We start from the raw sequence: 40490 nt of genomic DNA, 5'->3' as shown, positions 1-40490 counted from the left end.
ACCAAGATACAAGCTGAAGCAAATCCATTTGATGAAAATTGGCAAATATACTTTGAAGAAAGAGAAGAGTTAAAAATACGAAACGAACTTAAAGGGCGTACAGTTATAAATAGACTGTATAAAACTCAAAACGGAATATGCCCTGTTTGTGGAGAGAAAATAACTCTGGATACAGACTTTAGAGTACATCAAACAACTCAAAACAATATTACCCTTAAAACATTAGTACATCCTTGGTGTCATAGAAAATTGCATATAAATGATAATGAAAATACGTTGGCTCTTTAATTAGGGCTTACAAAAACTTGAGCCGTGTGAGGGGAAACTCTCATGCACGGTTCTTAGAGGGGAAAGGGATAGTAATATCCCCGACCTACTCGACCAGACGATAGAAAATAAGCAGAAGTTCATTTCTCAGATTATGACAAGTAAAACACCTGTCAGAGTTGCGGAAGATGTGGACGAAAGCTCTCTTAACTATGCAGAGATTAAAGCCCTTGCCACTGGCGATCCTAAGATTAAAGAAAAGATGGATTTGGACAACGAAGTTACAAAACTAAAAATGCTTGAAGCAAACTATAAGTCTAATCGTTACAGATTAGAGGATAAAGTGGCGAAAAACTATCCTGAAGAAATCACAAGAACGGAAAAGCTCATTGAAGCTGTCAAAAAAGATATATCTGATGTAGAACCTAAAGCGGAAGGCGAGGAAAAGTTTACTTCCATTACCATTGCAGGAGAAAAAATTACCGATAAGAAATTAGCCGGAGAAAGACTTCTTGAAGCTATTTCTAAAGTGAAAATCAATGAAAGCAAGGTTATAGGAAAGTATAGGAATATGGATTTAGAGGTAAGTTATAACTTCTTTACCAATGAACATAACTTTAGCCTAAATGGTGCTGCAAAGCATTCAGGAGAGCTTGGAACAAGTGCGGACGGGAATATTACAAGACTGGATAACGCTCTTGAGAAAATGCCCGAGAAATTAAATAGGCTTGAAGAAAAACTTATCAGTACAAAGGAACAGCTTGAAAATGCCAAAGAGGAGCTAAAAAAGCCTTTTGAAAAGGCAGATGAGTTAAAATCAAAAGTGCTTCGCTTGGCAGAGTTAAATAAGCTCCTTGATATGGGAGAAGTGGAAGAAAAGAGAAATGACAATCCTCTTGTGGAAGATGTAAAAAGAGCTATCATAAACTTTTGCAACAGAGAATATGAAGAAAACCATAGTTATGATGAATTTAATACTCTATATCCTGACTTAAAGCACATCGGCATCGCCTATACCAATACACCTGACGAAAGACACGGTATTCAGTATGAGCTTAATTTAGAAGCTAAAACATGGACACAGTATATTGATGATATGCCTATCAAAACAGAGAGCTTCGACTATGAAAACAAGGGAGAAAATGAAGCTCTAAGGAATATGAAAAATGAAATAGAAATGTCCTCTTTTAACGATTTGGTTTATGTTGATTCAGAAGATTTAAGAGCAGCAACGGGTCTTGATATTGACGATGAAGGCAACTTCTATGATCCACTTTCTAAAGACCTCGATAATGACGGTATTCCTGATAGATATGACAATGACTTTAAGGACAGTGATTATTTTGAGTCAACTTATGATGTGGAGGACAATCTTCATAGTAAAGAAGAAACCACACAAAAATCAGGTGATAAGCCATCTATTTTAGGACAGATAAGAGCCTATCAAAATGAAAGTAAAACAGAAGAAAAGCAAAAAACAAAAGAACAGGAATTTTTAAGATAAGGGGAGGGAAACCTCCCTTTTGCCATGAAAGGAGATAAAAACATGGATTACAAAACAATGAGAAATCAAATAGAAGATATGGTAAATGATAATCATAAGGACTTTGTAAAGGCGATTATAAGCATGGAAAAAGGTATCAATGATGAAAGTGCTTTAGATAAGCTCTATGACGCTTATATGGACAATGACAGCCTTAATTTGCTACATGAAGAATTTGACTATATGATTGAGGATTTAAGAGAACAGGGACAGATAAAAGACCTGCCTTATGATCAGGAAGAAAAGGATAATCTTATCAATATTGTTGGAAATATCGTTGGAGAGGTTGATGTATTAGAAAGGGAAAATAAGAACGGAGAAGCTTTTAAGGTAGCGAACTTTTCCGTTGTATCCAAAGACGATGAGGGTAACAAAGTATATCATAATTGCTCCGCTTATGGAGAAAAGAGTGATATTCCAAAGGACTTTAAGCAGGGAGATTTTGTTAAGCTCTTTGGACAAATCAGAACCTCCATTGATGATAACGGTAAAGAGCATAGCAATATCAGGATACTTTCTTCAAAGCTGTTAAAGGCAAAGGAACAAATGAAAGGACAAGAAGAAAAGAAAGAATCTGTACTTGGGGCTATCAAAAAATATCAGGCTGAAGATAAGGAAAAGCCGAAAGAAAAGAAAGAAGTAAGCAAAGAAGCTGAGAGATAAATTTATGGTCGGTGTGGTCTTAGGGCTGCACCGACTCTTTTTTATTTGGTGAAATTATGATATAATTAAAGAAATAAAAGTTCAACTATATGAATATTAAGGATGGTAATATGAAAATAAACTATAATGGGCTGTGGAAACTTTTAATAGATAAAAATATGAAAAAAAGAGACCTACAGGAAAAAGTTGGTATAGCTCCTGCAACGATAGCTAAAATGGGAAAAGGTGAATTTGTCAGCATGGAAATTCTCTATAGAATTTGTATTGAACTGGATACAGATTTTGGTGAACTAATTTCATTGAATAGGACGAATAATATAAATAAGTTTTAATTTTTATAAAGAACCTTTAGACTTTAGATTGTATATCAAATGATGTATTTTCCTTTGATGATGACTATGTTGAATAGGTATTATGGAGGTATGAGATATGAGAGAGATAATAATTATAGATGATGATATTGCATTATGTAATTTAATTAAAAAATGTTTAAGCACAGATGGATATTCTGTATATATTTGACAGAATGTATCAGGCAGATAGTTCAAGATTAACAAAAGGTTCAGGACTTGGATTATCAATCTCCAAAGAATTACTGCGAGTAAATAATGCTAAAATAAGCGTAAGTAGTGTGCCAAATATAAAAACTGTTTTTACTGTAGAGTTTGCAATGTAAATAGCTGATTTAGAAAGTCTCTTTGGCAGAATTTGTAGTTATTTTAAATGTGATATCTCAGAAAGGAGTATAGAATTGAAAATACTAATGATTGAAGACGACAGCACAATTTCTTTTGCTGTTAAAACTTACTTAAACAAGCATAATATTGAAACTATTATTTATAACAATCTTTCTCAGACAGAGAAGCTTAATTTTAATGATTTTAACTTAGTTCTACTTGATGCTAATCTTCCTGATGGTTCAGGTTTTAATTTTTTGAAGTGGCTGAGAGAATTTTCTGACCTTCCTGTAATAATGCTTACTGTAAAAGATGAAGACGAGTATGTTATCAAAGGTCTTTCTCAAGGAGCAGATGACTATATTACAAAACCTTTTTCTCTTCCTGTCCTGAAGGCGAGAATAGACAATGTGTTTAGTAGAAAAATAAAAAAGGTTGACGAGCTAACTTTTGAAAATTTATCTTTAGATCTCATTTCAAAACAAGCTTCGATAGATGGAAAAGATTTAGACCTTAACTTAAAAGAGTTTGCTATATTGGAAATGCTTTTAGAAAACCAAAATATAAATCTACTAAGAGAGCGAATTTTAGATTATGTTTGGGGTTATGATTTTTATGAAGTAAATGACAATACCCTAACTGTCACCATAAAAAGACTCAGATCTAAACTTGGAGATTATGGCAGTCATATAAAAACTCTTAGAGGGATAGGATATAGGTGGGACAATGAATAAAAACAAAAATATTTTACTTGTCTTAATTTTAAATTTGATAATGTCTTTGTTTGTAGTTTATCTCAATCCAAGATTTGATATTCTAACACTTATTGGCTTTCTAGCTATAAATATAATTCTGTTTATAGTTATTTCAAAAATTGAAAAGAAAAAAGAAAAAGCTCTTGAGTATAAGATCAACAATATATTCAGCCTCCTACATTCACTTGATATAAACTCTGATAATTATGAAATTATTGACGATGAATTTGGCAAACTCAGAGATGAGATTATTAAAACTATTATAGAAAACAAGAGGATTGCTGAGAATGCTGAGAAAAATAAGGAAACTTTAAGGGAATATACGGAAGATATTGCCCATCAGATAAAAACTCCGTTGACTGGATTACTATTATTGTTAGACTTATTAGAAGACGAAAATGACAACTTTTCCGAAGAATATATAGAAAGACTCAGAGATAATTTACTTAGACTCCACAACTTATCTGACATTTTATTAAAACTTGCAGCCCTTGATTCTGGGACAATAGAAATGGCAAAAGATAGTATATCAGCTAGAGAGTTAATTGAAGATATCATACGAAACCTAAAAGATTATTTTTTAAAAGATAATGTTGAAATTCCACTTTATGGAGATGACTTTTATCTTATATGCGATAAGAAATGGACCTATGAAGCAGCATTTAATGTGATGAAAAATGGTCTAGAAGCAACAGAAGGTAGACATATAGAAATTCATCTAAAAGAAACGAATTTATATAAAAGTATATTTGTGGAAGATTTTTCTAAAGGTTTAGATAGAGAAATGTTAGAAAAAGTTTTTAAACGTTTTTATAAGCTGGATCCAAATTCAAAAGGTTATGGGATTGGGCTTCCTATGGCAAAATCTGTTATGGAAAGACAAAATGGAGAGCTTTTATATCATAAGGGGAAGAAATCAAATTCCTTTGAACTGAGATTTTATAACTGATTTAATTATGGCTGTGTAAATAAAGCACAGTCATTTTTTCTAGTCACTTTCCAGTCACTTAAGCCTAGTATTATATAGACAAGTTAAGGAGGACTAAATATGAATATTGTAAAAACAGTAGATTTAACAAAAACTTACAATAGTGGAGTAGAAGTACACGCTCTATCAAATGTGAATTTTGAACTAGAAAAAGGAGATCTTGTCGCCATTATTGGAGATAGCGGGTCAGGAAAGTCTACTTTGCTTCATCTATTAGCAGGAGTTGATAAACCAACAAGTGGTGATATATTTATTCAAGATAAAAATATTACCAAGTTTAACAAAGATGAAATGACAGTATTCCGCAGAAGGAATATAGGCGTAGTATATCAATTTTTTAATTTGATTCCAAACATCAACGTTCGAAAAAATATTTTACTTCCTCTTTTGTTAGACAATAAAAAGGCAGATGACGAATATTTAAAGGAAATTTTATCGATACTAGGAATAGAAGGAAAGCTTGATAGGTATCCAAAACAATTATCCGGTGGAGAGCAACAAAGAGTCGCTATTGCTAGAAGTCTTATTACAAGACCTGCCATAATTCTAGCAGATGAGCCTACAGGAAATCTCGACAGAAAAAATTCTGAAGAAATCACAGGACTTTTCAGACTTGTAAATAAAAGATTAAATTCTACAATTATGATAATAACTCATGATGAAAAAGTAGCAAATTCTTGTGATAAGGTCTATAGAATGGTAGATGGTAGGTTAAATTTCTTAGGAGATGAATCTTATGAAAATTATTAATGACCTAGCTGATGGAGCTGTAAAAAATAATAAGAAAGACAGTTTTGCTATTAAAATTTCCATACTTTTAGCAGTTATATTGCTAGGTACAGTTGTATTTATTGTAGGATCCTTAAAATATGACAAGTATAACTACGTAAGAAAAACTATTGGAGACTACCATGTAGCAATTACTGAAGTTGATGAAAAACTATATGATAAATTAATAAATGATACGGATATAGAAAAAATTTCTTTTAATAAAATCATAGAGACAGATTTAAATGCAAATATTTATGAAAATGGAAAATATAGCAACCTATTAACTGGCTACGAAATAAAAAAAGGAAGAGAACCTAATAATTCAAATGAACTATTAGTGCCAGAAAGATTTTTAACAAAGAATAAAAATTATGATATAGGCTCTAAAATTACTGCAAGTGATAAAACTTATACCATAGTTGGAGTCTATGATGATTATGGATATTCTTTTGAAAAGTCTATGTTTCTTACTATGGCTGATAGTGATAAAAAGATAGACTTATTAAAAAACAATAGAGGTTTAGAAGCCTTAATATGGTATAAGCATCCAAGAGATACTTATACAAAGACTAGAGAAATTTTATCTACTATGAATATAGACGAGAGGTCTTCAATAGACATAGGAAGACTATCTTATAACACAGATATTTTAGAGTATAAGATGATTTATCCTCAAGGAATATTTCCACCTAAGTCAGTGATAAAATCTGCTGTAGAAGAGTATAGTGCGTATTTCTTTCTAGTTCTTCTATTTGCTTTTATTATCTATGGTGCTTTTAACGTATGGAATAATAGAGATTTAAAAGAAATTGCCCTATTAAAAAGCACAGGTATGACTGCAAAACAAGTTAAAAAAATGATAAAAAAGAAAGCCTTTAAACTATCTGCATTGCCAGTAGCCTTAGGTACACTTCTATCCTGGGTTTTCGCAAACTTATTAATGTATTTAATGTGGCTTAATAACTCAGTATCCTATAAGAATATGTCTGAGATAATTGGAGAAAGTTTTAAGGCACCAGATTTTCACCTAGTTTATTTAGATCTTACTTCTATTTTAATAATTATTTTATTATCGCTTTTGACAGTATATTTATCTGCGACAATCCCTGCTAGGAAAAGTGCAAAATTAAAGATAATAGAAGGTTTAAATGGGATTACAGAAAAAAATATAAAATTAGGAAAATCAAAAATAAATGGACCTATAGAAAAGACTTTAGCAAAAGATTATTATAGGTCATATCGATCAACCTATCGAATTATTGTAATCTCAATGGCTCTTTCTGCCTTTGTACTGACTACAGTTTTAGTTAGCCAATCATATAGAACTTTGAACGAAAAATATAATTCATATAAAAGTCCGTACAATTTTAACTCTAGTATTTATACAGATGACTTTTTGAATAAAAATTTTGTGAATGATATGGAAAAAGTTAAAGGTATAGAACAATTACACATCTATCAAAGAGTAGATACAAAGTTTTATGCTGGTGAAAATGAGGACTTTATTTCTAAAGATTTAAAAAATTCTCTAGATAGTGGTAAAAAATCCAGTGATAAACTTTATGCTAGTATCTATGCACTAACAGAAAAAGATTTTAAAAACCTTTTAGAAGTAAATAATATTACAAATGCGACTTATGTTTTAGTGAACAAAGTATCTAAAGATAATAGTACGCCTTACACCTTTAGAGATTATATAAAAATTTCTGATAAGGAATCTGGAGATATTACTTTAAAATATAATGCAAATGGTAAGTCCATGCCTATAAAAATAGATTCAAGTATCGATGAAATGCCTTATGGATTAGAGGCATATAAGTCAAATGAAATAGCTATTTACACAAGTGAAAGTAGTCTAAGAAATTTTATAGATGAGTACGGAATAGATGAAGCTAATCCTGTATATTATTATTTTGTAAAAATCAAAGCCGATAAAAATAAAGAAAAAGTATTTGAAGATGCCGAAAAAGTGATTTTGACCTATGTTCCAAAATCAGATCATGGCACTTCTACAGAAATTATAAAAGCTGCTATGAATAAAGAACAAATGAGAAATGAAAAACTATTAAATCTTGGCATCCAAATTATTCTTATAACCATTGCTCTTTCCAATGCCTATAATAGTTTTAAAGGCAACCTTAGAGCGAGAGCCAATGATTTTAAACTCCTATCCACTACAGGTATGACAGAAAAACAAATGGAAAAGATGGTCTTTGGAGAGGGGAAAATATTGTTTAAAAATATTTTCTTAGCCTATATCTTTATGTTCATTATGGGAATTGCACTGAGAGCCTATAGAAGCAACTATGAATTAGTATTTGCGATAAAAGGTCTGATAACAAATATGAATTATATCCCTCTAATAGTAGTATTTGTATTTATGATTGCAGGAGTTTTATTTGCAATAAAAAGTGGTTTTAAAACAATAAATGAAAACTCAGATAATACTTTCAAGAGTATATAAGAAAAAGGCTGTGAGCATTTGATATGTACCCTCCTTACTGGTTTGTCCAGTAAAGAGGGTACTATCATAATGAAGACGCTTGTATTATATAAAAAACTTCACAGATCAAAATTGATTTTTTTGCTTGTATTCGCACTCATAATGACGTTAGGGGTTGTGTTTCTTCAAGGACAATTTTCATTTGGTGACAAAAAGTATATAGATACATTTGTGGTATATTTTACAGGTGCAGTCTTTAACAACATATTATGTATTGCCAAGTTTGATAGCGTTGTTTGGAGGATATATTATTTGCCGTGAAGAACAAGAAGATGTACTCAAATCATTGAAGCTAATACCGATAGATGAGAGGAATATGATTACTGCAAAAATGATAATTACTCTGTTGGGTAGCATTTTTGTTTATCTAATATTGTTTATGGTATCTTTAATTGTAGAAGCGGTATTGCATTTAAATGCGGTAAACATGAGTGAAGTAGTTCATTATTTTGCTGTATATGTATTAACTGGAATAGGTGTTTTTATGGCAATATCTCCAATTATTGCATTTATTGGACTTGTAAAAAGAAGCTACTGGATAGCTCTGATTATCGCTGAAATATACTCCTTTATAGGAATTTTCTTTGCCTCAAAGGAAGTTGTAAGGGCCATATATCCAATATCATCTGTATTCGTTTTATCGGGACTATATAAAACACCGGTTATGGAATTGCTGATTAGCATAATCGTAAATATTGGTTGCTGTTTTATTTCATATAGAATACTAAAGAAAATGAGAGTTCGTAAAAAATAGTTATGAAAATAAATTTAGGAATTTAAAAAGAGGAGAGAACACTATCTCTCCATCTCCTTGCCCATGTAAATTCCATAGTTCTTTCGTATTTGATAAAGCTCGTCCATAGTAGATTTTGAGGAAGAATACTCTTTCATGAGGATATTCTTTTTTTCTTGCAGTTTATCAAGTCTATCTAAAATATTCTTTGAATTTGGAAGTTTAGAATAGGAGCTTTTCAGCTTGGAAAGAGCAGTTTCATAGAGCGTGATTTGCGATTTGTATTCTTCATAAAATGCCTTGTCCGATGGATTTGCCTTATATTCCTTGTAATAGGCTCGATACTTTTTAACGGTATGAACTTGTTCCATCGTATCAGAAAGTAGCTGCATTTCCTTATCAATTTCTTTGATTTTATCTTGTAAACCTTGTCTTTCTTCAGCACTTTTCCTAATGTATTCATCAAGCTGCTTAACGGATTTAATGCCATGTTCCCTGATGAAAACAACTGACTCAGCCATTGTATTTAAGTTATGTTTTGTTGCCCAATATTCATAGCCTTTGCTCTCTTTCACTTTGGCATTGGTACTCATATTGATGATATTTCCGATTCGTTTTTTGACAGGTGGGGCTTTAATAGATTGATTTTCTGTAATACGCTCTTTTAATCTTTCTTCGGTATAATCTTCACCAATCGTCTTAGCCCTTGTAAATCTCTGCTTATCTTTTGGCTTAAAGGCAATGTGTTTGCCATGTTTTATTTCATAACCAAGTTCAGCCATCTTCTTTAGGAATTCTTCCCAATCCTTAGACTGTTTTATCAGACGATCAATATCAAATTGAAGCCTGCTTTTCCAAGAAGTACCTTTCTTAGATTGCTCATTTTCATACCATGACTTTCCATTTGTTTTGTACTTTCTCTTATAGCTCTCGTAGAACTCATCAATCACAGATAGGTTATTTTCTTTACATAACTTATCGCTCTGATACCTGATTTGGTGGTAACTTCTTTTGTTGGATTGATAGCACTTACCAGTAACCATATTGACATTATTGAATATGATGTGATTGTGGATATGCCCTTTATCTATATGGGTAGATAAGACAAATTCGTACTCATCCTTTAATATCTTTTTACATAGTTCAAGACCGATCTGATGTGCCATTTCAGGACTTGCTTCTCCGGGTAAAAAGGATTGAATGAGGTGTCTTGCAAGAACAGTTCCGTTTGTTCCCGCATCATTTCGTGTTCTTAAAAATTGAGTATGAGCAGTTTCCTGATGGCATTTATGAGTGCTTACTAAGATTTGCTCGTCCGTTTTTTCTCCATTAACAATATATGAAATGGCGAGATTAAGTGTTGATTTTATAGGATGTATTTTTGTAATAGCCATAAAATTTAATCACCTCCGGAAGTTCTGTTAAGAAGCAGAGAATGTATTTGCCACAACTCTTTTGAGAAATATTCAATCTGCTTTTTCATATCGTTTATATCGTCTTTGTAGATTATTCCGGTAGAATTTACACGCTTTGCAATCTGATTGATGTTGTTTGTAGCATTGGAAAGCAAGCCTTGTAAATCTCTAAAGGGTTCTAAATCCACTTGATATATTTCCTTTTCTAAAACGCACTTGCGAATGAAATGGCTCATATTTTTGCATTTCGCAAGTTTTCTTTTCTCCTCAAAAAGAGCCTTTTCTTCTTCAGTTAATTTAATTTCAAGTCTTTCATTTCGTGTTCTATTTGCCATAGGTAAATCCTCCTTTGAATGTATTTCGGGGTCTTAGGGTACACCCTAACAAGTTAAAAAATTGATAAAAAAAGAAGCAGATCCCAGAGGGCTGCTTCATCAATTTTTTCGTAAGTGTCCGTACACTTACTGTGCTTGCTACAAAAGAATAATTAAGGTAGCAAGCGTTAAGCATCTATTAACTTATAGATAATTTTACATACAAACAAAGTATAAATTTCTAATTATCTTTTTATATTTTCTTAAATGCTCGTAAAGCCTTATTCTATGTGCTTTCGAGTATTTTTACTGTAGGAAGATACTTCACGTTTCTTTGCATATTTCCTCATGTCTTAGCTGTCAGAAGTGGTAAATAAGTAGTAAATTCATTTGTACTACTAAGCAACAAGACGCTCCTGTTGCTTCTCTTTATTCAAGCGTTTCATTTCTGCCATTGCAGAATCGAATGTTGCATGTGCGTAATAGTTCAGCGTCATGGCTATATTAGCATGTCCCATAATGTACTGTAATGCCTTTGGATTCATTCCTGCATTTGCATAGTTGGTACAGAATGTATGTCGCAAACTATGTGGAGTGATGTGTGGCAATTTATCCTCGTTATACTTATTGTATTTCTTAACAAGACCTTTCATCATGCCGTTGTAATCACTTGCCACTTTTGGATAGTTCTTTCTATTAAGAAAGAGGAAATCACTATATCCATCAATCTCAACACGCTTATCATTCTTTCGATTCGCTAACACTCGCTTAAATGCTTGATAGGCTTCTTCAACCATAGGAACTTGACGTTCGCCACTTTTGGTCTTTGGTGTTTCAATGTAGTACCCAATTTCAGTATCTCTCAATAGCTGATGGTCTATATTGACAAGACGATTCTCAAAATCTAAATCTGGAAGTGTCAAACCACCAAACTCTGAAATACGAAGACCTGTTTTTAAGAGTATCAGAATTTCATCATAATTTTTGCTGTAGGTTTTATCAGCTTTTGCAAAGGCTAACAGTTTTTCTTCCTGTTCTTCTGTTAGTACGGTCTTAGGGACAGTATCATCATCAAGAACTGCTTTCAGTTGAAAGTCAAATGGATTCTTCCGAACACAATCATCTTGTATAGCAATATAGAATGAAGCCTTTAAAGAACGTTTGTAGTTATTGATGGTTTGATAAGCATAACCATTTTCACTCATTCTAATAGCCCATTCTTTAGCGTCTGATGGCTTAATACTGTCAATACTTCTTACACCTAACTTGTCTTTCTTCAAAATATCCATAAGATATTTGCGTCCAGTTTCAGTGTTTTTTCTAACCTTTGGTCTTTGAGCGTTCTGTTTTGCGTAAAGCTGGCAGAGTGTCATTTTCTTTCCTACAACATCAATACCATCATGAATGTCTTTCTGTAACTCTGCGATTTTCTCTCTAAGTGAGATACAATCACGCTTTCCTGCTGGTACTCGGTCTGTAGCCACAAGTTTCCACGAGTAAACAAATTGCGGTTCTCCAAATGAATCTATATATTTGTATAAGTATCTTCCGTCTTTTCGTTGGCTCTCTCCAGTCTTTAAGATTCGACCTTTATTGTCACGTCTTTTTTCTGACATGGCATTTGCTCCTTTCCTTTATGGAAAGAGCCTTGATACGACTTAATACTATTTTATCATATACAAGACCCTTTGGCGACGCTAGATTGCGTCCAATGTATCTATAATTTTTTCAAATTGTTTTCGTTTAATCTGAATACGATTGCCATTCATAATCAGCCAATTTGCATTTTTATTTTCCTCTGCCAAGCGTCGTAGCTTGTTTTCGCCAATACGAAAATATTTTGACGCTTCTTCAATGGTTAGGGTATAACGTTCCCAAATAGGAATGTCAGTCTGCTTCATAAAATCCTCCTTTCCAAATCACTTATTTGGATTTCATAAAAGTTGTTTTACCAGCAATCGAACAGCTTTAGCAAAGCTCACGGGAGTTCCACCCCTGCATGGTTCTCATGTAGCCATACTCATTGCCTGCGACGGTTTTATCACGCTCGGACTATTGACTGTATGGGAGTATCATTATCACGATAAGAATGTCGTTGCAGGCAATCCTGCTAAAGATTGCTTCTCGGATCACTAACATGAATCGCTCGCTATCTTTATAAGATAGGTCATGGCGGTTAGTTCCGTTGGCTCTTTTCTTATCGAAACGTATTCGATTACTTTTATTCAGTTTTCAAAGAACAATGGCTCGTTAGCCTATCAAAACACATTGAAAGCTCAATATGCTTTGGTGGAATAACAAACCTCCCTGTTCGGGAAGCGTGGAATGGTTTAGCACGCTTCCACGAAAGGAGAGAGGATATTACTTAATTTCAAATGACAAAATCTTTGTAATCAGTCTGGTTTCCATTCTTCCACGTAAGACTTCATCAACGACCATACTTTGATTGCCATATTCATCTTTCATAAGTCGTAGGGAACGCTTCGTTATGTACCCTCTGTAATGATGTAGAATCTGGTTAATCGCTTCGGTATCGCCATCTGTTGCCTTTACAATGAGAGGAAAGGGAATCATAGGATATTGTGTTTTCATTCTTCAAATTCCTCCATAAACTTTTTAATTAAGGCTAGTCCACTGGTTCTATGCCGATAGACAGTAGAACGGTTCAATTTCAACAGGTCTGCAATTTCTGAATCGCTCATGTCCATAAAGTAAAACAGCAGTAGAATTTCACGTTTCTTGTCTGGCAACTCACGTAATGCTTCACTCAACAAATCATTTTCAACGCCTACTGATAACCCATTGAGTGTAAAAATCTGAAAGTCAGTTGAATAGTTATCTGTTGTCGCAAACTGGCTAACAAGATAATCGCCAACATCCGAAAAGGACACCTCACGCTTTGCAATCCTTGAAAGATAAAGCATATAATTCTTTCGCTCGTCTTCCATAGCACGTTTACAGATATAGTCAAACTGATTTTCTATTGTGGTCTGAAAAGAAGATGGTTTCATGTTTCTCACCCCCTTTCTGTCTAGGAAAGGAAGTGAGCCTTGCTCGTTTATCTCCTTTCACTCTTAGTCCCAATGTGAAAGGGGGATTTGTTGCATTACTGATAAATAAACTTTGTAAAAAAGTTCTGAATAGCCAAAAAAGCATATAAACAGATTTATTTCTCTGTTTACATGCTTCTGTTATTCTATCTATATGATTTATAAAACCACATTGGTGGACGTACTTATCTATTGCAGATAGACGACTTTTTTTGACAAGAACCCAATGTAAGGAAATTTATTGTATATGATGTACTTCATGGCGACGTTGACCTCCAACAAACCGCCATTTGGAAGTAATATACAATATTTTAACAGCGTAAATAGCACTACCATATAACGGTTTTTTTTATTGGCGTTTAGTAGTGCTTTTTATTAAATATAAACCTATAAACCATATAACACGTTTTTCTATACCTGTTTTTAATTCAGTAGGAACAATAAAATGTATAGAGGTGGTCTACTATGCGTAAAAAAGAAGATAAATATGATTTTAGAGCCTTTGGTTTAGCCATTAAAGAAGCTCGATTGAAACGAGGTTTAACTCGTGAACAAGTGGGAGCATTGATTGAAATTGACCCACGGTACTTAACTAATATTGAAAATAAAGGGCAACACCCCAGCATACAAGTTCTTTATGACCTTGTATCGTTACTTCATGTTTCCGTTGATGAATTTTTCTTACCTGCTAATAACTTGGTAAAAAGCACCCGACGATTACAGATAGAGAAATACATGGATAGCTTTACAGACAAAGAACTATCCTTAATGGAATCTTTAGCCAGCGGTATCAACGAAGCAAGAAACATCGAAGACTAATTAAAAGAATCCATACATAACGGAAAGAGCCGATAAAATGAGATTGTATTAATCTCATTTTATCGGCTCTGCGTCTTTGCGTCTGGCTCTGTAATCACAGTTACTTTGAACTGCTTTATTTCAATTAAATTTTCTTGTCTGCATTTCGGACAATAGAGGGGGAATTTTTTTAATTCAGTATCTTCCCTTATCTTTAATCGTGTTTTATTTCCACATACAGGACACAATATCCACTTGTAGTTTATAATAACTATCTCCTCCTTTACACTTTAATTCAAATCTTTATTAAAAAATATTTCATCTTATTTAACAAGAAACCATATTTATATAACAACATAAAATACACTAAGTTATTTTATTGAACATATATCGTACTTTATCTATCCGACTATTTGGACGACGGGGCTGGCAAACAGGTTCACCGGTAGTAACATGGTACCCTTTTAACTCTGTTAAACAAACACTACGTCCATTTGTAAAGAAAGTTAAATCACTACGATATTCTTGAATACACCGAGCAGGGATTTCTCCACTAAGAATGACCTCATTATTTTTCAATTGAGTGTCTACGATGTTCGCACAATATTTAGGAGCATCGTTGTATGCTCGTGAAAGATATTCCTGTGGCGCATAAATTTTAAAACTAAGATATGGCTCTAACAATTCTGTTCCAGCTTTTTTTAAGACTTGTTCCAATACAATAGGAGCAAGCATCCGAAAATCTGCTGGGGTACTAACAGGGCTATAGTATAAGCCATACTTAAAACAGATTTTACAATCCGTCACATTCCAACCATATAATCCTTGTTCGCAACCATAGCGTATCCCTTCCATAACTGCATTTTGAAATGATTGATTTAAGTATCCAAGAGAAACCGAGCTCTCATACTGCATTCCACTTCCCAACGGAAGCGGTGATACAGATAAACCAATGGAAGCCCAGAAAGGATTTGGCGGCACTTCGATGTGAATGGTATATTCTGCATTTTTTAACGGTCTCTCCATATAAATGACTGTAGGCTCTTTTAGTTCTATCTCCACATGATACTTTTCTTGCAACAGTGCACTAATCACTTCCATTTGTACTTTCCCTAAGAAAGAAAGTATAATTTCATGTGTCGTAGAATCCACGTAATATCGTAGAAGCGGATCACTATCTGAGATTTCCAAAAGGGCATCAAGCAACATTTCTCTCTGTTCAGGTTTACTCGGTTCAACAGTTGTTTGTAGTAGAGGGTGCGGATTTTCAATCTTTTTTCTCTGTGGCAATAGTTTTGTATCTCCAAGAACACTATTTAACTTCAAAAACTCATTTTGCAAAATAACAATTTCTCCAGAATAAGCTCTATCAATCTTACATAATTCACCATTTATTGAAGTATACATTTCTGTAACTTTTATTTTTTCTTTTTCTGATACTCTAACCGAATCTCGTAAATGTAGTACTCCACTATAAAGGCGTATATATGCAAGACGTTGTCTTTTTTTTGTATATTCAATTTTGAAAACATTTCCGCAAAGTTCAGACGGACCTCGATGTGTTGATGAATAAAATTTATTCGTAATCACTTCTATAAGGTTATCAATCCCTATATTGTTTTTTGCACTTCCGTGATAAACAGGGAACAGGGAACAATTATGAAATCTTATGCTTTCCTCTTGTTCGAGTTCCAATGCTTCTAATGATTTACCGGACATATATTTCTCTAAAAGGTCATCGTTTCCCTCTATTACCGTATCCCATTGTTCAGATTCGGTAAAGTTCGTCACACACATATTAGGATACAGTTCTACCTTCTGTTTGATTACAATTTCGGCAGAAAGTTTCTCTTTAATATCCTGATAAACCGTTGATAAATCAATTCCATTTTGGTCAATCTTATTGATAAAAAAGATTGTGGGAATCCCCATTTTCCTAAGTGCATGAAATAATATACGAGTTTGTGCTTGTACGCCATCTTTTGCAGAAATCAGTAGAATTGCCCCATCTAAAACTGATAATGAACGATATACTTCTGCTAAGAAATCCATATGTCCTGGCGTGTCTATGATGTTCACCTTCGTATTTTCCCACTGAAAAGAGGTTATTCCTGTCTGAATTGTAATTCCTCTCTGACGTTCTAAAAGCGTATTATCCGTCCTCGTTGTACCTTTGTCCACGCTTCCTAATTCTGTAATCGCTCCACTGTTATATAATAAGCTTTCTGTTAAGGTAGTTTTTCCTGCATCAACATGAGCTAAAACTCCAATATTAATAATTTTCATGTGATTTTCCTCCATTCAAAAACCCAAAAGGGCATAAAAATCCCAGTGATAAATACTTTTATCACTGGGATTTTTATGCATAACCATAGGTATACAAAGCATACAGATATTCTCTGGATACTTTAGAATCACATGATAAAGGTATTCTTAAACTGGGTACAAAAAACTAAGCCCTCCTAAAAAAGGACATCTAATTATTTGTTCCCGCTATCAAATTGACAGTTTATTTAAGAATACCTTGCCGCATATTTATTAACTCCTTTTAAATAGTCACTTAAATAATAGCACGTAAGAGCATATTTGTAAAGGAATCTCCAATTTTTTATCAAAAAGAGTACATGATTACAAAGTATCTGTAATCATGTACCAATATTTGTTATTTTACAATCTTCCAATTACTCCCGTTCTTTTCAAGTACCAAATCAAATTGAGATACCTGCGTTGCTTTGGTCTGCTGGTCGATATACTCCACTGTCAGCGATACCGTGACTTGATTATCCTTACGATTGTGAATAGGATTTACCAGTTCTTGAAAGATGTACTCTTTTCCGATTGGTTTTAATATCCCGTCATTCACATAGTAGGAAAGTTCACTGGCTGTCGCTGTAGGATAGAGCTTGAAGAACGTCGTTAAAAACTCATTGATTTCATTGGTTGTAATGGAATCAACCGTCCCCTCACTTTCAATGGCTTTTGGTTTATAACTTGATTTCTTAGGTATGTTGGTAATGGTCGGATTCTTAACCAGTACCATATTTCCAGAACCATCTACATAGACACTCACTATATAAGCAGAGTGGACGGTCTTTGTATTTTCTCCCTCTGTAATGAGCTGGTCTACACTGTAGGTTACATTAAACTCATTGTCGCCAGTTGGCTCTACCGTCCATATCTGAAATCCTCTTACAGAAGACGATACAGGAATATCTTTGCGTACTGTATCAACATTGAGAGCTTGAAGTTCATCTGTCAGATAGCCTTTTAGACTTTCCATTCGATTATCAATGGACTTATCGGATTGCTCCCATGAATAGTAGACTTTCGCAAAGTTCTCTACAAAATTTTCTACATGATGAGTATCAACGTATTCCTTTTCTATGATAGTTGTTTCGTGAATAGTATGAGTATCTATAGCTGTAAAGTGCTTGAATATCGCAAAGCTGAAACTAAGCCCTAAAAGTACCCACAAGGCAATCACAACCTTTTTATGAGGATTGACCTTATAGACACGAGGTTTCTTTTCCTTTGGTATCTGTTTTTCTTTATTCTGATTTTTTCTAAATTTCATCATTAAATCTTCCTTTCTCATTGTTTGATTCGTCCTGCTCCCACTAAATGCTGTTGCCAGTAGGGGCTTGTTAAGTCGGCATAACCGATTGGGTCGCCTGCATGAAACATACGGTTATTGCCAAGGTATATCCCAACATGAGTAATATAAGAGCCAGCGTTATAGGTAGAATGAAAGAAAACCAAATCGCCAGCTTGTGCTTCCGATAGTGGGATATGCTGGGTCACATCATATTGCTGTTGTGCGGTTCGTGGTAAGTTAATTCCAGCTTTTCCATACGTCCATTGTGTCAGTCCGCTACAATCAAAAGAAGTAGTCGGGGAAGCTCCACCGTAAACGTATCGCCAGCCCTCATATTTCAGTGCTTCGTCCATGATGGCTTGTACCGTATCATCATCAAACTCTGTTGTGACAAGATACTGCGTTACCAGTTGCACATAAAACATATTGCCATAGTTGTATCGCCAGCCCCCATTGATAGGTATGGCTATGGGATTGGGGTAAGACACTTTTTCGCCACCTGAATACTCTTTTGAGAAACTTTGAGCCAGTTCAAAGGTATATTTATTTCCACGATTAGCCACATACCCTAAGAAACCACCACCATAATTGTAGGACTGGATAACCGATTCTAAATCTACACTGAGCCTTTCGCTACTGGCTAATAATTCACTGAAATACTTCACACCTTGCTTAATGGATTCTTCTGTACTCAATGAATTAGGTGGAAGACCGAGGGATTCCGAGGACTGCATAACATCTTCCGCAGTACCGCCCGATTCCACCTGTATAATCGCAAGAAGTATGTTGACATATTCTTCAACGCCATATTCTTTGGCATATTTTTCTACCATAGGCTTATGAGCCAGCACTTCTGCGGAAACATTCACACCTCCATAATGAATATTGGAAATTCCGCTGTCCTGTTCATCTGAAAATAAAATGGCAACAAACAGAAGCAGTGAGAAGACCATCAAGAATAATCCAGAACCACCAATCACTAAAGTTTTCAACTTCATGGTTTCTTACCGACTTTCTTAATGGTGGCGGTTTTGATTGGTGGTCTACTTCTTGTATTTTGTAGTGGTACTCTTTGAACAGTAGACGGACGTTCTTTTGTGATTGGACGTTGTGAAGTTCTATCTGCTGTAGTGGTTGAAGTTGCTGGCTTTTGAACGGTTTTTTCTTGAACGGTATTGCCTTGGCGTTCCACTTTTGGACTTGAAAAATCGGACTTAACTGCTGGACGCTCTTGTTTGGCTTGTTGAGATTCCTTATATGAAGTCTGAATATTAGACTGTTTTGAGGTCTGTTCATCATGATATTGTTCTTGTCTTGTAGTCGGTCTTTCATGAACAGAAGAAGCAGGCTGTTTTTTCTGTTTGACCTGTTCCATTTCAGAGCGACGCTTCGCAATGGTTTTTCGCCTTTGTTCCTGCTGTTCCTTGCGTCCACTGGCTCTGTCCGCTTTGGTTTGAGAAATACTACTGGTTAAATCACGGACATTCTCTTTTACTTTGGATTTTCCTTGATATACTGCATATCTTGCATTGGTCGGCAAATCTTTAACCTGTTCTTTCAAACCACTAGCAGTGTCTACCATTCTGTCTTTGGTATCAGCTACTGTACCGATGGTTTGACCGATACGTTTTCCAAGTGTTGATTTTTCCTTTCCGTCTGGTCGGGAGTGATCTGCTTGTGTCCTTGCAGAACTCCCCGAACCCGACTGTCCTTTTTTACCTGTAACAATGGCAGACCCAGCCCCTAGAGTAGTCATGGAACGTCCAAGTTTCCGCTGTAGACGGTGCATGTGAGCGTGCATAAGCATACGAGGTTTTCTCATCACACGACTTCCCACACTTTGAGAATCGTTACTCTGTAGAGAAAACATACTCATTAAATCGCCCAGCTTGAAGTAGATTCCTGCAAAGGTCACAATCTGTAGAAAAGCAATCAAAAAGAACGGATAACCAGCCGATAAGGTATAGAGCATGGTTGAAATACTAAATGCTGTCGTAATAATCAATGTGATTCCAGCTCGTGTCAAAATGGTATTAAAGAGCTTTGTTATGGCTCGTTTTGACATACCATCAAATGATGGAATCATGCTTAAAATAAAGCTCACAGGCAGAAACATAGCATAGATGATAAAAAGTACCTGCGAGAAAATCATGATTCCTGTTAATAGGAATACAAATATGGAAATCCCAATATTGAAGACAAATAGGAAGAAGACTGTACCTAAACGGTTAATGGTCTTTGTAATGGTTAGATTGGTATTGCTTCTGTCTTCAATTTCTTCCGCAACAATTTTTTCTCTGTCTTCGCCATTGTTGGAATCTGGGCTGGTGGAGAGCAGGCTTTCCACACGGTCAATACCGATACTTTCAATGTCTGAACTGTTGTATTGAAGCAGTAGCCACGGTTGCTGAACCTGTATGGAAAACAGGCTATCTCTGATTAAGTCCACGCTGTCCTTGCCTTGACTATCGGAATGGGGCATGACAATCTTCGTGCCAAGTGATAAACTGGCATTACTGATGTCTGATGAAAAGTCATTGATTTTTTTAATGTAGTCGGGAGCGTAGGCAATAAAGGAAGCCGATAGGATAAACACCAGCACAAAATTCATAATGGCATGAATTGCCTTTGTGGTTTCTCTCTTTATCAGTCCCGTATAGGCAACATAAACCCCAAGAACCAAAATCAAGAGTAAGAGGAATCCAACATAGAAACCCTCTGTTGAAAATCCGTTTGCACTCACACCAGCTAAGGTCTGCATATTCTTACCAATGGAATCTGCTGTAGCGGAAATGAAGTCTAAGGAATAGGCTTCCTGTACTAAGTAACCTGTCGCATTGGAAACATACAAACTGATTGTCCAAATAAAATTGGTAATGGCATATAGTCCATACATGACCTGTTTTCCAATCCCGTCCGACCAGTTCCACGGAAGCCAGCCCCAGCTATTATCCACATAAAAATCCAGTTGATAGTTTTCAAGTGGGTATCGGCTGTATTCATTTGCCACATTGACCGTATCATCTACCAAGCCCGCAGCTTGAACCACCGTTCCCAGCATGGCTAAAAGAAAAATGGCAATCACAAGTGTGAAAGCCACTGTCATTGCCACTTTACCTAGACGTTTCAGCGTCCAGTTTGATTTTATTCTGTTTACTATTGATGGTTTCACATTTACACCTCTTTTCGCACAGGTGGTCTGGTATCAAAGGCATGGAGCAGTTCTTCAAATACAGGGTGGAACTGTATCACACCGACACGACCATATAAATCACTGATAAGGCATTGCCCGTTTTCCAAATCACGCAATCGCTTCTGATTGTTTTCGTCCTCTGGGTCTACACCAAAAAAGGCTAAGGTCTTTTTAATCTCGTTAAGGTCAGTGGAACGAAATGCAAATTTTAAGCCGAGGTTATTTTTCAGTTTTTCATCTAAGAGGTCGTCTGTATTTTGGGTCACGAAATATACCCCAGCGTTCATAGCACGACCAGCCCGAACCAGCTTCATAGATAGTGTTTTTCCTTGTGCTACCTGTAAAAAGCTCCATGCTTCGTCTAAATCTACAATCTTGAAAATGCTTCGGTCTGTATGGATAAAGTCTAAAGCAAAGGTACTAATGACAATCAGCATAGCAACGGATAAAAGCTCCATAGTGGTATATTCCTCAAAGGAAGTTTCCTTGTCGGGAAGTACCAAGTCCGCAACCTGTATAATGTTCAGTTGTTTTTCTAAGCTGATAGACTGCTCCACATAACCATTACTGAATAATAAATGTGCAAAGTCATAGTCTGTAAAACTTTCGATATGGTCGGCTATACTGGTACTTAGTGGCGTATTCTCAACCCGTAATTCCTCAATCACTTTCATCAACCCTCGTACTTCACTATTGGTTACTGCACGAATGGCTTTTCTAAGGATTGGGAAGCGTTCCCCATCACGAGAGGAAATCCCCGTAAGGAATGTCAGAATATCAATAGCCAGTGATTCAGAATCTTTGGGATTTTTCATAATCACATAAGGGTCAAGTAAGCCTTTGTTTTTCTCATCAGAAGTCAGAGTGACGATATTGATTTCATGGGAAATCTCTGGCAAGGTTTCTTTCCATCTGCCACGTTCTGCTTTTGGGTCTACAATCACTGCTTGTGCCCCATAAAGCACCGCATAATAGACGATAAGGTTATTCGCAAAGGATTTACCACCACCCAGCGAACCAACAAAAGCCGACGCTAACGCATTGGTTACTGAACCCTTAACCCCTTGACTGGCAAGAGCAGGTTTCAGATAGACATTGCGTCCAGTATCTAAGCTGTAGCCAACATAAATCCCCTCATTTTCCCCCAGCATTTGAGTAGCACCAAAACCTAAACCAGCGAGGAAATCAGAGGTCACGTATTGAATATAATCATTCATATAACGCTTGCTGGCAGGTAAAAATTCTTCATGTAAGCCGAGCATATCCCCAAATGGTCGTACCAGTTTTACGCTTAAATCGTCATAAAAATCTTTCACTTCATTACAACGACGTTTGAGTTCGTCAAGATCATTTGCTGATACCCTTACCACATAAGACAGCTTGTACATAGATTCCTTGCTTTGGTCTAAATTGGTTTCCAGCTCATTCACACTTTCCAGAGCTTCCGCCACATTGGAGCTGGTTTCATTATCACTTTGCCAAGCGTGGTTATCCAAGTCTTTCAGTTCTTTCTTTTTATTGCGGACAGTAGATAGGGCTTTACGATTCGCTACAATTTCCACATTCATTGACGTATCAATCGGGAATGTAAATTGCTGTTGCTGGTAGTAGAAGATTTCAGAGGACGGGAAGTCCAGTTCTCCGACAATGCTGTTAATGGTAAAGTAAGCTACATAGACGGTTTCATCTTCCTGCTGGATTTTCAAATATCGCTGTTTTTCTTCCACCAAACAGCGAGTAGGCTTAATCAAGTCATAGTATTTAATCAGCGTTTCATTATCCAGCTTTTTCTTTGATAGATGGTACTCATACTCTTCATAGGCAGTGCCTGTCTGTCCGTAAAGGTGTTCAATCAGATAGCCGAAGTCGTCCTTATCTAACCTGCGGATTTTGAAACGACGAGAGATTTTATTTTCTAAGAGCTTTTCCATCTTCTGAAAACGCAGGATTTCATCATTACTCATACTAACAAAATCGCCCATCAGCTTATGGTTCACATCATAGACAAAATCAGACAAAGCATTTTTTGCTTCAACGGTAAGACTTTTCATAGAAAACTCCTGATCGTTGAGAAGCAACTTAAAGCCGATAAAGAAACGGTAGTTCACTTGATTTTCGCCAATCATGGATATTAAAGCGTCTGTCTGTTGGTCGATTTTGTCATAGGCAACCGCTTTGAGCTTGCCAGTGACTTCATTTTTGGAACGCTCTTGTGCAGAACGTATGCTGGATTCTGTACTGATTTGTAAAGCATGAATTTTGCCATCACGATTTTGTGCGATAAGCTGTCTGAAAGAATCATGCACTTGTATTTTCTGTTCTGGACTTAGAAATGAGTAATTGTAAGGAACAAGCTCATAGTAAGCATAACATTCCCCGTCTTTATTCCAGACGAGATTGTTTTCAATGTATTTAATTGGATATGCCATAAAATTCACTCCTAACTGCTGTAATGGCTTCTTGTGGCTGGTTTCTGCCAAGCGTTACTTTTTTTCCTGCATAGGTCAGCTTTGGTCGCAGTGCATAAGCAATGACAGACTTCAAAAATCCATAAGGCTTTTTACCATCAAAAGTTTTTGTAGACATAAACCATGTGAAAGCCACAGGAATCCCAAAGTATTTGAGAAATGCTCCCTCTATCATGGAAAGAGGGGGCAAGTTGCCAAGTATCATCACTGCAAAGAGTGACACGACAAACCATGTCATTTGCGTAAAGGTTATGGGAAACGGAAGTCTAAAATCATTGATAGAATACAGTACCTTTTCCACAGACCAGATACTGGTATAGCTTCGTATTTTCTTCATGTAATCAATCCTTTCATAAAAAATAGGGGTAGCTGATTGAGCCACCCCGTAAAATAGAAAATCTGCCAGTAGTAATGTACCGACAGATTTAATAGACGATTTCAAAAATCCCATGATTGGTTGAGATAAACGTTCCTGAAAGGTCTAAATCCCGACCATAGGCTTGATAATCAATATAGTTTTGAAGACTAGCTGGTACTTCGCCTAAAGCACCCGTTTCTTCAATGTAGTAGCGTGCCACGTCATACATATCATCACAATCGGAATGAATGATAATATCCTCTTGATGTTCGCTTAGTTCTTCAATGCTTGAAAAATGAGTGAGCAGAGCAGATAGCTCCGATTGTAATTCTTCGGGTAATTCCGATACCATTTCCCATAGTCGATTGAGTTCGCCAATGGAAGTGTATTCGTCAACCGTAAAGGGTAACTCGTAGTCATGAATGGCGTATTCCTCATATTCATCATTCAAGCCGATTTTCTCTTTGACTTCCTCAAAGTCAATGGGAAAGGTAAACCACGCACCGACCAATTCGCCCTCATTGTATTTGCCTAAATTCGCAATATAGACTTGCATATCGTCCATATATTCACGTCCTTTCTTTGTAGAGATTCAAAAATCCCTACCGCACTTCGTTTGGTGTACCATTCCTTTGCGGAACATAAGAAAACCACTTATATTCCACAAAAGAACGGTTTTATTTAAGCACCAATAATGCGATTGAATAGCTCTAGTAAAATGTCTTTTACTCCAGCAGCGTTGAAGACTAAGCCAACCGCAATAATCGCAATAATTAAAAAGCCAATCAGTTTGCTAAACTCACGCTTGAAGCCAAGATACAAGCCAATCACAACGATTGCTAAAAGCACCAGTGATTGAGCGTTTGATAGAAACCAGTTATAAAGGTTTTGTCCAAAATTCATAAAAATGTTCTCCTCTCTATATTCAATGAATTTGTATTTGAGTTATTTTTTTGTTGTTATCACGTCCTGTTCTTTTACTGACTGTTGCTTCAAAATCTGCTTGTGTCGGTCTGTCAGTTTCGCATGGTCGAGAATGTCTTTTACAACCTGCGTCTGGTTGATTTCATCAAGTTTAATCGCAACCTTTAAGGTCGGGGCAACTTGATGAGATAGCCAGTTCAGCGTCCTTTGGAAGGAGTAAGGCTCTGGTTTTGTGGTTAGTTTTAATCGTTCACGATTGTTCCCAATAAACCAAGCCCATTCTTCATTCAGTTTCCAATCAGAACGAGGTTTGGAATCGTCTTTATCTACAAAACGGATATACCGATTGATAATTTTAAAGGCGGTATGCTCTGGATTGTCATAGACGAGTAAATCACGGACTGCATAATAGGCACGCTCATTTTTCAATCGAATCTCAAAACGGTTTTTTACTTCTGCGTCTTCAATGGGAATATCATTTTTCTTGTACTGCTCGTAGTCCTTTTCATAGATACAGAAATAAACTTCACTTTGTAATGAACCGATATAGAGGGTGTTTCCCATACATTCCTTTTCCTCTTTGCGTACCAGTTCGCCACTGCGATAGCTTTTAAAACTGCGGAAGACGGAGATACATTCTTCCTGTTGGCACTTTTCAGTGAGTACAGGGATATTTAAAATCCCTGTCTTATCGTTAATGGCAAGGTCAAGGCGTTTCATCACACCGCCAGCCACCAAAACGTCCATAAAGAACTCATACCAGCTTCTTTGTTGTGCCAGAAGATAGCTTTCAAATTGTCTGCACCCACGACCTTTCAATTCCACCAGAACTCCTTTGTCCAGTTCATGGGAGCAAAGGACGAATATGTCGCCTAAAGCATAATGCTCTGAATAAGAATAGAAACCATAGTCCTCATGAAGAAAATAGGACAGTTTCAGTTGTAAGATGTTTTCGACCACCTGCTGTACGTCTGTTGTCGGAAAGCGAATTCTTACATAATCAAACAGCATTTCAAGGGGAGCGTCGGGATTGAAGCGTTCCAGAGCTTCCCAAAGGGACTGCTGTAAATCCTCTGATGGCTTGACTTTTCCTGTTTCAATATCGCTTAGATACTGCCTTGTAATACCAGTCGCAACAGCTAAACGGTTTTGAGATAGTCCATAAGCCAAGCGTTTTTCTTTTAAATGCTGTAACCAAGTTTGTTCATTCAGTAAAAATCCCTCCAATCAAAAAGGCGTATGTCAACTTTTAAAGCCCATTTGACATACGCTGAAATTTTGTAAATCCCTTGTAACCAAAGGATTTTCTAATGTTTTTTTGACTGTTTCCTGTCGATTTGTACCCCCCTGTTAGATACGGGGGGTTAAGTGCTGGCGTGGCTATTGCCACACCAGCCAGCAAGATCAGTCCACACCTGCGACTTCCGCTTCGCACGTCGCCTGCGTGGACTGTCTGCTGTTGGATAACTTTTTAATTTCCTCCAAGAAATCATATCCTTTTGGTACAAGGGGAGTATAAAACTCTGATATGACACTTGTTCCTACATCAACATAGCCACGACCTTTGATTCGCTTTAAGAAGAAATCCTTTTGTACGTCACTGCCAAACATCATGCCATAGCCCATTTCAGACATACGACCTAAAGCCACTCTGAAATTAAACTGATCACGGATTCCGTCGCCTAAATATTTTGCGTCTGGACGTTGACAAGCCAGTATTAGAAAGAAGCCAGCTTGACGACCTAACATGACAATCTGTTTCAGCTTATTCATAACTGCGGTGTTTTCTTTTGTTCCCAGCATTTCCATGAAAGCGACGTATTCATCAAAGATTAAGAAGTGTGCCGGGAGACCTAAGTAAGCATAATTTTTGCCAGTCTTATAGTTCTTCATCTGCTTCATTTCCTCACTACGTTTCATCATTTCTTCATAGAATGTTTCAATGCAAGAAAGCAAGTCTTCTTTTCTATAGTAGACATTTGCCATCACAGAACCTAAGTCCGCAAGATCAGCATTTTTCGGGTCAAGAATATACAGTTTTGAATCTGTATGAAGCAAGGCTTCAATCAGTGTCAGTATAAAGTAAGTTTTACCGCCACCTGTACCACCAGCAATCAACATATGAGGGAGCTTATCATATTCCCACCATACGTTTTTCATTAAGCGAAGTTTACCATCTTTAGCTTCTACTTCATCAATAGAAATACGACTGGCTATGGTGTCATAGAGCAAAGTATATTCCACATAGGAATCCTTTAACTCTTTATCCGTCAGCTCACAGTACAAGCCACTCTCTAATTTCTTTTCCAAGTGTAAGAGTTGGTCTTGATATTTTCCCAGCGTGATTTCCACCCGTATCTGTATCAAGCCATTTTTAAGTCGATAATACATTTTAGGGAAGTAGGTTATCTTTTCCTTTGTACGACCAGCACTATCTTTAAAGAAACCCTCTGTTTTGACCTGTTCAGATTCATACCACTTGTTTTCAAGTATCATCTTTGCCAGTTTTTGACGGTGGTAAAGTTGTTTAACCGTATCATAGCGAACCCGTTTGAATACAAACGCTACCAGCAAGCAGATAAGAATTGCGACACTGAAACTGATAATTAAATAGGGAATGTCAATCTTATCTGCTTGTGATAGGTTAAAATCCTGCCAGTTGATCTGCTGGATTGTCTTCACATGAAACAGTCCGACAACCAGCAGGAAAACAGGCAGGAGTGACGCTATCGTAAAATGAAAGACTAAATCTTTACCAGATGGGCGAATCCTTTTACCACGCTGTTTCATGCGAAAAAGTCTCCTTTCTACCTAGCGACTATTTGTCTTGTGTCGGTTCTTTCTTTGCTTGTGGTTGAGCTTTGAATGAACTAGAATCCTTTGTCAGCACAATATCGTCTGCCTTGATATACCAGTCAACATCTGCTCCTTGATAGGTGGCAGTAGCAACGGTGTCCGCAATGGGATTGATAAGTTCCACCCGTGCGTTATAATCAAACTCTTTCAAAGGCACGCTGGCAGGAATACTTACTTGAATCATGCGTCCTTGTCCTTTGGATTTTAAGTCATAGGTACGTTCCTTGATTTCATCTGAAACCGACCCGTCTTCATTTTGGATTCTCACTTCACGACGTAGAGCAGAGAATTTCAATTCTCCAAAAGTCGTGTCTTTATCTAATACAATGCCATTTGCTAATCTCATCATTTTTCCTCTCTTTCTTTATTCTTTTATCATGTCGTCAGCATGTAAAAGGTAATTTGTAAAACCACGAGTGCCGATTTTGTAGCCCTCTGCGGTAATACGTGGATTGACTAACTTCACACGTTCCTCAAAGCCGAAATGTTTTTCGCCAGCTTCAGCAGGAAGCACCACCACAATATCATCTGCTCTTTGAACATCAGAATAGAGATTATAGCTTCTTGATAAGACAGTTAGCCGTCCGTTGATTCTTCGCTGAACGACTTTATCCTCGCCAGCAAATTCTAAATTGCCGAATGTTTTTTCCATGTTGGGAATCACAAATTTAAGTTCCATATTTTTACCTATCCTTTCTTTTTTATTGGCTGAATGAATGTTTGATGGTCTTAAAGAGTGGGGAACGACCTTTTGATTCTTGATTTTTTGTTTTCATAAGTTCACTTCCTTTCAAAATCGGGTAAAAAAATAGACACCTCATTTTTTGAAGTGTCTACCTATTAAATATTCAAATTTTATTGGAAGTATCTTTATATCTTCACTTTTCAAGGATAAATCGTCGTATCAAAGCTCATTCATAAGTAGTAAATTAGTAGTAAATTGAGTGGTTTTGACCTTGATAAAGTGTGATAAGTCCAGTTTTTATGCGGATAACTAGATTTTTATGCTATTTTTACAATAAAATTTGCTGAAAGTCAAAGCTATAAAGAAGATTGTTATTCAAACTCAAAAGTTAGTTGACATTAACTATCATTTATGATAAAATAAAATTCGACAGTAGTGTCGGTTTTTTATTACGATATGAAATGAGGTCTTTATTTTGAAAGAAGAAAAACAAAAAGTTGGACAAATTAGAAAAAAAGAGATTCGAGAAGCTGCAAAGAAATGCTTTCTAAATAAAGGGTTTCAACTTACAACAATGGAAGATGTTATCACAGAGGTAGGAATGAGTAGAGGAGGTGTCTATCATCATTATGGTAATACAAACGAAATGCTTAAAGACTTAATGCTTGATGGTAATGATTATAGAAACAACTTGATAAATGAGTATTTAAAAAACAATCGAGGAAAAGATAAATATCAGCAAATGGGTGATATTTTGGTTGATAAGTCGCTGGCTGATACAGAATTGATGAGATTGTATACACTCCTTTTACAAGTAAAAAAATATAATCAGGATTTGGAAAAATTGTATCAAGAATTGAAACTTAATACGACTAATGAGCTAAGTTTAATCGCCAAGCAGCTTGGAATTAAGGCAGATATATTTGGTGACGGTTTTTTAGTGAATTATATCAATGGATTGATATTAAGTTCAGAAATTTTAGGTGCGAGAAAGTCTTATGTCGAGCATAAACGATATATAAAAGAAACAATGATAAATTATATTGTTGATGTACAAAAGAAAAATTAAAACAATTAGGAGGTTTCAAATGAGTAAACGATTAGAAGTAAAGGATTTAATTAATATAGGATTATTTTCTGTATTAGGTTTTGTATTTATGATGATTGGATCATTTTTAGGAATGGTTCCAGTTTTAATGCCGGTTGTTCCATTGGCACAGGGAGTTTTAGTAGGACCTGTAAATATGCTGTATTCCACAAAGATTAAAAAAAGAGGAATGGTGTTTATTCAATCATTATTGATTGCATTAGTATATGTTGCTATGGGACATGGACCTTGGGCATTATTGACCGCTGTTATTGCAGGTATTATTGCTGAAGTTATTTTGAAATCAGGAGAATATACGGATGTTAATAAGGCAAGATTAGCATTTTCTGTTGCTCCACTTTGCACATTAGGAAATTGGTTGCCAATTTTTATATCAAGAAATGAATATGTCAAGCAGATGTTAGAGAAAGGATATAACCAAGAATTTATTGATAAGATGCTTAGTGTAATGCCGAATTGGATTATTGTCGTAATGGCAATAGGTGGAATTATAGGAGCATATATTGGTTGTAGTATAGGTATGGCTTTCCTAAAAAAACATTTTAAAAAGGCTGGTATGGAAAAATAAGGATTCATAAGGAGTTAAGGATGACAATCAAACTTGATTTTCGTACAAAACTTTTTATGACAATAGTTCTTTCATATGTGATGGTTTTAGGCAATATTCAAGTAAAGTATTTCTTGCAAGCCCTTATAATATCCGTAATTCCGATAGTGCTTTTAATAAATACAAAACATACAAGAGTAGCTATTATTGGGATGGCTACTCTTGTGTTCGTTTATGGTGCTGATAGATTTTTAATGAAATTAGAATACAGTCCCTTGGTAGCGATTTTACTGATATTAGTAATGGTTGTTAAGAAAATACTTCCCGCATTTTTAATGGGGAAATATACCATACTCACATCAAATGTAGGGGAAAGTATTTATTCATTGAAAAAAATGAAATGTCCCGATGAAATAGCAATACCATTGACTGTGATGGTTCGTTTCTTTTATGCCGCAAGGATTGATTATAGCCAGATAAAAAAAGCCATGCGTTTGAGAGGACTAACGCTTAAAAAGTTAATAAAAAATCCAATTCTATTATTTGAATATAGATTAGTGCCACTATTGATGTGTTTGTCTAAGACGGCAGATGATTTAACAGTATCCGCAATGACAAAAGGGTTAGCTGTTAATCAAAAGCGAACAAGTATTAGTGAATCACGCATTGGTGGCATTGATTGCATATTTTTTGTGATAATGGTATGGGCAATCTATTTATATATAAGGGGTAAGTATGCTTAGTTTACAAAATTTAGTATTAAAGTTTGATGGAGAAAGCATATTAGAAAATGTAAATCTAAATTTCAAACCCGGAGAGGTAACTGTTATAACGGGACACTCAGGTACGGGGAAAAGTAGTTTGTTAAAAGTAATAAACGGCATTATTCCCGAATATGATTGTGGAGATGTAAAAGGAGATGTTTTATACAAGGACAAATCTTTATTAGGGATGAGTATATTAGAACGATCCAAGTTTATATCTACAGTGTTTCAAAATCCTAAAACACAGTTTTATTGTATCAATTCCACAGATGAATTGGCTTTTCAATTAGAAAATAGATGTATAGAAAGAAATTTAATTTTAGATAAAATACACTATTATTCAGATGTTTTAGGTAGTAAAGATTTGTTAGACAAGAATATTTTTGAACTGTCCGGTGGAGAGAAGCAGTTAATTGCTATAACTGCTAGTGGAATTTCAGAAAATGAAATTATTCTTTTAGATGAACCATCTTCATCTTTGGATTATGAATCAATTAAGAACTTAAAAAGAGCTATTATTGAGCTAAAAAAAAGAAATAAAATCATAATCATTGTCGAGCATAGATTATTTTATTTGAAAGACATTGTAGACAAGCTGTGTGTAATAGAAAATAAAACTTTTAAAGAATACACGAAAGAATATTTTAGTGATGATTTCTTTGTAAGAGTTTCAGAAAAACATAATTTAAGAAATTTCAATGAAATTTTTAAGAGTGATTTTTTAAATAGACAATATGAAAAAGTAGATATGTTACAAAAAAATACTCCATCAAACTTTGTTAATGAATCAATAACATGTCTACATTTCAAAAAAACATACGATAAGAATACAATTTTTGATTTTAGTGTTTCTTTTAATACCGGGATAAATTTCATTATTGGACAAAACGGTGTTGGGAAAAGTACTTTTATCAATTTACTTATGGGAACTATAAAAGGCAAGGGAGAAGTTTTTTATAAGGGAGAAAAGCTCAAAAAACGGTACGAGAATATCTTTGCAGTCATGCAAGATGTTAATTATCAACTTTTCACAGAATCTGTATGGCAGGAAATTGGAACAGTTACAAAACAGGATAATTTGAAAAATGAAGCCTTAAGAAAGGTACATTTATTTAATAAAAAAGAAATGCACCCAAGTTCGTTATCAGGTGGTGAAAAACAGAGATTGTTGCTTGCTATGTCTATGGTAAGTCAAAAACCAATCATAGTGTTTGATGAGCCAACGAGTGGACTTTGCAAAATGCAAATGGATATTTTGATTGGATTTTTAAATCAAATGGTAGAGCAAGGAAAAACTATTATTATAATCACGCATGATTTTGAATTTATAAAACAATGCGATGGTGCAATATATGAATTTTTGAAATGAAATGTAAATAGATAGAACTATGGAGGTGTTGAAATGAAAGAAAAAAGTCCTACTGCAATATTGTGGGAGCTTGCACATGATGAACATCCAAAATTAAAGACATCAGTATTTATAGCGAGTATTGGTGTTTTAGCGGGGATTGTTCCATACATTGCGGCAAGTCGCATTTTAGTTTATTTAGTGAATGGAATTGAAGACAGCAAGGTTTATCTTATGTGGCTTGGCATAAGCTTGCTATCATATGCTTTGAAATCAATTTTATATTCTTTGGCATTATCAGTATCTCATAAAGCGACTTTTAGTGTACTAAAAGATATTCGTTTAAGAATGCTTGATAAACTTCCAAAGATGCCATTGGGAGAAATAATAAATATTCCAAGCGGTAATTTAAAGCAAATTATAGTCGATCAGGTCGAAAGTATGGAGAAACCTCTTGCACACTTATTACCTGAAATGACATCCAATATATTAGGCTCTTTGAGTATATTCATATATTTGTTATTTCTTGACTGGAGAATGGCGTTATTGTCATTAGTTTCTATTCCTTTAGGAATGTTTTTCATGGGACTTGTGATGAAAAACTACGCTGCTCAGTATGAAGGATCTGTAAAAGTTAGTCGTGAAATGAACTCGGCAATTGTGGAGTATGTTAACGGAATAGAAGTGATCAAAACCTTCAATCAGGATAAAAGGTCATATGCAAAATATAAAGATAAGGTTATTGCAAATGCAAAGTATTTCTATGAATGGATGAGAAGCTGTCAACTTCCTGTGTCTTTATCAAAAAATATATCGCCTACTACAATGATAACAATCCTTCCGGTTGGCTGGTATTTTTACATCAATGGAAGCTTGAGTATAGAAACATTTATAGTAGTTATTATTTTGTCGTTAGGAATTGCAGGACCTTTACTTGAAACGATGAATTTTGTTGATGGTCTTGCAAAGATAGGAACTATTGCAAATTCCATTAATTCAATTTTAGAAGGAAAAGAGCAAATTCATTCCAATGTTGATGTGAAAATAAACAAATATGATATTGCCCTGCAAGATGTGAAGTTTGGATATGAAGAAGGAAAGGAAATTCTTCATGGAGTGTCGTTAAACATAGAAGAAGGGACAACGGTAGCTTTTGTTGGACCGAGCGGTAGTGGAAAGTCAACTTTGGCAAAACTGATAGCAGGATATTGGGACATAAATACAGGAAGCATAAAAATTGGTGGATATAATCTCCAAGAGATTCCTCTTAAACAGTTATATAGCTTAGTAGCATTTGTTTCTCAAGACAATTTCCTTTTTAATGAAAGCATTAGGGAAAACATACGAATGGGAAATCCAAGTGCAAGTGATAAAGAAGTTGAAAATATTGCAAAGAAGTCAGGCTGCCATGATTTTATTATGAATATGGAAAAAGGCTATGACACAGTTGTCGGAAGCAGTGGTAGCCATATTTCAGGAGGAGAAAGACAAAGAATCTCAATAGCAAGAGCAATGCTTAAAAAATCCCCGATAGTGATATTGGATGAAGCAACTTCATATATTGATCCGGAGAATGAGGTGATTATCAAAGAAGCTCTATCAAAATTGATACAAAATAAAACTGTTATCGTTATTGCACACAGGTTATCAACAATAACAGATGTTCAACAAATCTTTTTTGTTGAGAATGGAGAGCTTATTTCACATGGTAAACATAACGAGTTAATGGAAGATTGTGAGCTATATAAAAAAATGTGGAATGCTCATATTGGAGTAAAGGATGGTGAAATAAAATGCTAAGTGCTTTAAAAAAAATTTTAGATTTCTCAGGTGATGAGAAGAAAAATATATACCATTCTATATGGGTAAGTTTCTTGTTTGCAATTTTTCACATGCTTCAAATCAGTGCAATTTATTTTATAGTTAAAGCTGTTGCTGAAAAAGATATGAGTATGACACCTGCGTGGATTGCTTTGATACTTCTTGTTGTAAGCATAGTAGGCAGAAGTATTGCAAATTATTATTCACAGTTACAACAATGCCATGCAAGCTATTTTATGGTTGCAAATAAAAGAATTTCAATAGGGGAAATGCTCAAAAAAATTCCTATGGGATTTTTTAATGAAAACAATGGGGGAGAAGTCGTTGGTATTTCTACAACCGTTTTAGAAGACGTGGAAAATACGGCTGCGATGGTTATGGTAAATACCTTGTCGGGATTTATAAATACTATAATCTTTACTTTGATGATTTTAATATTTGAATGGAGAATAGGTTTTATTGTAACTGTCGGAAGTCTATTATATTTGGTTATTTTGTCAAAAATGGAAAAGAAGTCAAGAGAGGTTCTTCCTAAACGACAAATGGCTTCAGCAAAATTAGTAGATACTGTTTTAGAACAGATTGGAGGAATGTCTGTTATAAAATCCTTTAATTTAACCGGTAAAGGTGATGAGAAAGTTAGAGGTGCTATTGAAAATACCAGAAAAACAAATCTTGATTGTGAAAAGTTGTTTACACCTTACACGATTGTTCAAAATATTCTTTTAGATTTGTTCAGCATTTTAATCATAGGTGCAGGTATTTTCTTCTACCAAAGAGGAGAACTTTCGTTTCTGAATACAGTTATGACAATCATAATTTCATTTCTTGCTTTTTCACAAATTAAATTGGCAGGAAGTGCGACAACTGCCCTTAGAGTTGTTAGTGGCTCTATTGAACAAACCAAGAAATTAGAAGAATTTCCACAAATGGATATTGAAGGAAAAGATATAAAACCTGCTAATTTTAATATTTCTTTTGAAAATGTAGAATTTGCATATTCAGGAAAGAAAATTCTTGATGATATATCTGTTGATATACCACAAAACCAAATGACTGCAATAGTCGGACCTTCAGGAGCTGGAAAAACCACATTTTGTAACTTGATTGCAAGGTTTTGGGATATAGATAACGGGAAGATTAGTATAGGAGGACATAATATAAAAGAATATTCCTTAGAGTCATTGATGAAACAAATCAGTATGGTTTTCCAAAATGTGTATTTGTTCCAAGATACTATAGAAAATAATATAAAGTTTGCTAAGCCTAATGCTACCCATGAAGAAGTAGTAGATGCTGCTAAAAAGGCTTGCTGTCATGATTTTATTATGAACCTTCCTGAACAATACCAAACTGTTATAGGAGAAGGTGGTGCAAGTTTATCTGGTGGAGAAAGACAAAGAATATCTATAGCAAGGGCGATAATAAAAAATGCACCAATTATTATTTTTGATGAAGCCACAGCAAATGTTGATCCTGAAAATGAGGATAAATTACAGCTTGCAATGGAGGAACTTACGAGAAATAAAACGGTAATTATGATTGCACATAGGCTAAAAACTATAAAAAATGCAAATCAAATTCTTGTATTGGCTAATGGAAAGATAATGCAAAAAGGAACACACGAAGAACTAATTCAAACAGATGGTATTTACAAAAATTTTGTTGAAGCAAGACAAGTAGCAACCAAGTGGCAGCTATCATAAGTTAAAAAATATTAAAAACAATTGGAGGGAGTTATATGGGAAAACAAGATATGAAAACACAACTTTTAACAAAAAGTCCTAAAGACTTGTTGTTTCAATTAGCTATTCCGGGAATTATAGGGATGGTAGTTATAGGACTTTATCCATTTATGGATGGAATATTTGCTGGGTGGATTATAGGGGATTATGCTATGTCTGCCATTAGTATATCAATGTCTTTAACAATAATAAATGGTGGTATATCAGCACTTATTGGAGTTGGTAGTGCGTCAATATTATCAAGGGCTATTGGAAAGGGAGATAAAGAAACAACGGATAAAATATTTGGAAATTTTTGTTATTGGGTAATTTTATTCTCTATAGTAATCACCGTATTAGGCTTGGTATTTGCACCTAATTTTCTTGACTTGGTAGGAGCAAAAGGGAATATTAAAGAACTGGGAGTTAGATATTTAAGAGTAGTTTTCTTTGGTTCAATATTTGTGAATTTTGCTCAAGCAGGTAATATGACAATGCGTGGTGAAGGTGCATTGAAGCAATCTATGATGATTATGGGAGTAGGTGCTTTATTAAATATTATTTTAGATCCTATTTTTATGAAGTTAATGGGAGAGTATGCAATTGAGGGGGCAGCTATTGCAACTGTAATATCTCAAATTGTACAGGCGATATTAACATTTCACTATTTTTCAAAGAAAAGTGCTTTTGTTGGTATCCATAAAATCCAAAAGAGCAAGGCAATTTACAGTGAAATGTTTAGCATAGGAAGTTCGGCTATGATGATGCAAATTTTATTTGCAGTACAACAAACATTTTTGTTCAAGCAGGCTTTTGCTTATGGTGGAGATAATTGGGGAATTCTAATGTCAGCAACAATGAGACTTTATATGTTCTCATTTATTCCATTGTGGGGAATGAGTCAAGGCTTACAACCCGTTATAGGAGCTAATTTTGGAGCAAAACAATATCAAAGAGTAAAAGATACTATGAAGATTTTCATGTATGGGGCAACAATACTTGCTGCTATTTCTTGGATACCATCCATGTTTTTCTCTGAAAAATTATTGTCATTGTTTAATGTGAGAAGTGAAATAATTGAAGCTGGAGTTATGAACTTTAAATTGTTCTACTCTACTTTCATCTTGTATGGAATTATGATTATGACTCTTACATTTTTCCAATCTATTGGAGATGGGAAAAAAGCGAGCATGATTGTAATGCTTAGACAACTGATTTTATTTATTCCGGCGATATTGCTATTGCCAAAGGTATTTGAAGGATTAGCAGTTTGGTGGGCTGAACCTATTGTAGATTTTAGTATGATTTTGCTCGGCTTGTTTTTAATGCTTAACAGACTTAGAAAAATTGGAAAAGAAGAAGCGATAAATTGTTAAGTATCTTATTATCCAAAGGTGAAAATAAACTATTAGAAAGGTTTGATATATGAATATTAGTTCGATATAAGAATGAGGGAGGAAATTATGAAGAAATCTTTATATTCAATAATAAAAAATAGTAAGAACATTTTCTTCCCTTTTTTCGGTTTGCTTTATAGAAGATAATGAATCTACAAATTATATTGAAAAATTAAATAGTGTTTATAAAAGAACAAGTTTCTTTCGTTTTAGAGGACTTCTCATGCCAAGATGCAGGAGTCCTCCTTTTTTTGCCTGAAAACAAGCAGACAAAAAAAGAATGGAGGAAACATATATGCCAAAAGAATATTACCTTTATGTAAACGGACAAAAGGTCAAAGTCAGTGAGCAGATATACAAAGTCTACTGGCGAGAAAGAGAACACGAAAAGTATTTAGAGCAGGTGGACAAGAAAAACCACTTGCTCTTTTTTTCATCATTGGATCATGATGGACACTTTGTGGATAGCATTATTGATGAAAGCGTTGATGTAGAAAAAATTGTGGAAACACAGATGATGATTGAAGCAGTCAGAAATGCTATATCAAGGCTCAATGCAGAAGAAAGAGATATTATTGAACGCTTGTATTTCAATGATGAAACGGTTCGTTCAGTAGCAAAGCTTAAAAGTATTACACATCCGGCTTTAATCAAAAGAAGAAACAAAATTCTTGAAAAGCTGAAAAAATTTATCGAAGAACTTTAGAACTTCGGTAACCAAAGGGGTCAAATTTTCCTTATGTAAAGTGAAGGGGAGTTTGATCTCCTTTACTTTCTTGAATAAGAGATAGCCTGCTTATGGCAAATAGGAAAATGTAAAGAAAACAATCCCTTTCAAATATTGATCTTTGACAACTGAATAGACCAAGGTAGGACTTTATCTACTTGTGGAGGATTATGACTTACGCCATGACCTTTCTGCTGAAAGTTTTCGGTTTTATGAATACTGGTTAGCCAAGGATATAAGAAAGCGAGCGATAAATAAGAATACATAAAAAAACAGATGTGGCAATCTGTTCTGTGATACAAGTAGTGATAATGATACTTCAATAGTTTAAGCCGGCTCGTCTTAATAAGGGGCGGAGGTGAGATTCCTATGTAGCAGCCAATGCACCTACCAATGTCATAAAACTTAAAAATGATTTTTAACGAGGAGGGTTTATAATGAATAACGAATTACTAAAATATAGCCTCCAATTATCTATGCTATCTATCTTGCTGTCCAAACATTTACTAAATGATATTGAATACAGGAAGATAAAGTTAAAACTGATGAAAAAGTACAACATTTCAACAGAATTATATTTATAATGTTTTGCAAGTGTGGTATAATAAGACTGCATAGAAAGATACAAAAAGGAGGCGGATGCAGTGAAGAAAGATGTAAAAGTTATTAAAGGTGATACCACACTGAAAAGAACTGCATCAGGCTGTGTTGAACGCTCAATAAAGAGAGTGGCAGCTTATTGCAGAGTTAGTACGGATACCGAAGATCAGATTAACAGCTATAATTCTCAGGTAGAACACTACACAGAATTTATACAGAAGAATAACGAGTGGACTCTTGCCGGAATATATGCTGACGAAGCGATAACAGGAACACAGGTTGATCGAAGAATTGATTTTCAAAGGTTGATAAATGACTGCATGAATGGCGATATAGATATGATAATTACAAAGTCTATATCAAGATTTGCGAGAAATACCTTAGATACCTTAAAGTATGTAAGAAAGCTGAAAGAATTTAATGTTGCAGTCTTTTTTGAAGAGGAAAACATAAACACCTTAACAATGGACGGGGAGTTGCTTTTAACAATTTTAAGTTCAGTTGCTCAACAGGAAGTAGAGAATATTTCAGCCAATGTCAAAAAAGGTTTGAGAATGAAGATGGAAAGAGGAGAAATGGTCGGCTTTCAAGGGTGTTTAGGCTATGACTATGATCCGGAAACTAAAAGCATTTCTATCAATAAAAAAGAAGCTGAGATTGTAAGATATATTTTCAGAAGATACATTGAAGGTGTTGGCGGTATGGTAATTTCCAGAGAACTGGAAGAACAGGGATATTTATCGCCAAGAGGAAATAAAAGATGGACTGAAACAACTGTTTTAGGAATCATAAAAAACGAAAAATATAAAGGGGATCTTATGATGGGAAAGACCTATACGGTTGATCCTATTTCAAAGAGAAGATTGGATAATTTCGGAGAACAGGATAAGTTTTATATAGAAAACCATCACGAGCCAATCATTTCAGAAGAAGATTTTGAAAAAGCTCAAGGTATTAGATTGAGAAGGTCAAAAAACAGAAATACTGTTGCCAATAATGGTGGCAAAAGAGAAAAGTATTCAAGAAAATATGCTTTTAGCAGTATGCTTGAATGTGGATTTTGCGGTCATAATCTTTCAAGAAGAAATTGGCATTCAAGTTCAGAATATACAAAAGTTATATGGCAGTGTGTCAATGCTACTAAAAACGGAAAGAAGTATTGTCCGCATAGCAAAGGGATTGAAGAAGAAGCCATAGAAAAAGCATTTATGGAAAGCTACCGTCAGGTATGCCATAATAATGTGGAAATTACCAATGAATTCCTTAAAACTGTGGAAGAAGAATTGAAAGACAACAGTTTAGCTAAAGATCTGAAGAAGATTACAAATCAACTTGATAAGGTACTAAAAAAAGAAAAGGATCTTGTTGAGTTAAGGCTGAATGAGTCAATCAGCATGGATGTATATCAGGACAAGTATAATGAAATAGCTATTAGTAAAGAGAAACTACTTGCAGAAAAGAGGACTTTAGAGGTAACACTTACCGATGAAAAAGCATTGAAGAAAAGGCTTGAGGGATTTAAAAAATTACTTGAGTCCAATAAATACCTTGAGGAATTTGATAGAGCTGTATTTGAAAGTATAGTAGATAAAATCATCATTGGAGGAACTAACGATGAAGGAGAAATTGATCCTGCAATGATTACAATCATATATAAGACAGGGAAAAAGGATTCTCAGGACGGAAGATTATTTAAGAGTAGAAGAAAAAATGCTAAGGAAGTTGATGAGAAAACTGATAACAAATTGTATCCTCAATCAAGCGACGAGGTTAATAATTTGTGTTCCTATCCTATGGACAACACATGTGGAGACTGTCGTATTGATGACAAGAGTTGCACCCACTAAGTAAAATAAAGTGTAGAAATTACAGGCTTCTTCCAGTGCTATCGTTAAAAG

Annotated in this window: 38 protein-coding genes and 2 pseudogenes; 20 read left to right on the top strand and 20 right to left on the bottom strand. The window is 35.0% G+C overall.

Translation table 11 applies throughout. The features are described 5' to 3' along the window. The 10 genes and pseudogenes from J2Z38_RS09610 to J2Z38_RS09565 all read left to right on the top strand — a co-directional run. A pseudogene (locus tag J2Z38_RS09610) lies at nt 1-288 on the top strand (group II intron reverse transcriptase/maturase); the annotation flags it as partial. 88 nt (nt 289-376) lie between these two features. Continuing rightward, nucleotides 377-1771: pseudogene (locus tag J2Z38_RS09605) on the top strand (helicase-related protein); the annotation flags it as partial. A gap of 42 nt (nt 1772-1813) precedes the next feature. Continuing rightward, nucleotides 1814-2473, top strand: coding sequence for a DNA-binding protein (locus J2Z38_RS09600; protein WP_209775069.1), 660 nt, complete (start codon nt 1814-1816; stop codon nt 2471-2473). 110 nt (nt 2474-2583) lie between these two features. After that, entirely contained in the window at nt 2584-2805 is a 222-nt protein-coding gene (locus J2Z38_RS09595) for a helix-turn-helix domain-containing protein (protein WP_007894591.1), read from the top strand. 167 nt (nt 2806-2972) lie between these two features. Continuing rightward, the gene (locus J2Z38_RS09590; RefSeq protein ID WP_009346340.1) at nt 2973-3149 is read left to right on the top strand and encodes a sensor histidine kinase; all 177 of its coding nucleotides are present in this window, start codon (nt 2973-2975) and stop codon (nt 3147-3149) included. Between the two features lie 75 nt (nt 3150-3224). Further along, on the top strand, nt 3225-3884 hold the full coding sequence (locus J2Z38_RS09585; RefSeq protein WP_007894595.1) for a response regulator transcription factor: 660 nt from the start codon (nt 3225-3227) through the stop codon (nt 3882-3884). Next, the gene (locus J2Z38_RS09580) at nt 3877-4854 is read left to right on the top strand and encodes a sensor histidine kinase (protein ID WP_209775067.1); all 978 of its coding nucleotides are present in this window, start codon (nt 3877-3879) and stop codon (nt 4852-4854) included. The genes J2Z38_RS09585 and J2Z38_RS09580 overlap by 8 nt, the downstream gene beginning before the upstream one ends. A gap of 99 nt (nt 4855-4953) precedes the next feature. Then, on the top strand, nt 4954-5643 hold the full coding sequence (locus tag J2Z38_RS09575; RefSeq protein ID WP_209775065.1) for an ABC transporter ATP-binding protein: 690 nt from the start codon (nt 4954-4956) through the stop codon (nt 5641-5643). After that, a complete protein-coding gene (locus J2Z38_RS09570) occupies nt 5630-8128 on the top strand; it encodes an FtsX-like permease family protein (RefSeq protein WP_209775063.1) in 2499 nt (832 codons plus the stop codon). Before J2Z38_RS09575 ends, J2Z38_RS09570 begins: the two co-directional genes overlap by 14 nt. A gap of 226 nt (nt 8129-8354) precedes the next feature. Then, nucleotides 8355-8921 (top strand): ABC transporter permease, encoded by a 567-nt coding sequence (locus J2Z38_RS09565; protein ID WP_225304694.1) that lies wholly within the window; start codon nt 8355-8357, stop codon nt 8919-8921. A 41-nt stretch (nt 8922-8962) separates the two neighbouring features. Here J2Z38_RS09565 and J2Z38_RS09560 read toward each other — a convergent pair whose 3' ends face one another. From J2Z38_RS09560 to J2Z38_RS09535, 6 genes are all read right to left on the bottom strand, one after another. Beyond that, nucleotides 8963-10294 carry a relaxase/mobilization nuclease domain-containing protein gene (locus J2Z38_RS09560; RefSeq protein ID WP_007894578.1) on the bottom strand — a complete coding sequence of 444 codons (1332 nt, stop codon included), beginning with the start codon at nt 10292-10294 and terminating at the stop codon, nt 8963-8965. Between the two features lie 5 nt (nt 10295-10299). Then, entirely contained in the window at nt 10300-10650 is a 351-nt protein-coding gene (locus tag J2Z38_RS09555; protein ID WP_000013643.1) for a plasmid mobilization protein, read from the bottom strand. 377 nt (nt 10651-11027) lie between these two features. After that, complete coding sequence (locus J2Z38_RS09550) at nt 11028-12245, bottom strand: tyrosine-type recombinase/integrase (protein WP_001291561.1); 1218 nt, start codon at nt 12243-12245, stop codon at nt 11028-11030. A gap of 81 nt (nt 12246-12326) precedes the next feature. Further along, nucleotides 12327-12530, bottom strand: a complete 204-nt coding sequence (locus J2Z38_RS09545) for an excisionase (protein WP_000814511.1) — start codon at nt 12528-12530, stop codon at nt 12327-12329. Nucleotides 12531-12990: 460 nt separating this feature from the next. Further along, nucleotides 12991-13221 carry a helix-turn-helix domain-containing protein gene (locus tag J2Z38_RS09540; RefSeq protein ID WP_000857133.1) on the bottom strand — a complete coding sequence of 77 codons (231 nt, stop codon included), beginning with the start codon at nt 13219-13221 and terminating at the stop codon, nt 12991-12993. Next, nucleotides 13218-13640, bottom strand: a complete 423-nt coding sequence (locus J2Z38_RS09535) for a sigma-70 family RNA polymerase sigma factor (RefSeq protein WP_000804885.1) — start codon at nt 13638-13640, stop codon at nt 13218-13220. Before J2Z38_RS09535 ends, J2Z38_RS09540 begins: the two co-directional genes overlap by 4 nt. A 504-nt stretch (nt 13641-14144) precedes the next feature. Here J2Z38_RS09535 and J2Z38_RS09530 point away from each other — a divergent pair. Next, on the top strand, nt 14145-14498 hold the full coding sequence (locus J2Z38_RS09530; protein WP_001227347.1) for a helix-turn-helix transcriptional regulator: 354 nt from the start codon (nt 14145-14147) through the stop codon (nt 14496-14498). A 59-nt stretch (nt 14499-14557) separates the two neighbouring features. Here the strand turns inward: J2Z38_RS09530 and J2Z38_RS09525 are convergent, their stop codons facing one another. The 14 genes from J2Z38_RS09525 to J2Z38_RS09455 form a co-directional block, all read right to left on the bottom strand. Continuing rightward, nucleotides 14558-14725 carry a cysteine-rich KTR domain-containing protein gene (locus J2Z38_RS09525; RefSeq protein WP_000336323.1) on the bottom strand — a complete coding sequence of 56 codons (168 nt, stop codon included), beginning with the start codon at nt 14723-14725 and terminating at the stop codon, nt 14558-14560. A 118-nt stretch (nt 14726-14843) separates the two neighbouring features. Beyond that, nucleotides 14844-16763: a tetracycline resistance ribosomal protection protein Tet(M) gene (tet(M), locus tag J2Z38_RS09520; protein WP_000691727.1), complete on the bottom strand. Its 1920-nt coding sequence runs from the start codon at nt 16761-16763 to the stop codon at nt 14844-14846. A gap of 15 nt (nt 16764-16778) precedes the next feature. Then, nucleotides 16779-16865: a tetracycline resistance determinant leader peptide gene (locus tag J2Z38_RS09515; protein ID WP_011058339.1), complete on the bottom strand. Its 87-nt coding sequence runs from the start codon at nt 16863-16865 to the stop codon at nt 16779-16781. Between the two features lie 274 nt (nt 16866-17139). After that, nucleotides 17140-18054, bottom strand: coding sequence for a conjugal transfer protein (locus J2Z38_RS09510; protein WP_000975333.1), 915 nt, complete (start codon nt 18052-18054; stop codon nt 17140-17142). Between the two features lie 14 nt (nt 18055-18068). Further along, entirely contained in the window at nt 18069-19070 is a 1002-nt protein-coding gene (locus J2Z38_RS09505; protein WP_000769868.1) for a bifunctional lytic transglycosylase/C40 family peptidase, read from the bottom strand. Further along, nucleotides 19067-21244: a CD3337/EF1877 family mobilome membrane protein gene (locus tag J2Z38_RS09500; protein ID WP_000804748.1), complete on the bottom strand. Its 2178-nt coding sequence runs from the start codon at nt 21242-21244 to the stop codon at nt 19067-19069. The genes J2Z38_RS09505 and J2Z38_RS09500 overlap by 4 nt, the downstream gene beginning before the upstream one ends. Nucleotides 21245-21246: 2 nt before the next feature. After that, entirely contained in the window at nt 21247-23694 is a 2448-nt protein-coding gene (gene tcpF / locus J2Z38_RS09495) for a conjugal transfer ATPase TcpF (protein WP_000331160.1), read from the bottom strand. Then, complete coding sequence (locus J2Z38_RS09490; RefSeq protein WP_000723888.1) at nt 23678-24070, bottom strand: conjugal transfer protein; 393 nt, start codon at nt 24068-24070, stop codon at nt 23678-23680. Before J2Z38_RS09490 ends, tcpF begins: the two co-directional genes overlap by 17 nt. Nucleotides 24071-24158: 88 nt before the next feature. Beyond that, nucleotides 24159-24656, bottom strand: a complete 498-nt coding sequence (locus J2Z38_RS09485; RefSeq protein WP_000342539.1) for an antirestriction protein ArdA — start codon at nt 24654-24656, stop codon at nt 24159-24161. Between the two features lie 116 nt (nt 24657-24772). Further along, entirely contained in the window at nt 24773-24994 is a 222-nt protein-coding gene (locus tag J2Z38_RS09480) for a hypothetical protein (RefSeq protein ID WP_001009056.1), read from the bottom strand. Nucleotides 24995-25036: 42 nt separating this feature from the next. After that, the gene (gene mobT / locus J2Z38_RS09475) at nt 25037-26242 is read right to left on the bottom strand and encodes a MobT family relaxase (protein WP_000398284.1); all 1206 of its coding nucleotides are present in this window, start codon (nt 26240-26242) and stop codon (nt 25037-25039) included. Between the two features lie 177 nt (nt 26243-26419). Continuing rightward, nucleotides 26420-27805 carry an FtsK/SpoIIIE domain-containing protein gene (locus tag J2Z38_RS09465; protein ID WP_000813488.1) on the bottom strand — a complete coding sequence of 462 codons (1386 nt, stop codon included), beginning with the start codon at nt 27803-27805 and terminating at the stop codon, nt 26420-26422. A 28-nt stretch (nt 27806-27833) separates the two neighbouring features. Next, nucleotides 27834-28220: a YdcP family protein gene (locus tag J2Z38_RS09460; RefSeq protein ID WP_000985015.1), complete on the bottom strand. Its 387-nt coding sequence runs from the start codon at nt 28218-28220 to the stop codon at nt 27834-27836. 15 nt (nt 28221-28235) lie between these two features. Then, nucleotides 28236-28550 (bottom strand): YdcP family protein, encoded by a 315-nt coding sequence (locus J2Z38_RS09455; RefSeq protein ID WP_000420682.1) that lies wholly within the window; start codon nt 28548-28550, stop codon nt 28236-28238. A gap of 481 nt (nt 28551-29031) precedes the next feature. Here J2Z38_RS09455 and J2Z38_RS09450 point away from each other — a divergent pair, with 481 nt between their 5' ends. From J2Z38_RS09450 to J2Z38_RS09410, 9 genes are all read left to right on the top strand, one after another. Next, nucleotides 29032-29625: a TetR/AcrR family transcriptional regulator gene (locus J2Z38_RS09450; RefSeq protein WP_007895162.1), complete on the top strand. Its 594-nt coding sequence runs from the start codon at nt 29032-29034 to the stop codon at nt 29623-29625. A gap of 19 nt (nt 29626-29644) precedes the next feature. Then, nucleotides 29645-30232, top strand: a complete 588-nt coding sequence (locus J2Z38_RS09445; RefSeq protein WP_007895227.1) for an MptD family putative ECF transporter S component — start codon at nt 29645-29647, stop codon at nt 30230-30232. 20 nt (nt 30233-30252) lie between these two features. Next, nucleotides 30253-30954 (top strand): energy-coupling factor transporter transmembrane component T, encoded by a 702-nt coding sequence (locus tag J2Z38_RS09440; protein ID WP_002989377.1) that lies wholly within the window; start codon nt 30253-30255, stop codon nt 30952-30954. Next, nucleotides 30947-32344 (top strand): ATP-binding cassette domain-containing protein, encoded by a 1398-nt coding sequence (locus J2Z38_RS09435; protein ID WP_007895192.1) that lies wholly within the window; start codon nt 30947-30949, stop codon nt 32342-32344. The genes J2Z38_RS09440 and J2Z38_RS09435 overlap by 8 nt, the downstream gene beginning before the upstream one ends. Nucleotides 32345-32377: 33 nt before the next feature. Continuing rightward, a complete protein-coding gene (locus tag J2Z38_RS09430; protein WP_007895173.1) occupies nt 32378-34123 on the top strand; it encodes an ABC transporter ATP-binding protein in 1746 nt (581 codons plus the stop codon). Then, complete coding sequence (locus J2Z38_RS09425; protein ID WP_007895241.1) at nt 34117-35850, top strand: ABC transporter ATP-binding protein; 1734 nt, start codon at nt 34117-34119, stop codon at nt 35848-35850. Before J2Z38_RS09430 ends, J2Z38_RS09425 begins: the two co-directional genes overlap by 7 nt. 35 nt (nt 35851-35885) lie before the next feature. Beyond that, nucleotides 35886-37244, top strand: a complete 1359-nt coding sequence (locus J2Z38_RS09420; RefSeq protein ID WP_007895203.1) for an MATE family efflux transporter — start codon at nt 35886-35888, stop codon at nt 37242-37244. A 316-nt stretch (nt 37245-37560) separates the two neighbouring features. Beyond that, nucleotides 37561-37971, top strand: coding sequence for a sigma-70 RNA polymerase sigma factor region 4 domain-containing protein (locus tag J2Z38_RS09415; RefSeq protein WP_007895256.1), 411 nt, complete (start codon nt 37561-37563; stop codon nt 37969-37971). A 665-nt stretch (nt 37972-38636) separates the two neighbouring features. Beyond that, a complete protein-coding gene (locus J2Z38_RS09410; protein WP_209775061.1) occupies nt 38637-40439 on the top strand; it encodes a recombinase family protein in 1803 nt (600 codons plus the stop codon). Nucleotides 40440-40490 lie beyond the last annotated feature (51 nt).

The organism is Anaerococcus degeneri, assembly GCF_017874475.1.
Taxonomy (GTDB): Bacteria; Bacillota; Clostridia; order Tissierellales; family Peptoniphilaceae; genus Anaerococcus; species Anaerococcus degeneri.
The sequence above is the reverse complement of the archived record's forward strand: the minus strand, read 5'-3'. Positions and strand labels throughout refer to the sequence as shown.

Bases quoted from the DNA above. Each gene is read 5' to 3' on its own strand.
- J2Z38_RS09580 (WP_209775067.1), top strand. From the start codon at position 3,877: ATGAATAAAAACAAAAATATTTTACTTGTCTTAATTTTAAATTTGATA.
- J2Z38_RS09530 (WP_001227347.1), top strand. From the start codon at position 14,145: ATGCGTAAAAAAGAAGATAAATATGATTTTAGAGCCTTTGGTTTAGCC.
- J2Z38_RS09440 (WP_002989377.1), top strand. From the start codon at position 30,253: ATGACAATCAAACTTGATTTTCGTACAAAACTTTTTATGACAATAGTT.
- J2Z38_RS09480 (WP_001009056.1), bottom strand. From the start codon at position 24,994: ATGAATTTTGGACAAAACCTTTATAACTGGTTTCTATCAAACGCTCAA.
- J2Z38_RS09595 (WP_007894591.1), top strand. From the start codon at position 2,584: ATGAAAATAAACTATAATGGGCTGTGGAAACTTTTAATAGATAAAAAT.
- J2Z38_RS09570 (WP_209775063.1), top strand. From the start codon at position 5,630: ATGAAAATTATTAATGACCTAGCTGATGGAGCTGTAAAAAATAATAAG.
- J2Z38_RS09560 (WP_007894578.1), bottom strand. From the start codon at position 10,294: ATGGCTATTACAAAAATACATCCTATAAAATCAACACTTAATCTCGCC.
- J2Z38_RS09490 (WP_000723888.1), bottom strand. From the start codon at position 24,070: ATGAAGAAAATACGAAGCTATACCAGTATCTGGTCTGTGGAAAAGGTA.
- J2Z38_RS09445 (WP_007895227.1), top strand. From the start codon at position 29,645: ATGAGTAAACGATTAGAAGTAAAGGATTTAATTAATATAGGATTATTT.
- J2Z38_RS09465 (WP_000813488.1), bottom strand. From the start codon at position 27,805: ATGAAACAGCGTGGTAAAAGGATTCGCCCATCTGGTAAAGATTTAGTC.
- J2Z38_RS09550 (WP_001291561.1), bottom strand. From the start codon at position 12,245: ATGTCAGAAAAAAGACGTGACAATAAAGGTCGAATCTTAAAGACTGGA.
- J2Z38_RS09430 (WP_007895173.1), top strand. From the start codon at position 32,378: ATGAAAGAAAAAAGTCCTACTGCAATATTGTGGGAGCTTGCACATGAT.
- J2Z38_RS09590 (WP_009346340.1), top strand. From the start codon at position 2,973: ATGGATATTCTGTATATATTTGACAGAATGTATCAGGCAGATAGTTCA.
- J2Z38_RS09460 (WP_000985015.1), bottom strand. From the start codon at position 28,220: ATGATGAGATTAGCAAATGGCATTGTATTAGATAAAGACACGACTTTT.
- J2Z38_RS09510 (WP_000975333.1), bottom strand. From the start codon at position 18,054: ATGATGAAATTTAGAAAAAATCAGAATAAAGAAAAACAGATACCAAAG.
- J2Z38_RS09540 (WP_000857133.1), bottom strand. From the start codon at position 13,221: ATGAAAACACAATATCCTATGATTCCCTTTCCTCTCATTGTAAAGGCA.
- J2Z38_RS09535 (WP_000804885.1), bottom strand. From the start codon at position 13,640: ATGAAACCATCTTCTTTTCAGACCACAATAGAAAATCAGTTTGACTAT.
- J2Z38_RS09420 (WP_007895203.1), top strand. From the start codon at position 35,886: ATGGGAAAACAAGATATGAAAACACAACTTTTAACAAAAAGTCCTAAA.
- J2Z38_RS09600 (WP_209775069.1), top strand. From the start codon at position 1,814: ATGGATTACAAAACAATGAGAAATCAAATAGAAGATATGGTAAATGAT.
- J2Z38_RS09575 (WP_209775065.1), top strand. From the start codon at position 4,954: ATGAATATTGTAAAAACAGTAGATTTAACAAAAACTTACAATAGTGGA.
- J2Z38_RS09505 (WP_000769868.1), bottom strand. From the start codon at position 19,070: ATGAAGTTGAAAACTTTAGTGATTGGTGGTTCTGGATTATTCTTGATG.
- J2Z38_RS09545 (WP_000814511.1), bottom strand. From the start codon at position 12,530: ATGAAGCAGACTGACATTCCTATTTGGGAACGTTATACCCTAACCATT.
- tcpF (WP_000331160.1), bottom strand. From the start codon at position 23,694: ATGGCATATCCAATTAAATACATTGAAAACAATCTCGTCTGGAATAAA.
- J2Z38_RS09435 (WP_007895192.1), top strand. From the start codon at position 30,947: ATGCTTAGTTTACAAAATTTAGTATTAAAGTTTGATGGAGAAAGCATA.
- J2Z38_RS09515 (WP_011058339.1), bottom strand. From the start codon at position 16,865: ATGCTTTGTATACCTATGGTTATGCATAAAAATCCCAGTGATAAAAGT.
- J2Z38_RS09455 (WP_000420682.1), bottom strand. From the start codon at position 28,550: ATGGAACTTAAATTTGTGATTCCCAACATGGAAAAAACATTCGGCAAT.
- J2Z38_RS09415 (WP_007895256.1), top strand. From the start codon at position 37,561: ATGCCAAAAGAATATTACCTTTATGTAAACGGACAAAAGGTCAAAGTC.
- J2Z38_RS09555 (WP_000013643.1), bottom strand. From the start codon at position 10,650: ATGGCAAATAGAACACGAAATGAAAGACTTGAAATTAAATTAACTGAA.
- J2Z38_RS09425 (WP_007895241.1), top strand. From the start codon at position 34,117: ATGCTAAGTGCTTTAAAAAAAATTTTAGATTTCTCAGGTGATGAGAAG.
- J2Z38_RS09485 (WP_000342539.1), bottom strand. From the start codon at position 24,656: ATGGACGATATGCAAGTCTATATTGCGAATTTAGGCAAATACAATGAG.